The organism is Pelagibius sp., assembly GCF_028289705.1.
Taxonomy (GTDB): domain Bacteria; phylum Pseudomonadota; class Alphaproteobacteria; order Kiloniellales; family Kiloniellaceae; genus Pelagibius.
Genome location: NZ_JANQOI010000189.1, coordinates 1 through 54,934, shown reverse-complemented (window position 1 = coordinate 54,934; position 54,934 = coordinate 1). Strand labels below are relative to the sequence as shown.

55 protein-coding genes and 1 pseudogene (1 of these 56 cut by a window edge) are annotated in these 54,934 nt (G+C 66.4%); 28 read left to right on the top strand and 28 right to left on the bottom strand.

Going from position 1 to position 54,934, the window contains the following annotated elements; all coding sequences use genetic code 11:
* Both aguA and aspS read right to left on the bottom strand, forming a co-directional pair.
* On the bottom strand, positions 1-494 hold the start of the coding sequence (aguA, locus tag Q0996_RS24920; protein ID WP_299626739.1) for an agmatine deiminase. 529 nt of this gene lie to the left of the window's left edge; 494 of the gene's 1,023 nt are visible here — the first part of the coding sequence; it begins with the start codon at positions 492-494; the stop codon falls past the left edge of the window.
* A 25-nt stretch (positions 495-519) separates the two neighbouring features.
* Positions 520-2,298 (bottom strand): aspartate--tRNA ligase, encoded by a 1,779-nt coding sequence (gene aspS / locus Q0996_RS24915; RefSeq protein ID WP_299626736.1) that lies wholly within the window; start codon positions 2,296-2,298, stop codon positions 520-522.
* Positions 2,299-2,523: 225 nt separating this feature from the next.
* Between aspS and rnd the strand changes: the two genes are divergently transcribed.
* Positions 2,524-3,693: a ribonuclease D gene (rnd, locus tag Q0996_RS24910; protein ID WP_299626734.1), complete on the top strand. Its 1,170-nt coding sequence runs from the start codon at positions 2,524-2,526 to the stop codon at positions 3,691-3,693.
* A 2-nt stretch (positions 3,694-3,695) separates the two neighbouring features.
* Positions 3,696-4,718, top strand: coding sequence for a M23 family metallopeptidase (locus Q0996_RS24905; protein WP_299626731.1), 1,023 nt, complete (start codon positions 3,696-3,698; stop codon positions 4,716-4,718).
* A gap of 58 nt (positions 4,719-4,776) precedes the next feature.
* Here Q0996_RS24905 and Q0996_RS24900 read toward each other — a convergent pair whose 3' ends face one another.
* The 7 genes from Q0996_RS24900 to Q0996_RS24870 all read right to left on the bottom strand — a co-directional run bounded on the left by Q0996_RS24900 (position 4,777) and on the right by Q0996_RS24870 (position 13,595).
* Positions 4,777-6,294: a Ppx/GppA family phosphatase gene (locus tag Q0996_RS24900; protein WP_299626728.1), complete on the bottom strand. Its 1,518-nt coding sequence runs from the start codon at positions 6,292-6,294 to the stop codon at positions 4,777-4,779.
* Between the two features lie 7 nt (positions 6,295-6,301).
* Positions 6,302-8,440, bottom strand: a complete 2,139-nt coding sequence (locus tag Q0996_RS24895; RefSeq protein WP_299626853.1) for an RNA degradosome polyphosphate kinase — start codon at positions 8,438-8,440, stop codon at positions 6,302-6,304.
* Positions 8,441-8,813: 373 nt separating this feature from the next.
* Positions 8,814-9,545 carry a hypothetical protein gene (locus tag Q0996_RS24890; RefSeq protein ID WP_299626725.1) on the bottom strand — a complete coding sequence of 244 codons (732 nt, stop codon included), beginning with the start codon at positions 9,543-9,545 and terminating at the stop codon, positions 8,814-8,816.
* A gap of 251 nt (positions 9,546-9,796) precedes the next feature.
* On the bottom strand, positions 9,797-10,576 hold the full coding sequence (locus Q0996_RS24885) for an SDR family oxidoreductase (RefSeq protein WP_299626722.1): 780 nt from the start codon (positions 10,574-10,576) through the stop codon (positions 9,797-9,799).
* A gap of 12 nt (positions 10,577-10,588) precedes the next feature.
* Positions 10,589-11,296, bottom strand: coding sequence for a DnaA/Hda family protein (locus tag Q0996_RS24880; RefSeq protein WP_299626719.1), 708 nt, complete (start codon positions 11,294-11,296; stop codon positions 10,589-10,591).
* Positions 11,293-12,480 (bottom strand): AI-2E family transporter, encoded by a 1,188-nt coding sequence (locus Q0996_RS24875; RefSeq protein ID WP_299626716.1) that lies wholly within the window; start codon positions 12,478-12,480, stop codon positions 11,293-11,295. Before Q0996_RS24875 ends, Q0996_RS24880 begins: the two co-directional genes overlap by 4 nt.
* A complete protein-coding gene (locus tag Q0996_RS24870; RefSeq protein WP_299626713.1) occupies positions 12,477-13,595 on the bottom strand; it encodes a DUF2066 domain-containing protein in 1,119 nt (372 codons plus the stop codon). Before Q0996_RS24870 ends, Q0996_RS24875 begins: the two co-directional genes overlap by 4 nt.
* Before the next feature lie 170 nt (positions 13,596-13,765).
* On the opposite strand from Q0996_RS24870, the gene purM reads away from it, so the two are divergent.
* The 3 genes from purM to Q0996_RS24855 all read left to right on the top strand — a co-directional run bounded on the left by purM (position 13,766) and on the right by Q0996_RS24855 (position 15,745).
* Entirely contained in the window at positions 13,766-14,821 is a 1,056-nt protein-coding gene (gene purM / locus Q0996_RS24865; RefSeq protein ID WP_322096804.1) for a phosphoribosylformylglycinamidine cyclo-ligase, read from the top strand.
* Positions 14,822-14,838: 17 nt separating this feature from the next.
* Complete coding sequence (purN, locus tag Q0996_RS24860; protein ID WP_299626710.1) at positions 14,839-15,486, top strand: phosphoribosylglycinamide formyltransferase; 648 nt, start codon at positions 14,839-14,841, stop codon at positions 15,484-15,486.
* 136 nt (positions 15,487-15,622) lie between these two features.
* Complete coding sequence (locus Q0996_RS24855; protein ID WP_299626707.1) at positions 15,623-15,745, top strand: aa3-type cytochrome c oxidase subunit IV; 123 nt, start codon at positions 15,623-15,625, stop codon at positions 15,743-15,745.
* Positions 15,746-15,856: 111 nt separating this feature from the next.
* On the opposite strand, the gene ndk is transcribed toward Q0996_RS24855, so the two are convergent.
* Complete coding sequence (gene ndk / locus Q0996_RS24850) at positions 15,857-16,279, bottom strand: nucleoside-diphosphate kinase (protein ID WP_299626705.1); 423 nt, start codon at positions 16,277-16,279, stop codon at positions 15,857-15,859.
* A 258-nt stretch (positions 16,280-16,537) separates the two neighbouring features.
* Here ndk and Q0996_RS24845 point away from each other — a divergent pair, with 258 nt between their 5' ends.
* On the top strand, positions 16,538-18,421 hold the full coding sequence (locus Q0996_RS24845) for an ABC-F family ATP-binding cassette domain-containing protein (RefSeq protein ID WP_299626702.1): 1,884 nt from the start codon (positions 16,538-16,540) through the stop codon (positions 18,419-18,421).
* A gap of 8 nt (positions 18,422-18,429) precedes the next feature.
* On the opposite strand, the gene Q0996_RS24840 is transcribed toward Q0996_RS24845, so the two are convergent.
* On the bottom strand, positions 18,430-18,879 hold the full coding sequence (locus Q0996_RS24840; protein ID WP_299626699.1) for a DNA polymerase III subunit chi: 450 nt from the start codon (positions 18,877-18,879) through the stop codon (positions 18,430-18,432).
* A 41-nt stretch (positions 18,880-18,920) separates the two neighbouring features.
* Positions 18,921-20,420 (bottom strand): leucyl aminopeptidase, encoded by a 1,500-nt coding sequence (locus Q0996_RS24835; protein WP_299626696.1) that lies wholly within the window; start codon positions 20,418-20,420, stop codon positions 18,921-18,923.
* A gap of 231 nt (positions 20,421-20,651) precedes the next feature.
* Between Q0996_RS24835 and lptF the strand changes: the two genes are divergently transcribed.
* The 6 genes from lptF (at position 20,652) to rsmA (ending at position 28,112) form a co-directional block, all read left to right on the top strand.
* A complete protein-coding gene (gene lptF / locus Q0996_RS24830; protein WP_299626693.1) occupies positions 20,652-21,773 on the top strand; it encodes an LPS export ABC transporter permease LptF in 1,122 nt (373 codons plus the stop codon).
* On the top strand, positions 21,770-22,897 hold the full coding sequence (lptG, locus tag Q0996_RS24825) for an LPS export ABC transporter permease LptG (RefSeq protein ID WP_299626690.1): 1,128 nt from the start codon (positions 21,770-21,772) through the stop codon (positions 22,895-22,897). Before lptF ends, lptG begins: the two co-directional genes overlap by 4 nt.
* 10 nt (positions 22,898-22,907) lie before the next feature.
* Positions 22,908-25,103, top strand: a complete 2,196-nt coding sequence (locus Q0996_RS24820; protein WP_299626687.1) for an LPS-assembly protein LptD — start codon at positions 22,908-22,910, stop codon at positions 25,101-25,103.
* Between the two features lie 107 nt (positions 25,104-25,210).
* Entirely contained in the window at positions 25,211-26,191 is a 981-nt protein-coding gene (locus tag Q0996_RS24815) for a peptidylprolyl isomerase (RefSeq protein ID WP_299626684.1), read from the top strand.
* Positions 26,192-26,220: 29 nt separating this feature from the next.
* Positions 26,221-27,252, top strand: a complete 1,032-nt coding sequence (gene pdxA / locus Q0996_RS24810; RefSeq protein WP_299626680.1) for a 4-hydroxythreonine-4-phosphate dehydrogenase PdxA — start codon at positions 26,221-26,223, stop codon at positions 27,250-27,252.
* The gene (gene rsmA / locus Q0996_RS24805; protein ID WP_299626678.1) at positions 27,249-28,112 is read left to right on the top strand and encodes a 16S rRNA (adenine(1518)-N(6)/adenine(1519)-N(6))-dimethyltransferase RsmA; all 864 of its coding nucleotides are present in this window, start codon (positions 27,249-27,251) and stop codon (positions 28,110-28,112) included. The genes pdxA and rsmA overlap by 4 nt, the downstream gene beginning before the upstream one ends.
* Positions 28,113-28,136: 24 nt before the next feature.
* Here the strand turns inward: rsmA and gmk are convergent, their stop codons facing one another.
* Both gmk and Q0996_RS24795 read right to left on the bottom strand, forming a co-directional pair.
* Positions 28,137-28,742, bottom strand: a complete 606-nt coding sequence (gene gmk, locus Q0996_RS24800) for a guanylate kinase (protein ID WP_299626846.1) — start codon at positions 28,740-28,742, stop codon at positions 28,137-28,139.
* 38 nt (positions 28,743-28,780) lie between these two features.
* Positions 28,781-29,683 carry a YicC/YloC family endoribonuclease gene (locus Q0996_RS24795; RefSeq protein WP_299626675.1) on the bottom strand — a complete coding sequence of 301 codons (903 nt, stop codon included), beginning with the start codon at positions 29,681-29,683 and terminating at the stop codon, positions 28,781-28,783.
* Positions 29,684-29,859: 176 nt separating this feature from the next.
* Here Q0996_RS24795 and Q0996_RS24790 point away from each other — a divergent pair, with 176 nt between their 5' ends.
* On the top strand, positions 29,860-30,630 hold the full coding sequence (locus Q0996_RS24790) for an SDR family oxidoreductase (protein ID WP_299626672.1): 771 nt from the start codon (positions 29,860-29,862) through the stop codon (positions 30,628-30,630).
* Positions 30,631-30,657: 27 nt separating this feature from the next.
* Here the strand turns inward: Q0996_RS24790 and mltG are convergent, their stop codons facing one another.
* The 5 genes from mltG to fabD all read right to left on the bottom strand — a co-directional run bounded on the left by mltG (position 30,658) and on the right by fabD (position 35,183).
* Positions 30,658-31,650 (bottom strand): endolytic transglycosylase MltG, encoded by a 993-nt coding sequence (gene mltG / locus Q0996_RS24785; protein ID WP_299626669.1) that lies wholly within the window; start codon positions 31,648-31,650, stop codon positions 30,658-30,660.
* A 7-nt stretch (positions 31,651-31,657) separates the two neighbouring features.
* Positions 31,658-32,923, bottom strand: a complete 1,266-nt coding sequence (fabF, locus tag Q0996_RS24780; protein ID WP_299626666.1) for a beta-ketoacyl-ACP synthase II — start codon at positions 32,921-32,923, stop codon at positions 31,658-31,660.
* Positions 32,924-33,001: 78 nt separating this feature from the next.
* On the bottom strand, positions 33,002-33,238 hold the full coding sequence (locus Q0996_RS24775; protein WP_299393023.1) for an acyl carrier protein: 237 nt from the start codon (positions 33,236-33,238) through the stop codon (positions 33,002-33,004).
* 161 nt (positions 33,239-33,399) lie between these two features.
* Positions 33,400-34,137: a 3-oxoacyl-[acyl-carrier-protein] reductase gene (gene fabG / locus Q0996_RS24770; RefSeq protein ID WP_299626663.1), complete on the bottom strand. Its 738-nt coding sequence runs from the start codon at positions 34,135-34,137 to the stop codon at positions 33,400-33,402.
* A 104-nt stretch (positions 34,138-34,241) separates the two neighbouring features.
* Positions 34,242-35,183 carry an ACP S-malonyltransferase gene (gene fabD / locus Q0996_RS24765; RefSeq protein WP_299626660.1) on the bottom strand — a complete coding sequence of 314 codons (942 nt, stop codon included), beginning with the start codon at positions 35,181-35,183 and terminating at the stop codon, positions 34,242-34,244.
* 333 nt (positions 35,184-35,516) lie between these two features.
* Here fabD and rpsF point away from each other — a divergent pair, with 333 nt between their 5' ends.
* The 12 genes from rpsF (at position 35,517) to Q0996_RS24705 (ending at position 46,314) form a co-directional block, all read left to right on the top strand.
* Complete coding sequence (gene rpsF, locus Q0996_RS24760) at positions 35,517-36,011, top strand: 30S ribosomal protein S6 (protein ID WP_299626657.1); 495 nt, start codon at positions 35,517-35,519, stop codon at positions 36,009-36,011.
* Positions 36,008-36,265 (top strand): 30S ribosomal protein S18, encoded by a 258-nt coding sequence (gene rpsR, locus Q0996_RS24755; protein WP_299626654.1) that lies wholly within the window; start codon positions 36,008-36,010, stop codon positions 36,263-36,265. Before rpsF ends, rpsR begins: the two co-directional genes overlap by 4 nt.
* Before the next feature lie 22 nt (positions 36,266-36,287).
* Complete coding sequence (rplI, locus tag Q0996_RS24750; protein ID WP_299626651.1) at positions 36,288-36,935, top strand: 50S ribosomal protein L9; 648 nt, start codon at positions 36,288-36,290, stop codon at positions 36,933-36,935.
* A 189-nt stretch (positions 36,936-37,124) separates the two neighbouring features.
* Positions 37,125-38,645 carry a replicative DNA helicase gene (locus Q0996_RS24745; RefSeq protein ID WP_299626648.1) on the top strand — a complete coding sequence of 507 codons (1,521 nt, stop codon included), beginning with the start codon at positions 37,125-37,127 and terminating at the stop codon, positions 38,643-38,645.
* Entirely contained in the window at positions 38,620-39,780 is a 1,161-nt protein-coding gene (gene alr / locus Q0996_RS24740) for an alanine racemase (RefSeq protein WP_299626645.1), read from the top strand. Before Q0996_RS24745 ends, alr begins: the two co-directional genes overlap by 26 nt.
* Before the next feature lie 6 nt (positions 39,781-39,786).
* The gene (locus Q0996_RS24735; protein ID WP_299626642.1) at positions 39,787-40,560 is read left to right on the top strand and encodes an ABC transporter permease; all 774 of its coding nucleotides are present in this window, start codon (positions 39,787-39,789) and stop codon (positions 40,558-40,560) included.
* 20 nt (positions 40,561-40,580) lie between these two features.
* Positions 40,581-41,348, top strand: a complete 768-nt coding sequence (locus Q0996_RS24730; RefSeq protein ID WP_299626639.1) for an ABC transporter ATP-binding protein — start codon at positions 40,581-40,583, stop codon at positions 41,346-41,348.
* Positions 41,349-41,409: 61 nt separating this feature from the next.
* Positions 41,410-42,840 carry a DNA repair protein RadA gene (radA, locus tag Q0996_RS24725; RefSeq protein ID WP_299626636.1) on the top strand — a complete coding sequence of 477 codons (1,431 nt, stop codon included), beginning with the start codon at positions 41,410-41,412 and terminating at the stop codon, positions 42,838-42,840.
* A gap of 46 nt (positions 42,841-42,886) precedes the next feature.
* Complete coding sequence (locus Q0996_RS24720) at positions 42,887-43,591, top strand: CvpA family protein (RefSeq protein ID WP_299626633.1); 705 nt, start codon at positions 42,887-42,889, stop codon at positions 43,589-43,591.
* On the top strand, positions 43,591-45,078 hold the full coding sequence (gene purF / locus Q0996_RS24715) for an amidophosphoribosyltransferase (protein WP_299626630.1): 1,488 nt from the start codon (positions 43,591-43,593) through the stop codon (positions 45,076-45,078). The genes Q0996_RS24720 and purF overlap by 1 nt, the downstream gene beginning before the upstream one ends.
* A 22-nt stretch (positions 45,079-45,100) precedes the next feature.
* Entirely contained in the window at positions 45,101-45,595 is a 495-nt protein-coding gene (locus tag Q0996_RS24710; RefSeq protein ID WP_299626627.1) for a DUF2937 family protein, read from the top strand.
* Positions 45,595-46,314 carry an SDR family NAD(P)-dependent oxidoreductase gene (locus tag Q0996_RS24705; protein ID WP_299626624.1) on the top strand — a complete coding sequence of 240 codons (720 nt, stop codon included), beginning with the start codon at positions 45,595-45,597 and terminating at the stop codon, positions 46,312-46,314. The genes Q0996_RS24710 and Q0996_RS24705 overlap by 1 nt, the downstream gene beginning before the upstream one ends.
* 181 nt (positions 46,315-46,495) lie before the next feature.
* Here Q0996_RS24705 and Q0996_RS24700 read toward each other — a convergent pair whose 3' ends face one another.
* The 5 genes from Q0996_RS24700 to Q0996_RS24680 all read right to left on the bottom strand — a co-directional run bounded on the left by Q0996_RS24700 (position 46,496) and on the right by Q0996_RS24680 (position 51,402).
* Positions 46,496-47,269, bottom strand: coding sequence for an alpha/beta fold hydrolase (locus Q0996_RS24700; protein ID WP_299626621.1), 774 nt, complete (start codon positions 47,267-47,269; stop codon positions 46,496-46,498).
* A 32-nt stretch (positions 47,270-47,301) separates the two neighbouring features.
* Complete coding sequence (der, locus tag Q0996_RS24695; RefSeq protein ID WP_299626618.1) at positions 47,302-48,654, bottom strand: ribosome biogenesis GTPase Der; 1,353 nt, start codon at positions 48,652-48,654, stop codon at positions 47,302-47,304.
* A 72-nt stretch (positions 48,655-48,726) separates the two neighbouring features.
* Positions 48,727-50,058 carry a PQQ-binding-like beta-propeller repeat protein gene (locus Q0996_RS24690; protein WP_299626616.1) on the bottom strand — a complete coding sequence of 444 codons (1,332 nt, stop codon included), beginning with the start codon at positions 50,056-50,058 and terminating at the stop codon, positions 48,727-48,729.
* Positions 50,059-50,065: 7 nt separating this feature from the next.
* Positions 50,066-50,710 carry a tetratricopeptide repeat protein gene (locus tag Q0996_RS24685; RefSeq protein WP_299626613.1) on the bottom strand — a complete coding sequence of 215 codons (645 nt, stop codon included), beginning with the start codon at positions 50,708-50,710 and terminating at the stop codon, positions 50,066-50,068.
* A gap of 140 nt (positions 50,711-50,850) precedes the next feature.
* Complete coding sequence (locus Q0996_RS24680; protein ID WP_299626610.1) at positions 50,851-51,402, bottom strand: thioredoxin family protein; 552 nt, start codon at positions 51,400-51,402, stop codon at positions 50,851-50,853.
* A 257-nt stretch (positions 51,403-51,659) separates the two neighbouring features.
* On the opposite strand from Q0996_RS24680, the gene Q0996_RS24675 reads away from it, so the two are divergent.
* The 3 genes from Q0996_RS24675 (at position 51,660) to Q0996_RS24665 (ending at position 53,276) form a co-directional block, all read left to right on the top strand.
* On the top strand, positions 51,660-52,028 hold the full coding sequence (locus tag Q0996_RS24675) for a hypothetical protein (protein ID WP_299626607.1): 369 nt from the start codon (positions 51,660-51,662) through the stop codon (positions 52,026-52,028).
* 205 nt (positions 52,029-52,233) lie between these two features.
* Positions 52,234-52,563 (top strand): DUF2794 domain-containing protein, encoded by a 330-nt coding sequence (locus tag Q0996_RS24670; RefSeq protein WP_299626604.1) that lies wholly within the window; start codon positions 52,234-52,236, stop codon positions 52,561-52,563.
* A 347-nt stretch (positions 52,564-52,910) separates the two neighbouring features.
* On the top strand, positions 52,911-53,276 hold the full coding sequence (locus Q0996_RS24665) for a PilZ domain-containing protein (protein WP_299626601.1): 366 nt from the start codon (positions 52,911-52,913) through the stop codon (positions 53,274-53,276).
* Positions 53,277-53,303: 27 nt separating this feature from the next.
* On the opposite strand, the gene Q0996_RS24660 is transcribed toward Q0996_RS24665, so the two are convergent.
* The 4 genes and pseudogenes from Q0996_RS24660 to Q0996_RS24645 all read right to left on the bottom strand — a co-directional run.
* Positions 53,304-53,927 (bottom strand): ATP-dependent Clp protease proteolytic subunit, encoded by a 624-nt coding sequence (locus tag Q0996_RS24660; RefSeq protein WP_299626598.1) that lies wholly within the window; start codon positions 53,925-53,927, stop codon positions 53,304-53,306.
* A 44-nt stretch (positions 53,928-53,971) separates the two neighbouring features.
* The gene (locus tag Q0996_RS24655) at positions 53,972-54,331 is read right to left on the bottom strand and encodes an SRPBCC domain-containing protein (RefSeq protein WP_299626595.1); all 360 of its coding nucleotides are present in this window, start codon (positions 54,329-54,331) and stop codon (positions 53,972-53,974) included.
* The gene (locus Q0996_RS24650; RefSeq protein WP_299626592.1) at positions 54,328-54,642 is read right to left on the bottom strand and encodes a helix-turn-helix transcriptional regulator; all 315 of its coding nucleotides are present in this window, start codon (positions 54,640-54,642) and stop codon (positions 54,328-54,330) included. The genes Q0996_RS24655 and Q0996_RS24650 overlap by 4 nt, the downstream gene beginning before the upstream one ends.
* A 66-nt stretch (positions 54,643-54,708) precedes the next feature.
* Positions 54,709-54,934 (bottom strand): annotated as a pseudogene (locus tag Q0996_RS24645) (GMP synthase (glutamine-hydrolyzing)); the annotation flags it as partial.

The following is a 54,934-nucleotide window of genomic DNA, read 5'->3' as shown; positions in this document are numbered from 1 at the left end:
TCCTCGCTGGTCAGCAGGGTCCCTTCCCCGTCCACATGGATCGAGCCCCCCTCCAGCACCAGAGGCGCGGCGAACCGCGGCACGCCGAGCTGGCCCAGCAGCCGCTCGGCCAGGGCCGCGTCCTGATCGAAGGGATGGAAGCGTTCTCCCCAGGCATTGAAGCGCCAGTCGACCGCAGCCAGGGCACCCTTCCCGTCAGCGACGAAGGTGGGACCTATGTCGCGCATCCAGGAGTCGTCCAGCGCCATGGCGCGGCATTCCACCGCTTCGCCGCAAAGCGTCTTGGCCTCGGCCAGTTCATCGGGGTTGGCCAGCATGACGACCGGCTCGAACCCGGCAATCGCCCGGGCCACCGCCGCATAGGCCTGGCGCGCCGGCTCCAGCCCCTCGCCCCAAAGCGCCTTGCGGCAGGGCCAGGCCATCCAGCAGCGGGCATGGGGGCTCCACTCGGCGGGCATGGCGAAGCCCTGATCCACGGGCGTCTGGTCGAGCATGAGGTCCCTCCCGGCGTGCCGGCGGTTATTCGGGCGGCAGGTCCAGCTTGATGCAGAGCTCCGCCAATCGCCGCGGGTCGACGGCGGCCGGGGCCTGCATCATCAGATCCTCGGCCCGCTGGTTCATGGGGAAGGCCACCACCTCCCGGATGTTCGGCTCATCGGCCAGAAGCATCACGATGCGGTCGATGCCCGGCGCCGAGCCGCCATGCGGAGGGGCCCCGAACTTCAGGGCGGAGATCATGCCGGAAAACTCGGCATCGACCTGCTCCTGGCGATAGCCGGCGATGGCAAAGGCCTTGTACATGATCTCCGGCAGGTGGTTCCGGATGGCGCCTGAGGAAAGCTCGACGCCGTTGCAGACGATGTCGTACTGATAGGCCAGGATCTCCAGGGGGTCGCTCGTCTCCAGCGCCTCCAGCCCTCCTTGCGGCATGGAGAAGGGGTTGTGGCTGAACTCGATCTTGCCGCTCTCCTCGTCCAGCTCGAACATCGGGTAGTCGACGATCCAGCAGAAGCGGTAGGCGCCCTTCTCCAGCAGGTCCAACTCGTCACCCAGGCGGTTGCGCACCTGCCCCGCCAGCTTGGCTGCCGCACCGGCCTTGTCGCAGGAGAAGAACACCGCGTCCCCGTCGGCGAGACCCGCCGCCGCCTTGATCGCCGCGGTCCGTTCGCCGTCCAGGTTCTTGGCGATGGGACCCTTGGCCGTCCCGTCGGCGGCGAAGATGATGTAGCCCAGACCGGCGGCACCCTCACTTCGCGCCCAGTCGTTCAGCTTGTCGAAGAAGCTGCGCGGCCTGTCGGCGGCACCCGGCGCGGGAATCGCCCGCACCACCGAACCGCCCTCGACGGCCTTGGCGAAGATCCCGAAACCGGAGCCGCGAAAGGCCTCGGTCACGTCGGCAATCTCAATCGGATTGCGCAGGTCCGGCTTGTCCGATCCGTACTTCAGCATCGCCTCGCGATAGGGGATGCGCGGGAACGGCGCCGCCGTCACCTTGCTGTCGCCGCTGAACTCCTCGAAGACACCGCCGAGCACCGGCTCCAGGGCGCCGAAAACGTCCTCCTGAGTCACGAAGCTCATTTCCAGATCGAGCTGATAGAACTCTCCGGGGGAGCGGTCGGCACGGCTGTCCTCGTCGCGAAAGCAGGGCGCGATCTGGAAGTAGCGGTCGAAGCCGGCAATCATAAGAAGCTGCTTGAACATCTGGGGCGCCTGCGGCAGGGCATAGAACTTGCCCGGATGCAGGCGGCTCGGCACCAGATAGTCGCGCGCGCCCTCGGGGCTGCTCGCGGTCAGGATCGGGGTCTGGAACTCCTGGAAGCCCTGCTCCACCATGCGCCGGCGGATCGAGTTGATCACCGCAGCGCGCAGACGAATACGCGCCTGCATCTTCTCACGGCGCAGATCGAGGTAGCGGTAGCGCAGCCGGGTTTCCTCCCCGGCGTCTTCATCGGAGTTGACCTGCAGCGGCAGAACCTGGGCGCGGGACTGGAGGGCCAGTTCCTCCACCTGGACCTCGACCTCGCCGGTCGGAACCGAGGCGTTAACCGTATCGGGCGTGCGCTTCACCACCGGGCCCGTCACCGTGATGACACTCTCGACCCGGGTTTCCTCAAGCTGTTGGAACAGAGGGCTGCTCACGTCGATCACGCACTGGGTGATCCCGAAGGTATCGCGGAGATCGACGAAAAGGAGCTGGCCGTGGTCGCGCTTTCGGTGAATCCATCCGGAGAGGCGAACCCGTTCGCCGGCATGGACAGGCCGCAGTTCTCCACAGCTATGGGTGCGATAAGGGTGCATAGAAGCAGGTTCCGGGATCAAATCGGCAGGGCTCTGAGCGAGTGCGCAAATGGCCGGGAATCGGGGATTTTGTCAAGTCCGCTGGTCGCTCCGGACTGCTTCCCGCCGCCCTGGACCGGGCCCGCCCGGGGGCCAGCCGGCCATGGATCGGCCATCATGGTTTCGTGACCGTCTGGCGGCGCCTGGGCGCTTTCGCCCCCTGGCAATAGCGTGTATACCGCTGCCATGACATTGATTGCGGAAACCGCGGAGCTCGAGGCCCTCTGCGGACGACTGGCCAAGGCCGATTTCATCACCGTTGATACCGAATTCTTGCGCGATTCGACCTATTGGCCGAGGCTTTGCCTGGTTCAGGTCGCCGGGCCGGATGATGTCGCCGCCGTCGATGCGCTTTCCCCGAATCTCGACCTCGCCCCCCTCCTGGCCCTCTTCGACGATCAGCGCCTTCTGAAGGTGCTGCATTCGGCCCGCCAGGACATGGAGATCTTCTTCCATCTGACCGGCCGGCTGCCGGCACCGATCTTCGATACCCAGGTCGCGGCCATGGTCTGCGGCTTCGGGGAGTCGGTCGGCTATGACACTCTGGTGCGCAAGATGACCGGCGCCCATGTGGACAAGTCGTCGCGCTTCACGGACTGGTCGCGGCGCCCCCTGGCGGACCGGCAGTTGAACTATGCGCTGGCCGACGTCACCCATCTGCGCAAGATCTACAGGAAGCTGGAGGGCCGGCTCTCCAAGTCCGGGCGGGCGGCCTGGCTGGCCGAAGAGATGGCCATCCTCACTTCGCCCGAAACCTACCGTCTGGACCCGGACAAGGCTTGGCGGCGCCTGAAGACCCGGTCCAACGACCGGCGCTATCTGGCGGTCCTGCGGGCCCTGGCGGCCTGGCGGGAGGAGGAGGCCCAGCAGCGCGACGTGCCCCGGGCCCGGGTGCTGCGCGACGAGCAACTCTTCGACATCGCGGCCCATCGTCCGACCAGCGAGGAGGAACTCGCCCGCTCCCGCGGCGTGAACCGCGACATGGCGCGCGGGCGCATCGGCAGGGCCATCCTGGAAACCGTCGGGCAGGCGCTGGCGCTGCCCGACAAGGAGCTGCCGAAGCCGCCACCCAAGCCCGTCGCCCCCAACGGGGCGGGCCCTTTGATCGACCTGCTGAAGGTCTTGTTGAAGCTGCGCTGCGACGAGCACGACGTCGCCCAGAAGCTGATCGCCAGCACCGCCGACCTCGAGCAGATCGCTGCCGACGACGAGGCCGATGTGATGGCGCTCCAGGGCTGGCGTTTTGAGATCTTTGGCCGCGATGCCCTGGCTCTCAAGAAGGGTTCAGTCGCGCTTTCAGCCGCGGGCAACAGCGTCCGCGTGGTCATGGTCGGTGCCACCCAGGACGCCGATTGAAAATGGCGCGAACGCGCCTCGGAGCTCTTCTAGCCTCAGTTCTGCTGGTCCTCGCCCCGAACGCCGGGGCGGAGGAGGCTTCGCCGCCCGGCGGCGGATTCGACCTGCCCGTCGACTGTGCCATGGGCAGCCTTTGCACCATCCAGAACTACGTCGACTACGACCCCGGCAAGGGTTGGAAGGACCATACCTGCGGGTCGCTGAGCTACGACGGCCACCGCGGAATTGACTTCCGGGTTCCCACGGAGATCGAGATGCGCGCCGGTGTCGACGTCGTCGCCGCCGCCGATGGACAGGTGATCTTTGCCTTCGACGGCCAGCCGGATGTCCTGATGCAAGACAGCGGACCCGGCAAGACCCGGGAGGAGCGCAATGGCAACTGGGTCGCCATCGACCACGGGGACGACTGGATCACCACCTACGCCCATATGCTGAAAGGCTCGATCGCGGTCAAGAAAGGAGACAGGGTCAAGCGTGGCGACACGCTCGGGCTGATCGGACTCTCGGGCAACAGCGACTTTCCCCATCTCCACTTTGCGGTGGCCCATGGCACGCGGCTGCTCGACCCCTTCACGGGATTGGAGCCTTCGGCGGACTGCGGTGCCGCGGGCACCAGCCTCTGGTCGGCCGAGGCGGCCGCCCAGCTCGACTACCAGGCCGGCGGCTTGCTCTCGGCCGGTTTCGCCGCAGCACCGCCGAGCAAGCGGCAGATGCTCGCGGGCATTCGGCCCCTCGCCCAGGTCTCCGCAGAGGAGCGGATTCTGGTGTTCTGGGCCGCGAGTTGGGGGCTGTTGGCGGGAGACAGGCAAAGCATGATGATCCTTGCTCCAGACGGCAGCACGTTCTTCAGAAACGAGCGGGAACTGGAAGGGAACAAGGCTATATGGACCACGCATTTCGGAATTCGGCGCAAGGGGGCCGACTTGGTGCCCGGTGAATATGTCGGTCTCTACCGGGTACGCAGACTGAATGGCGATTGGCCGAAGACGGTACTCTCGGTGCGCAAGACCATCGTCGTACGCTAGGGCGTGACATGTTTTGACGGAACCGGCCTGCCCCTTTCCGGGCACCCAGCACCAACCCTCAAACGACGATGCGGGCCTCTTCGAAGCCGCCGACCAGGGCCAGGGTGCGTAGGCGCCGCTGGACGGCCTCGCCGTCGGGAACCGAGCCGTCGTCGGGAAGGATCAGTTCCAAGGCACTGCCGTCCACGTTCAAGTGGCTTCGGTCCAACACACCGCGTGTCGCGCCGGACACCCGAAAGGCCAGTCTCAGCGCCGAGCCTAGTAGCCGGGCGCGCTCACGCCAATCCTCCGTCAGCAGTGCCGTGGCTACCGCCGCTTCCGGCGCGTCGACCACCCCGCCATAGCGCAGGAACGCCGTATAGGCCAGAAAGCTGCGTCCGGGATGGTCGATACCCACAAGCGGAAAATGCAGGATACGCCGCAGCGCCTGAATGGCGCGGAAGTCCGGGTGCTCACGCCAGCCGAGGTCGGAGAGATGCGAGGCCGCCAGGCGAAGGCGAGCCTCTTCCTTGGTTTCCTGGGGAAACAGCGGCGCACACCAAGTCATCAGACTGCTTCCCAGCCCGCCGAAGCGTCCCTCGCGCTTGGCGATCTCTGCCGCCGCCGAGATCAGAGGATCCTCACCCTGAAGGCGCTTGGAAAGCTGGTTGAAGAGATAGCCTTCGCGCAGGCCGTAAGTGGAAAAGGTAATCGCAGCCGAATTTGTGACCTTCAACAAGCGTGAAAGTACAAGCGCGCCGAGCGGGAGCGTCTCGCGCCGCCGCCTGGAGATGAACTCGATCCCGGAAAGCGAACTCTTGCCCTGCCGGCTGACCAGCCGCGTCAGCTTGATGGCTTCGTCGCTGAGAATGGTATGGCCGTGGATGGCGCGCAGTGGGTGGCGCTTCTGTTCGATGTGCAGGCGCGCCAGGTTCCGCCAGGCACCGCCGACCGGATAGAAGGCGCGGCCGGCGCCGGCGGCCAGCCAATCCACCTTCCCCAGCGTCTGGTCGATCAGCGCCCGCGCCGTCTGACGGTCGTCTCCACAGCTTTCCATCAGCCGCAGGGGCCCCAGCGCCAGCGTCGTCGCGTGGCCGATCTGGCCGTTGTTCACCTCGACCAGTTCCAGGCTGCCACCGCCCAGGTCGCCCATGATGCCGTCGGCGTCGGGGTTGCCGGCGATCACACCGAGCGCCGAGAGCTGCGCCTCCTCGGCACCGCTCAAGACGCGAATGGTATGGCCGGTTTCCTGCTGGACCGCCTCGACGAAATCGAGGCCGTCCTCGGCATCGCGGACGGCCGCCGTGGCGATCAGGTCGACCCGTTCGATACCCATGGCCTTTGCCAGCGCGGTGAAGCGCACGAGGTTCGGAATGGCGAGGGCAACACCCTCGGGATTGAGGTGGCCACTGCGCTCCAGCCCCCGTCCCAGGCCGCAGAGGACCTTCTCATTGAACACGGTGGCTGGCGCACGCTTCAAACCGTCGAAGACGACGAGGCGAATCGAATTCGACCCGATGTCGATGACCGCCAGGCGGCCATCCTTCCTGGCTGATCTTGGAAGCGTCGAGACCCCCGCCCGCGATGCTGCGTCCATTAGGTCGTCATGTTTTCCTGAGCACCAGCCGCGGCGCCTTCTTCGACTTCTTCAAGGCGGAGCCGCGCCCGGAGAGGCTGGGATTGGTCATGAAATAGGTATGCGCGCTGAACGACTTGGCGGTGGAGCGGATCCGCCGATAGGTGCCCTCCGGTTCCAGGATCCAGGAGTGCGCCTCGTCGTTCAGGTTCGCGATCATGATCTGGTCGAGCATCTGTTGGTGGACCGTCGCGTTCTCGATGGGGACCAGGGTCTCGATACGCCGGTCCAGGTTGCGCGGCATCCAATCGGCCGAAGAGATGAAGACCTTGGCCTGCGGCGACGGCAGCGGCCGGCCGGCGCCAAAGCAGACGATCCGGCTGTGCTCCAGGAACCGCCCGACGATGGACTTGACCCGGATGTTCTCCGACAGACCCGGCACACCCGGCCGCAGGCAACAGATGCCGCGCAGGATCAGGTCGATGGAGACACCCGCCTGGGAGGCCTTGTAGAGCGCATCGATGATCTCGGCATCGACCAGGGAGTTCAGCTTGACCCAGATCGCCGCCGGCCGCCCCGCCTTTGCATGGGCGATCTCCGCTTCGATGTGCTTCAGCAGGGTCGAGCGCAGGGTCAGCGGCGCGAAGGCGATCTTGTCCATGGCCTTGGGCTTGGCGTAGCCCGTCATGTAGTTGAACAGGCGGGTGGCATCGCGCGCCAGCAGGGGATCACAGGAAAAGAATGAGATGTCGGTGTAGATCCGCGCGGTGATCGGGTGATAGTTGCCGGTCCCGTAATGCACATAGGTCCGCAGCGACTCGCCCTCCCGGCGCGCCACCAGGGAGATCTTGGCGTGGGTCTTCAATTCGATGAAGCCGTAGATGACCTGCACGCCGGCGCGCTCGAGATTGCGGGCCCAGCGAATGTTGCGTTCTTCGTCGAAGCGTGCTTTCAGCTCCACCAGCGCGGTCACCGACTTGCCGGCCTCCGCCGCCTCGGTCAGCGCCTTGACGATGGGCGAATCTTCCGAGGTGCGGTAGAGCGTCTGCTTGATCGCCACGACGGCCGGATCGTTGGCCGCCTGGCGTACGAACTGCACGACGACGTCGAAGCTCTCGTAGGGGTGATGAACGACGAAGTCCTTTGCGCGGATGGCCGCGAAGCAGTCGCCGCCGAAGTCGCGGATGCGCTCCGGGAACCGCGGATTGTAGGCGGGAAAGAGAAGGTCCTGGCGCTCGTCGTTGATGATCTCCTTGGTGTCCGCCAGTCCCAGCATGCCGTCCAGCGGGAAGACGTTTTCGTTGTCCACCTGCAGTTCGCGGATGACAAAGTCGAGCAGAGCCGTCGGCATGTCGGCATCTACGGTCAGACGAATCACCGAGCCGCGGCGCCGGCGCTTCAGGGCGCTTTCGAAAACCCGCACCAGGTCTTCGGCCTCTTCCTCGACTTCCAGGTCACTGTCCCGCAGCACGCGAAAGCACCCTGCGGAGTTGACCTTGAACCCCGGGAAGAGTTCGTCGAAGTAGAGCTTTAGAAGTTCCTCCAGACGAATGAAGCGCGCCGCGTCGCCGGGAAGCTTGATGAAGCGATCGATCTTCGCCGGCAGCGGTATCAGGCCGTTGATCTGGTTGTTGTCCTCATCGCCCTGCAGTTCCACCACCAGGCAGAGACCGTAGTTCGGGATGAAGGGAAAGGGATGCGCCGGGTCGATGGCGATTGGCGTCAGCACCGGATAGAGCTGTTCGGTGAAATAGTCGTCCAGCCAGCGGCGCTCGGACTGCTTCAGTTCGCGGGCGCCGACGACGGCTACCCCTTCCGCCTTAAGCTCGCCGATCAGGTCGTGCCACTTTTCCTGCTGCCAGCGCAACAGCTTGGCAACCCGCTCGTTGATTGCCGTGAGCTGTTGGCCCGGGGTCAGGCCTTCGGGCGTGCGCGCCTTGACGCCGGCACGAATCTGCCCGAGCAGCCCGGCGACGCGCACCATGAAGAACTCGTCCAGATTGCTGGCGGAGATCGAGAGAAACCGCAGCCGTTCGAAAAGCGGATGATTGGCGTTGTAGGCTTCTTCGAGGACGCGCTCGTTGAACGCAAGCCAGGAGATCTCGCGGTTGATCAGACGCTCCGGCGAGGCAAGGTCGATGGCCGCCAGCTTCGAGCCTTCCGGCAGGTCCGACTCGTGCTCCAGCGGCTCGACGTCCAAGGTTACAGCGTTGCCGTCTTCCACGCGCTACTCCAGATCCTCAGGGCATGATACGCCATTTCCGGCCGCTATAGCACGCCGGATGTCGCCAATTGATGACAGATCGGCGACGCCCACCGCAAGGGCAAGGGCCGGCAGCCTGGAATATCGCAGGCTATTAGGCCTCCATGCCTAAGGTATTGACAGAGATCAATGTTACCGTGCCGGAATTTGGATATTCGGTCCTCGGCGAATGGGTGATCCCTACCCAGCCCCATGAGCCAGGGGACCTTCCCGCATGGGTCTTCGGACCGCGGGAAGGTCCCCATTAGGGCTCAGCGCCAGGGGCCTCGCAGAGGTGCTAGGAAACGATCTCCCAGGCACCGTCCGGCTGGCGGCACGCAATCCCATAGCCCGCCTGGCGCTGGTTGCCGATCACCACCTCCTGTTGGAACTCCCGGCAATAGCGTCCGCCGCTGTCCTGCCCGTCACGGACGGCGATCACCTGGCCGCGGGCCGAGCCGTCGTTCCAGCGGATCGACTCGCCCAGCGGGGCGACCGTCGCCCGCCGCTGGGCGAGCGCATAACTGTGCCGCTGGCTCTCGTTCAGGACATCGACGATCTGCAGGGCCAGGATCGCAAAGATGGCCCAGTCCCTGTCGTCATGGCGGCGCCCATGGGCGTGCTTGCCGTGGTGGCCGTGGTGGCCATACCCAGCGTGGCCGTGCCGCTTCGGGTAGTGGTGATAGACGTGCTTTTCGACGTAGACCTTCTTTTTCGCTTTCCTGTGCTTCTTGTGGCCGTGGTGCCCATGACCGTGGTGCTCGTGGCCATGATGGTAGACGTGCTTCACCACCTTCTTCTTGTGTTTGCGATGCTTGTGCTTGCGATGTTCGTAGTGGGAGTGCGGCCGGGCCCTCCTGTGGTGCCGTCTCTCCTCATACCAGCCGTGGCTGTGATGCCAGCCATGATCGTGGTGCGCATGGCGATGCCAGCGGTCACCCCGGCGGTCGTCATCATCGTCATCCGCCAGGGCGGGACTTGCGGTGAATACCAGGGCCGCACATGCGGCCAGAACAATCTGCTTGAACATATCCGATCCTTCCAGAGCTGCCTCCAAGCCATGGTGTGATCGGTGCTACGGGCGCCGAGGCCGAGCTATCCCTCCCCTTTCCACAAATGTCACAGAAACTTGATCAACCGCCGCGACGGTTGGCGCCTTTGGCATCTTCGACTTACGTCGAATCGGTGCCGGCCCGCACCCCCACCCGGCCACCCAATGTGATTATCCTAGTGGGTGGCCGGGTGGAGGAGCGGGCCGGTTCCGCCAAAATAGGAAAGCGCCTAGAGAGTCCCAGGGAAGGCGCCGCCGTCCAGCAGGATGTTCTGGCCGGTGATAAAGCCGGCATGGACCCCGCAAAGGAACGCACAGGCTTCTCCGAACTCCTCCGGCCTGCCGAAACGTCCCGCCGGGTTGCCCTCGGCGCGTTCGCGGGCGACTTCTTCCGCAGGCTGCCCGGCCTTGTCCGCCACCGCCTTCAGGGTAGCGTGCAGGCGATCGGTGTCGAAGGGGCCCGGCAACAGCCCGTTGATAGTCACATTGTGCCGCACCGTTTTGCGCGCCAGGCCGGCGACAAAGCCGGTCAGGCCGGCGCGGGCACCATTGGAGAGCCCGAGGATGTCGATGGGGGCCTTGACCGCGGCGGAGGTGATGTTGACGATCCGCCCGAAGCCCCGCTCCATCATCGGGTCGACCGTCGCCTTGATCAGCTCGATGGGGGTCAGCATGTTGGCATCCAGCGCACGCACCCAGTCGTCCCGATCCCAGTCGCGGAAGTCTCCCGGCGGCGGCCCGCCGGCGTTGTTCACCAGGATGTCCGGCGAGGGACAGGCTTCCAGGGCGAGAGCCCGTCCTTCCGGTGTCGTAATGTCGGTCGCGACCGCGGTCACGGTGACACCGCTTGCTTTGCGGATTTCTTCGGCGGTCGCCTCCAGCGGTCCGGCGGTCCTTGCGATGATGGTGATATCGACGCCCTCACGCGCCAAGGACATGGCACAGGCCCGTCCAAGGCCCTTGCTGGCAGCACAAACCAGGGCCTTCCGCCCCCTGATCCCCAGATCCATCAGACTTCCCCTCTAATCGTTGACCGTTTCTTCGGCGCCCTGATCCGACAGCACCAGCCGAACCAGAGGCACCGTGATTTCCCGCTTCGCCTCCAGGGCGCGCGCATCGATGGCCGCCACGATCTGCCGCACCGTATCGAAGGAGCGCTCGATCCTGGGCATCAGAAAGCGGACCACCTCCGGCGTGAGCGAGAGCTGGCGGTCGGCGAACAGCTTCACCAGGACCGCCTGCACCAACAGTTCGTCAGGTTCGCTCAAGGCAACAGCCTGCATGCCAGAGAGCCGGGAGCGCAGGTCGGCCAGCGGACAGGCCCAGCGTGCCGGAGGTTTGCGGTCGGAAAGCAGCAGAAAGCCCCCGCGTTCGTGAATCATATTGTAGAGATGCAGCAGCCGCTCCGCCACCTGCGGCTCATGCTCCAGCGCATCAGCCACGTCCTCAACGACGCAGACCTGCCGCTCGCCGAGCAGAGCCGGTGGCTCGCTCTGTCGCAGGCCCGCAGCGTCGATCTCGACAGCCTCGGAGGCACGCCGCCAGACCTGACAGAGATGCGTCTTCCCGCAGCCCGCGGGCCCGAAGATGGCCAGGGCCTGCGACGGCCAATCGGGCCAGCGGTCGATCCAGGCCACGGCCACCTCGTTGCTTGGCGCAACCAGGAAGTCCTCGCGCTCCAGGGCCGGCCGATGGCCCAGATCAAGGGTCAACTGCTGGGAGGCTGTCACGCCGTGTCGTCCGTGCCCGCCCCTCTTGGATCGGACGGACTGTCGGGAAGGCCAGTGTAGTAGGAACTGACGCGGTACTGGGCGATGGCAAAGCGCACGCCCACACCCACGATCGCCGCCACCGGGACTGCCAGAAGGACGCCGACAAAACCGAACAGCGCGCCGCCGGCCAACAGAGCGAACATGACCCAGACGGGGTGCAGGCCGACCTTCTCGCCGACCAGCTTGGGGGTCAGGAAGTTCCCTTCGACGGCCTGTCCGACGAAGAACACCGCGGCGACAATGGCGACGTCGACAAAGCTGTCGAACTGGGCCAATGCCAGGCCCACGGAGAGGAACAGCCCGACCAGCGATCCGACATAGGGAATGAAGGACAGGAAGCCGGCAATCAGCCCGACGATCAATCCGAAATCGAGCCCCGCGACAGTGAGCCCGATGGCATAGAAACCCGCAAGGATGAAGCAGACCATGCCCTGTCCCCGCAGGAAACCGGCCAGGGTGTCATCCACTTCCCGGCCCAGGACCCGGATGGTCTGCAGGTGCTTGCGCGGCAGGGCATCGTCGACCTGGTGGACGATGCGGTCCCAGTCCCTCAGCAGGTAGAACGCCACGACAGGCGTGATCACCAAGAGAGCCAGGAAGTTGAAGAAGGCCACGCCGCCGGAGATGACACCGGCCAAGAGACTGGTGGCCCAGGCAATCATCTTGTCGGCCGAACCCCGCAGCGCCTCCTGCAGGCGCTTGAGGGTCTCGGGTTCCAGGCGGTCCTGCAGCATCGCAATCGCCTCGCCGATCTCGCGCTGGATCGCGCCCAGATAGGCCGGTGCCCGCTCGATCAGCGCGGTGATCTGGCCGACCACCGCCGGCACCAGGATCACCAGGATCATCACGCAGATCAGGACGAAGAGCACCGTGACGATGGTGGTCGCCCAGGTGCGCGACAGCTTCCACCGCTCGAGGCGGTCGCAGACTGGGTCCAGCAAATAGGCCACTGCCATGCCGGCGACGAAGGGCAGCAGAACGCTGCGCAGCAGATAGGTCAGCAGCAGGACGACCACCAGCAGGATCAGCCAGAAGCGAAAACTGCGCGCGATCGGCCCGCTGTTTGCCGGCAGCGGCTCCGTTCGGTCTGCCGCCACGGCGGGCGATTCGCCCTGGCCGGTCTCGTCGCGGGCTTCGCTCATTGCAGCGGCGGTGCCGGCCGGTCCGTGGGAACGGCAGGCCCCCTGCCGGCAAGCGTCAGCTCCCAATTGCTGTCCTCGCGCAGGGACAGAAAGAGATCCCGCTGCGCCAGAGCCCGCGTCAGCCGTTGCTCATCGCCCACGAAGGTGATCTCCATCTCCGCCACCCGGCGCGACAGGCTGGTGACGCCGATGGCCTGGATCGAGGCAACCCCGTCGATGCGCCGGCGCACCTCGATCCAGTCCGATAGCCCGCCGAGGGGAACGAAGACGGCGATGGAGCGCTGGTTGCTGAACTGCAGCAAGTTCTGCTGCTTCCAGGCTTCCTGGATCGACGAGTCGACCGACTGGGCGGCGCGGGCGAAGAAATCGGCTTCAGCCTCCTCAACCGCCTGCACCACTTCGTCGCGCTGCGTCGTGCGAAGCTGCCCCATCTCGTAGCGGTTGCTGACGATGGCCAGACGGGCGCTGCCGGCAAGCGTATCGCCGCTGAGGCTCGCCTCGCTGACCAGGACTTCCCCTGCGCCATAGGCCTCGCCGATTGCCGAGAGGCCTGCGAAGTCGCCGGCCTGAGCGCGGGAGGCATCGATCGAGGCCACATCGCGCAGATCGCCAAGCGGGACCTGCAGTGGCACCAGCCCGTCGTCCGCGAGACGCTGCGACCAGGCAACTCGCCAGGGATTGGGGTCCAGCCAAAGCCGCGGCACATCCCCCTCCCCGGTGAAGACAGGGAGCACCAGGAGCGGCTTGCTACGGGTTTCAGCAAACCCCACGCCGCTGTTGCGCAGCAGGGTGCGCACCTCCCCCGCGTTGAAGCGGAAGGTCATATCCGCGAGGTAGCGCACCGGCGATGTCCGCTCGTTCGCCACTGAGAAGTCGAGCACATAGAACTCCAGGAGCCCCGGCCCCAGCACAGGCACCTGGGCAATCTGGTCGAGGGGGACGAGCCGGGCCAGCAGGCGGTCGAACGCCAGTTGTTGGCCGGCGGAGATGGCCGCCTGACGGGCCGCCGCCGCGGTCTCCGCGGTTTCGTCGACCGGCACCGCCCGAACCGTAAAGATGTCGCTCTGCGCGTGGGCCGGTGCGTTGCCGGCCAGCAACCAAACGCCGCCCAGCAAGCCCAGCATCCCAGCCGTGAAAACGGCGCCGAATCCCCGGCGAAACCGCATTGCAAACCGTCCCGGATTCTCTATCTTCGCCCCACAAAGCGGGCCTTCTTTGCTCTCCACCTAAATACTCCAAGTGCTGGGAGGAAGCCATAACAAGCCGGGACCCCCACCACAACACGCTGAGCTACAAGGACGCCGGCGTCGATATCGATGCCGGCAACGCGCTGGTGGAGGCGATCAAGCCCCTGGCCCGCTCCACGGCCCGGCGGGGGGCCGATGCCGGCCTGGGCGGCTTCGGCGGCCTTTTCGATCTCAAGGCCGCCGGCTTCGAGGACCCCCTGCTGGTGGCCGCCAACGACGGCGTGGGCACCAAGCTCAAGGTCGCCATCGCCGCCGGCCGGCACGACACCGTGGGAATCGACCTGGTGGCCATGTGCGTGAACGATCTGGTGGTCCAGGGCGCCGAGCCCCTGTTCTTCCTCGACTACTACGCGACGGGCCGCCTGGAGGTCGAGGCCGGCCGGGCCATCGTGGCCGGGATCGCCGAGGGCTGCCGTCAGGCCGGCTGCGCCCTGATCGGGGGCGAAACCGCGGAGATGCCGGGCCTCTATGCCGAAGGCGACTACGATCTGGCCGGCTTCGCCGTCGGGGCCGTCGAGCGGGACGCCGTGCTCACCGGCGCCGAGGTGGCGGCCGGCGATCTTGTCCTGGGGCTGGCCTCTTCAGGGCTGCATTCCAACGGCTTCTCGCTGGTGCGGCGGGTGGTCGAATCCCTGGGCCTCGCCTATGGGCAGCCTGCGCCCTTCGCCCCGGACCAGAGCCTGGGGGAGGCCCTGCTGGTTCCGACCCGGATCTACGTTGCACCCTGCCTGCGGGCCCTGGCCTCGGGCGGCGTCAAGGCCCTCGCCCACATCACCGGCGGCGGGTTCACGGAGAACCTGCCCCGCGTTATCCCCCCGGGCCTCGGCGTCCGGCTGTCCGGGGGCAGTTGGCCGGTCCCGCCGGTGTTCCGCTGGCTCTCCCATGCCGCGGGGATCGCCCCCGAGGAAATGGCCAGGACCTTCAACTGCGGCATCGGCATGGTCCTCGTGGTCGACCCCGGGCGCCACGATCCCGTCATCCAGGCGCTGCGGGACACCGGCGAGGCGGTCTTCGAGATCGGCCGGATCGAGCCGGTGCAGGGGGCGCAGGCGCCTGTCAGCGTCGAGGGCCTGGATCTGTCATGGCCGTCGTGAGGTCCCGGAACTGAACGATGCGGGTCGCGGTGCTGATCTCGGGGCGTGGCAGCAACCTGCGGTCCCTGCTGGAAGCGGCGGCCGAGCCGGCCTTTCCCGCTGAGATCGTCACGGTCATTGCCAACCGACCCGGCGCCGGCGGCCTCGACCACGCCGCCACCTTTAGCGTCCCGCACCAGACGATTGATCACAAGGCCTACGCCGATCGCGCCGCCTTCGAAGCGGCGCTGACGGCGGCCCTGGAGGCGGCAGCCGTCGAGCTGATCTGCCTGGCCGGCTTCATGCGCGTGCTCTCCGCGGGCTTCGTGCGCCGTTGGCAGGGCCGGATCGTCAACATCCATCCCTCGCTCCTGCCGCTCTTCCCCGGCCTGGACACCCACGCCCGCGCCCTGGCGGCAGGGGTCAAGCTGCATGGCTGCAGCGTCCACTTTGTCAGCGAAGGCGTGGACGAGGGTGCGATCATCGGCCAGGCGGCCGTCCCGGTGTTCGCCGACGACGATCCGGACCGGCTTGCGGCCCGGGTGCTGCAGGCCGAACACCGCCTCTATCCCCACTGCCTGCGCCTGCTGGCCGAAAGCCGCGTCCGGCTGGCCGGGGGTCGCGCCGTTGTCGAGGCAGGCGGGGCTGACGGTCCGGCGCTGTTCAACCCCGACCCCGGGGCCTGAGCCCCCCGGTCCGCAAGACTTGCCCCCACAATAGGTCTCGGGCTAGAACCATAGCGGCAAACAAGCCGAGGATTCCCGGGCCACTCGGCACCGCAAAACAGACCCGGAACCGAACAACCGAGAACAGGGTTATTCCATGTCCGACGACCAAATGCTCCGCGAGCACCAATCGAACTGGAAGGGCTTCGTGCGCCTCGTCACCTGGTCCACGGCCTTCGTGGTCCTGGTGCTTCTCGGCATGGCGATCTTTCTGCTCTAGGCATCGCAGCTTTCGCCTGGCTCACGCCAGCGCCCATGCGAAAGGGGCCGGTCCTCAAGGACCGGCCCCTTTTTTTTGCTGTCTGCTGCCTTCCGGCGGTCCAGACAGTGGTCAGCCCACCAGTTCCTGATCGGTGAAGAAGAACTTGATCTCCTGAACCGCCGTGTCCGGCCCGTCGGAGCCGTGTACCGAGTTGGCCTCGATGGACTCGGCAAAATCGGCGCGGATGGTCCCGGGGGCCGCATCGGCGGGATTGGTGGCACCCATCACCTCGCGGTTCTTGGCGATGGCATCTTCGCCCTCCAGGACCTGGACCACCACCGGCCCGGAGGTCATGAAGCTGCAGAGATCGTTGAAGAAGGGGCGCTCGCGGTGAACGGCATAGAAGCCCTCGGCCTGCTCGCGGGTCATATGGATGCGCTTGCTGGCGATGACGCGCAGGCCGGCTTCTTCCAGGCGGTCGACAATCTTGCCGGTGATGTTGCGCTTGGTCGCGTCCGGCTTGATGATCGAAAAGGTTCGTTCTTTGGCCATGGACCCCGGCCCTCCTTCCATTGAAACTGTCGTCTTGAAACACCCGGATCGCCGCCGCGGCCCGGGTCTCTTCCTCTCCGCGCCGGGCTTATAGACGCTTTGCCACCCAGGGGCAACGGCTCTGACCGGGCGCTCCCGGCATGGTGAATCCACGAGGGGCCGGGCCTTTCGGCAGGCCCGATCCCGTGCTATCACCCGGCCCCGGCGTGGCCGAGCCGCCCGCCGGACCAGCCGCAAAGGTCACCGGGCACCGCAGCGATGTTGCACATCAACGATTTGGCCTACCGGGTCCAGGGCGACCCGCTGTTCGAGGGGGCCACGGTCGCCGTCAACAAGGGCGAACGGGTGGGTCTCGTCGGCCGCAACGGCTCCGGCAAGACCACGCTGCTGAAGCTCATTTCCGGCGAGTTGCATCCCGACCAGGGCGGCATCTCGATCCCGCGCAACCTGCGCGTCGGCAAGGTTGCGCAGGACGCGCCCTCCGGCCCCACCAGCCTGATCGATACCGTCCTGGCCGCCGACCGCGAGCGCACTGCCCTGCTGGCCGAGGCCGAGGTCGCCAGCGATGCGGCCCGGATCGCCGAGCTGCACGAGCGCCTGGCCACCATCGGCGCCGACAGCGCCCCCGCCCGGGCCGCCCGCATCCTCGCCGGCCTGGGCTTCGACGAGGCCGCCCAGCAGCGGCCCTGCGGCGAATTCTCCGGTGGCTGGCGCATGCGGGTCGCCCTGGCCGCCCTGCTGTTTTCGGCGCCGGACCTGCTGCTGCTGGACGAGCCGACCAATCACCTCGACCTGGAAGCCTCGCTTTGGCTGGAGGGCTTCCTGAAGGGCTATCCCGGCACGCTGCTGCTGGTCTCCCACGACCGCGACCTGCTGAACCGGGCCGTTAACCGGATCATCCACCTGGAGCAGCGCCGCCTGACCGCCTACAGCGGGAACTACGACCGCTTCGAGCGACTGCGCCGCGAGCACCTGGAACACCAGACCGCTCTCCAGGCCAAGCAGCAGGCGCAGCGCCGCCACATCCAGGCCTTCGTCGACCGCTTCCGCTACAAGGCCAGCAAGGCGCGGCAGGCGCAGTCGCGCCTCAAGGCCCTGGCGCGGATGGAGCCGATCGCCTCGGTCATGGAAGAGCGCACCGTCACCTTCGGCTTTCCCGAGCCGGGTCGGCTGTCACCGCCGATCCTGACCCTGGAAGGGGCGGCGGTGGGCTACGAGGCGGAGAAGCCGGTGCTCTCGCGCCTCGACCTGCGCCTGGACATGGACGACCGGATCGCCCTGCTGGGCGCCAACGGCAACGGCAAGTCGACCCTCTCCCGGCTCCTCGCCGGCCGGCTGAAGCCCATGCAAGGCCGCATGACCCGCTCCAGCAAGCTGAAGATCGGCTATTTCGCCCAGGATCAGGCCGAAGAACTGGACCTTGAGGCAACGCCGCTGCAGCACATGGCGCGCCTATCGCCGCTGGAGACAGAAACCAAGCTGCGCGCCCAGCTCGGCCGCTTCGGCTTCGGCGTCGACAGGGCGGAGGTGGCGGTCGGCAAGCTCTCCGGCGGCGAGAAGGCGCGCCTGCTGTTCGCCCTGATGAGCCGCGACGCCCCCCATGTGCTGATCCTCGACGAGCCGACCAACCACCTGGACGTGGATTCCCGCCAGGCGCTGATCCAGGCACTCGGCGCCTTCGAGGGCGCGGTCATCCTGGTGAGCCACGACCCGCACCTCATCGAGCTGACGGCGGACCGCCTGTGGCTGGTCGCCGATGGTACGGTGACCAGCTACGACGGCGACATGGACGACTACCGCAAGCTGCTGATGGAACAGCGTCGGCAGGAACGCGCGCGCCAGCGGGGCGAAAAGCCAAAACGCGACCAGGCGGTCTCCAAAAAAGACCGCCGCCGCGCTGCCGCCGAAGCCAGGGCCGCCGTCGCCGACCTGCGCAAGGCCTGCAAAGGGGCCGAAGCGGAGATTGCGCGCCTGGAAAACGAAAAGACCAGGCTGGAAGCCAAGCTGGCCGACCCGGAGGCCTACGACGGGCCGACCGCCGCTCTGCAGGAACTGCAAGTCGCCTTCGGCCAGGTCAAGCAGCGCCTCGCCGCGGCGGAAGAGCGCTGGCTGGAACTCCAGTCAGCCCTCGAGGAAGCTTAGATCGGGGGTTACGCCTTCTGGCTCCAGCGGCCGGCTTCGTCCTGCTGCCAGTAGGTGACCGCGTGACCGGCTGATTTGAGCGTCGTCCATTGCCCGCGCGCCGCCGCCACGGCGTCTTCGTCCGAACCGTCGAAGAGGATCGCACAGAGGCTGAAGCGTTCCAGATCCTCGGCCTCGCTGCCGTCGGTCAGAAACAGAACCTCGGCGCCGTTGGGCACGGCCTCTTCGGTGGTCAGCCAGACCGGCTGCCGGTCGGCGTTGCCGTCCTTGAGGCTGCCGTGGGGCAGGAAGGATCGGTCGTGGTAGGTCCAGAGGCTTGCCGCCAGGGCTTCGACCCGCTCTTCCGAGGCCGCGCGCACGACGGCACGCTGGCCCCGCTCCAGCGTCTTCTCCAACATCTGCGGCAAAGCCCGGTCCAGGGCCGTCCGTGTCAGATGATAGAAGCGAACTTCGGCCATGGGCGAAGCCCCTTCCCCACTATTCCCCTGGACCGACGTTCCTACTTCTCGTGGTGCTTGGCGACAAAGCTGTCCAGCAACTGCACCCCGAAGCCGGTCCCGCCCTTCGGCACCGTCGCCTTTTCCTTGGCGGACCAGGCAACCCCGGCGATATCGAGGTGGGCCCAGGGAGTCCCGTTCTTGATGAAGCGCTGCAGGAATTGGGCTGCGGTGATGGATCCACCGGCCCGCCCGCCGCTGATGTTCTTCATGTCCGCCGCGTCACAGTCGATCAGCTTATCGTAGTCGCTGCTGAGCGGCATCCGCCAGACCAGTTCGCCGACCTCCTTGCCGGCGGCGGTGAGCTGGTCCGACAGCTTGTCGTCGTTGCTGAACAGCCCGGCGTTCTCATGCCCCAAGGAGATGATGATGGCGCCGGTCAGGGTCGCCAGATCGACGATCAGCTTGGGTTTGAAGCGCTCCTGCACGTACCACAGCGCATCGGCAAGCACGAGGCGCCCCTCGGCATCGGTGTTCAGCACCTCGATGGTCTGGCCGGACATGGAGGTGACGATGTCGCCGGGCCGCTGCGCGGTGCTGGAGGGCATGTTCTCCACCAGGCCGCAGATGCCCACGACGTTCACCTTCGCCTTGCGGCCGGCCAGGGCCTTCATCAGGCCGATCACGGTGCCGGCGCCGCCCATATCCCACTTCATGTCTTCCATGCCGGCAGCGGGCTTGAGGGAGATGCCGCCGGTATCGAAGGTCACCCCCTTGCCGACAAAGGCCAGGGGCTGCTTGTCCTTGGCGTTGGGGGCGCCCTGCCAGACCATGACCAGAAGCTGCGGCTCGTGGGCCGAACCCTGCCCCACGCCGAGCAGGGAGCCCATGCCGAGCTTCGCCATCTCCTTCTCGCCCAGCGCCTGGACCTTGATGCCCAGCTTGCCGAGCTTGCGGGCCTCTGCGACGAACGACTTGGGGAAAATCACATTGGCCGGCTCGCTCACCAGATCGCGGGTCAGGAAAACCCCGTCGGCCAGCTTCTGCAGCCGCTGAAAGGCCTTCTTGGCCGCCGCAGCATCCTCGAGATGAAACTTGATCTCCTTCAGCCGAGGCTTCTTCTCCGGCTTTTCCTTGGTCTTGTACTTGTCGAAGCGATAGCTGCGCAGCACGGCCCCGAGGGCATAGTTGGCGGCCCGTTCCGGCGCAGCCTTGCCGCCCCTCAGCTTATCCAGCAGCACCGCTGCCTTGACCTCGCGCACCCGCAACAGATGTGCGGCCACGCTGCCGCCGAGGTTGCGCAGATCCTTGACGGTCAGCTTGGCGGGCGCGCCCATCCCCACCAGCAGGATACGGCTGTTGTTCAGCCCCGCCGGCGCGACGATCTCCAGCAGCTCGCCCCGCTTGCCGGCGAAGCCGTTGGCATCGATGGCGCGCTCCAGTGCTCCGTCGGTCAGCTTGTTCAAATGCGCGGCCGAGGGCGTCAGTTTTCGCTGATCCAGCACGCCGACCACCAGAGCGCCGGAGTTCGGAAGACTTGGCGCGGCAAAGGCAATATCCATCAATCCCCTCACGGAATAAGTCAGCCGGTCCGCTGGGTCCCACAGCAAGCCGGCAATTGAAGATCATAGGCTTCCAAGGTTAGGAGCGCGTAGCCTGTCAGCGCCGGCCCGTAAGTTCAAGTGTCAGGCCGTAAGCCCTTGGCGCGACTGGAGCTAGGGGCGGGAATTGGCTGGACGGGGGCCCGTGGCTCAGGCTATTCCTGACCCTCCAGACCGAAGCGGCCGGGCCTGATGCCTTCAATCACACGCTACGTACTCGGACAGTTGGTGACGGCAACGCTTTTCGTCACCCTGGCGCTGACCTTTGCGATATGGCTGACGCAATCGCTGCGCCTGATCGACTATATCGTGAACCGCGGCTTGCCGGCCTCGACCTTCCTGGCCTTTGTCGGGCTTCTCCTGCCGTCCTTCCTGGGGGTCGTGCTGCCCATCGCCTGCTTCGTGGCCGCGCTGTTCGTCTACCACAAGCTCGCCATGGACAGCGAGATGGTGGTGATGCGCGCCGCCGGCCTCTCGCAGCTGCAGCTCGCCCGTCCGGCGATCATTCTCGGCATTGTCGTGACCCTGGCCGTCTACTCGATCTCCCTCTATTTCCTCCCGGCCTCTTTTCGGAACTTCAAGGACTTACAGAACGCCTTTCGCAGCGACTTCTCGGCCGTGCTGCTTCAGGAAGGGGTCTTCACCACCATCTCCGACGACATCACCGTCTATGTCCGCGAGCGGTCGCCGGAAGGCGAACTGCGCGGCATCCTGGTGCACGACAACCGCGACCCCGAAAAACCGGTGACCATGATGGCCGAGCGCGGCGCTCTGGTCCCCAGCGAGAACGGCCCGCGGGTGGTCATGGAAAACGGCAACCGGCAGGAGGTGAAGCCGGGAACTGGCCGCTTCTCCCTGCTGTACTTTGAGCGCTATACCGTCGAACTCACGGAGTTCGGCAACGCGCCGCAGGCGCGCTGGCGCGAACCCAAGGAGCGCTTTCTGCACGAACTTCTCATTCCCGGTGAGGACAGCCGCGACCAACGCTACCGCCAGGAACTCCTGGCAGAGGGGCACTACCGCATCGTCGGACCGCTCTACAGCCTGGTGTTCGTCGTCATCGGTATGGCGGCGCTGCTGGCCGGCGAATTCAACCGCCGGGGGCAGATCAAGCGGGTGCTTTCCGCAATCGCCTGTGTCGCCGCCCTGGAGGGCCTCTCGCTCGCCCTGCACGATCTGGCCAGCCGCAACGCCGTAGCCATTCCGGCCATGTACGCGGCGGTCATGGTGTCCTTTGGGCTCGCCTTCTTCGTTCTGCTGCGCCGGCCGCAACGGCGTGCGCAGGAGCCGCTGGGCGAGGCGGCCACGCCATGAGCAGCGCCGCTTCCGTCCCGGCGATGCGGCGCCTGCGCCTCTCGCCCACGCTCACGAAATACATCGCGCGCCAATTCTTCTTCTGGTTTGGCAGCTTCGTCTTCGCCATCGTCGGCATCATCTTTCTGGCCACGGTGGTCGACCTCATCGACCGCCTGGCGACCAAGAACGTCTCCCTGGCCGTGACCCTTGAGATGGCTTTTCTCAAGCTGCCGCACCTCAGTCAGGAGGTCATGGCCTTTACGGTGCTTTTCGCGGCGATGACCACCTTCTGGCGCCTGACCCGGTCTCATGAGCTCGTCGTAGCGCGCGCCGCCGGCGTTTCCGTCTGGCAGTTCCTGCTGCCGGTGCTGGGCAGCGCCCTTCTGGTCGGCTTTCTGACGGTCACCGCGCTCAATCCCCTCGCCTCCATCCTGTTGAGCCGCTTCGAGCGCCTGGAAGCCAACTATGTGCGCAATGAATCCAGCTTTCTTGCGGTCTCCAAGACAGGCCTCTGGCTGCGCCAGGCCGACAGTGACGGCCAGTCCGTGATCCACGCGTCGCGCGTCAGTTCGGGTTCCGTGCTGCTGCACAACGTCATCGTGTTCCGCTATGCCGACCAGGACCGCTTCGTCAACCGCATCGACGCGGAACGGGCGCAGCTCCAGGATCGATACTGGCGCCTTTATGAAGCCTGGGTCTCCCGGCCCGGCGAGGCATCGGTCTTTCACGAGACCCTCGACCTGCCGACAGAGCTGACGGTGGACAAGATTCAGGAGAGCTTCGCACCGCCGGAGACAATTTCTTTTTGGAATCTTCCGGAATTCATTGAAATAATGGACGCAGCAGGGTTTTCAGCATTGCCCCACCGGCTGCAGCTTCATCGGCTATTGGCATTGCCGATGTTGTTTGCGGCAATGGTGCTGCTGGCCGCGACCTTTTCGATGCGCCCGCAGCGACGCGGCCGGGTCGGTCTGATCATCATGGCGGGGCTGCTGACGGGCTTTCTGCTGTACTTTATGTCCAATTTCGTTTTCGCAATTGGACTCTCGGGGACCATACCCGTGGTATTGGCGGCCTGGACTCCGGCGGGCGTGTCGTTGATGCTTGGGGTGGCGATGTTGCTGCATCTGGAGGACGGATAAGCGAGAGGTCATGCAGGGGGGCACGGGGCGTGCGGTGGCGATTGCCGCCGCCATCATTCTTTTTTGTTTTTCCGGCGCGGTCCGGCCGCTTGCGCAGCAGCTGGATGTCGAGGCGCTCGGCGATGTCCCTGCCCTCATCACCGCGGATCAACTCACCTACGATGAAGAAAACGGCCTGGTGGTCGCCGCCGGCAACGTGGAGATTTCCCAGGAAGACCGTGTCCTGCTATCCGACAAGGTCACCTACAATCTGAACACCGATGTGGTCACGGCCGAGGGCGACGTGACCCTCATCGAACCCAGTGGCGACACGGTCTTTGCCGACTTTGTCGAGTTGACCGGCGATCTGAAGGAAGGCTTCGTCCGGCAAATCCGCGTCCTGATGACCGACGGCACGCGCGTCTCCGCCGCCAGCGGCTCGCGCAGCGGTGGAAACCGCACCGAATTTAGCAAAGGCGTCTTCAGCCCCTGCGACCTTTGCCGCGAAGACCCCAGCCGTGCGCCGCTGTGGCAGATCAAGGCCAGCGAGGTGGTGCACGACCAGGAAGCCAAGGACATCATCTATCGCGACGCCTGGCTGGAGTTCTTCGGTATTCCGGTGATCTATACGCCCTATTTCGCTCACCCGGACCCGACGGTCGACCGGCGCAGCGGTTTTCTGGCGCCGACCGTCGGCAACAGCGATTTCCTCGGCGCCTCCCTCATGGTCCCCTACTTCTGGGCCATCGAGGACGACAAGGATCTGACGGTCGCGCCGATCCTCTCGACGAAACAGGGGGTCAATCTGACCCTCGAGTACCGGCAGCTCTTCGAAAATGGCGAGATCGAGCTCTTCGGCAGCGCCACCATCGCTGACCGCGAGGAGGTCGGCAGCGTCGCCAACGACCGTTTCCGCGGTCATCTGGATGCGGAAGGACAGTTCGAGGTCGACCGGACCTGGCGTTGGGGCTTCGATGTCAACCGCGTGACCGACGATACCTATCTGCGCGCCTTCGACTTCGGCACACCGCGGACCCTGGAAAGCACCGCCTTCTTCGAGGGGCTCAAGGGGCGCAACTATGCCGCGGTGCGCGGCTTCGCCTATCAGGGCCTGCGCAGCACCGACATCAACGACGAAATCCCCATCGCCGTGCCGCTGGCGGACTACAACTTCGTCAGCGAACCTGGCTTCGGACTGCCCGGTGCCCGCTATACCATAGACGGCAATGTCCAGGTGCTGACCCGCAAGGAGGGCCGCGACAGCCGCCGACTGTCGTTCATCGGCGGCTATCACGTGCCCTATACCAGCCCGCTCGGCGACATCTACGAGGTCACCGCACAGGTACAGACCGACGGCTATTGGGTGAACGGCGTCGAGCCGGGATCCGATTCCGTCAATCCCAGCGGTGCCGCGGGCAGCAACACGACCGGCCGCGTCTTTCCACAGCTCGCCGTCAAGTGGCGCTATCCCTGGGCGCGGCAGGACGGCTCGGTGCGTCAGGTGATTGAGCCCATCGTGCAAGGGGTCTTCGCCCCCAACGGCTCGAATCCCGGAGAGATTCCGAACGAGGACAGCCTGGATTTCGAGTTCGACGACACCAACCTTTTCGACCTCAATCGCTTTGCCGGAAACGACCGGGTGGACTCCGGCAGCCGCGTCGACGTCGGCCTCAAGTGGACGGCGACCTTCGGATCGGAGGGTTCCGCAGGCGCCTTTGCCGGCCAGAGTTTTCGCTTCTCAGAGGCGCGCGACACCTTCGCCGACGGTTCGGGCCTGGAGGACCAGGAGTCCGATGTCGTCGGCCGGGTCCAGTTTCGCCCGATCGAAGAAATCGACTTTCTCTACCGGTTTCGCCTGGACAAAGACGATCTGAGCGCCGAGCGCAGCGAAGTCGACCTAGTCCTCGGCCCGCCGGCGCTGAACCTCGACCTCTCCTACTTTTTCATCAACCAGGAAACCGACGACGAGTTCGGCGACCGCGAGGAGCTCCTCTTTGGAATCAATTCACGCTTGACCGAGAACTGGTCGGTCGGCGTCAGCCACCGCCGCGACCTGATCGAAAACGATTCCCTGAGGACCGCTGTCAGCCTGAGCTATCAGGACGAGTGCTTCCTGATCGAGGGCGTGGGCGAAAGGTCGTTCTTCAGCGATCGGGATATCGAGCCGGAAGACAGCGTTTTCGTCCGGGTTGTGCTCAAACACCTGGGTGAGGCCGCCGGCGGCTGAACGCCGTTTGCCCCGAGAAATCCGCGGCAAAGCCCTGCAGCAGCTTCCGTTTGAAACGCTGCCAGCCCTGGGGATATAGTGGCGCCGCGGTTTTCAGGAAATTCATGATGCCAGTGCGAAATGTAAGCCTTCCGATACGGGCGCCAGGGCGCTTCGGCCTTTTCATTCTCGGGTTCGCCGCTCTGGTTTCGCTTCTGCCCGTCTCCACCTCCCACGCGCAAGATGCCTTCCGTCCTGCTGCGGTGGTCAATGACGAAGTCATCTCGGTGCTCGATCTGGCGATGCGGGTGCGCCTCGCCATCGTCGGCGCCGGGGTCCGCGATTCCCAGGAGGTGCGCCGCCGTCTGACACCTCAGGTCTTGAACGGACTGATCGACGAGCGCCTGCAGCTTCAGGAGGCCGAACGCCTGGATATCTCCGTCACCGACGACCAGGTGGCCTCGGCCTTGCAGCAGATTTCGAAGCAGAACAACATGACCGAGGGGCAGTTCCTCGCCATGCTGCGTAATCGCGGCATCATCCCGACTACCTTGATCGATCAGATTCGTGCCCAGATCGCTTGGCAGACAGTGATTCAGCGGCGGCTGCGGCCGACCATTGCAATCTCCAATGAAGAGATTCAGGAAGTCGTGAGCCGGCTGGAGGCTCGCCAGGGTTCCGTCCAACGGCGGATTTCGGAGATCTTCGTCGCTGTGGAGTCCGCCGCCAAGGAAGACGAAGCCCTGGCCAATGCCAACCGCCTGCTGGAGCAGTTGCGGGCCGGGGCAAACTTCTCGGGCCTCGCCCGCCAGTTCTCGCAGTCCAGAACCGCAAGGCTCGGCGGCGATCTCGGCTGGGTGCAGGACGGCGAGCTCGCCGAAGAGCTCAACACCGCCCTTTTCCAGATGGGGCCGGGCGACATCTCTGCCCCGATACGCACGCCTGCGGGCTTCCACATTCTCCTGCTGCGCGATATGCGCAAGAACGAAGGCAACGTTGTCGACCGCACGAGGATCGAGCAGAACCTCACCGACCAAAGGGTCAATCAGTTGGCCCAGCGATCGATGCAGGAGTTGCGCCGCACGGCCAACGTAGACGTTCGCATATGATCCCGGCCGGCAGCGCCGGACCGAACCCCATGCCCCCGCCTCTGGCCGTTACGATGGGCGAGCCCGCCGGCATCGGCGGCGAGATCGCCCTAAGGGCTTGGCTGCAGAGAAAAGCGGAGCGGCTGCACCCCTTCTTCCTGATCGATGATCCCGAACGCCTGGCCGGGATCGCCACGGATCTGGACCTGCCCGTTGCCGCGATACGGATCGACAGTCCGGATGCCTGTGCGGAGGCATTCGGGGTCGGCCTGCCGGTCCTGCCGCTCGGGACGGCGGTCCAGGCCGATCCCAGCCGTCCGAAGCCGGAGAATACCGCCGCGGTGCTGCAGTCCATCCGTCAGGCGGTCACGCTGACCTTGTCCGGCGCCGCGTCGGCGGTGGTCACCAATCCGATCCACAAACAGGTCCTGATGGAGGCCGGCTTTCACCACCCCGGACACACGGAGTATCTCGCTGAGCTCTGCGGCAGTGCCGAAAAACCGGTGATGATGCTGGCCGGGGATGCGCTGCGGGTTGTGCCGGTCACGGTTCACAGGCCGCTTGCCGAGGTCCCGGCCAGTCTCAGCGGTGCCCTGATCGTCGAGACCGGCCGCACGACGGCTCTGGCACTGCGTACGCGCTTCGGCATCGACCGCCCCCGGCTGGCGGTCGCCGGGCTCAATCCACACGCCGGCGAGGGCGGTCAGCTCGGCACCGAGGATGCGGAGATCGTCGCACCGGCGGTGGCCCAGCTCCGCGGAGAGGGCCTGGATGTCGCCGGTCCGTTCGCGGCGGACAGTCTGTTTCATCCGGCCGCCCGCGCGCGCTACGACGCGGCACTCTGCATGTATCACGACCAGGCGCTGATCCCCATCAAGACCATCGATTTCGAGCGGGCGGTCAACGTTACCCTTGGCCTGCCCATCATCCGCACCTCGCCGGACCATGGCACGGCGCTGGACATCGCCGGCCGGGGCAAAGCCTCCGCAACCAGTCTGATTGCGGCCCTGGCCATGGCTGCGACCATGGCCGCCCGGAGCCACCGCAGCGCCGGAGAGCCGCGGTCCGCCGCCAGGCCATGAACCAGACCGCTCCGCCGCTGCCGCCGTTGCGCGAGGTCATTCGGCGCTTCAGTCTGGGCGCGCGCAAATCCCTGGGACAGCATTTCCTGCTGGACTTGAACCTCACCGGCCGCATCGCCCGCAGTGCCCCGGACCTGGCCGACGGGACGGTAATCGAGGTGGGCCCGGGCCCCGGCGGGCTGACCCGCGCGCTGCTGGCGGAAGGCGCCCGCCGGGTCATCGCCATCGAAAAGGACCAGCGCTGCCTTGAAGCGCTGGCAGAGCTTGCGGCCCACTATCCCGATCGTCTCGAGATCCTGGCCGGTGACGCCCTCACCCTCGCTCCGGCGCAGCTCGGGGAGCCGCCGCGCCAGATCGTCAGCAATCTGCCCTATAACATCTCCACGGCCCTGCTGACCGGCTGGCTGACGAGTCTGGCCGCGGACCCGGATGCGCTCGCGGCCATGACCCTGATGTTTCAGAAGGAGGTGGCGGCACGTCTTGTGGCGCAGCCGCGCAGCGCCGACTACGGGCGCCTGACCATCCTCACGCAATGGCTCTGCGAGGTCAGGATCCTGTTCGACATCCCCCCACGCGCGTTCACGCCGCCGCCGAAAGTGACTTCCAGCGTCGTGTCGCTGCGGCCGCGCAGTGCCGCTTTGGCCCCGGCCAGGCTGAAGACCCTCGAGCGGGTAACGGCGACCGCCTTCGGCATGCGGCGCAAGATGCTGCGCCAGAGCCTGAAGCCCCTGTTCGCAGACAGCGTGGCGGCGATCACGTCGCTTGACCTGGAGCCCACGGCGAGGGCGGAGGAACTGAGCGTTCAAGATTTCTGCAGGCTGGCGCAACTGCTGGACGCGCACGCACCGCCGGAGCGCTGATCCCTTGTCCAAGGGCATCGGCCGTCAGCGGCCGAGTCTCAGCCCCTCGACGAAATCCCGCAGGCCGATCCGCCGCTCCCGCTTCAGCCGCTCCGCCGCGAGGATGGCCTCGACCTGATCCACGCTCTGGTCGAGATCGTGGTTGATGATGATGTAGTCGTATTCCGCCCAATGGCTCATTTCGTCGGCCGCCTTGGCCATGCGCGCGCGCACGACCTCGTCACTGTCTTGAGCGCGGCTGTGCAGGCGCCGCTCTAGCTCCTCGGTGGTGGGCGGCAGGATGAACACGCTCACCAGATCCTCGCGCGCCTTCTCGGCAACCTGTTGTGTGCCCTGCCAGTCGATATCGAAGAGCACGTCTTGGCCTTTCTCCAAGGCCCGTTCCACCGGCTCACGCGGTGTGCCGTAGCGATTGCCGAAGACCATGGCGTGTTCCAACAGCGCCTCCCGGTCGATCATCTCCTGAAAGCGCGCGTCGGAGACGAAGAAGTAATGCACACCCTCGGTCTCTGCCGGCCGCCGCGCCCGCGTCGTGGCCGAGATCGACAGCGAAAGATTGCCGTCCAGTTCCAGAAGGCGGCGGGAAATGGAGGTCTTGCCGGCGCCGGAAGGCGAGGACAGCACCAGCATCAGCCCGCGCCTTTTGATGTTGCCGTCTTCCACGCCCGCTACTCGATGTTCTGAACCTGCTCGCGCAACTGTTCGATGGCCGATTTGAGGTCGAGACCGATGCGCGTGAGCTCGACGTCCGCCGATTTGGAACAAAGCGTGTTGGCTTCGCGGTTGAACTCCTGACAGAGGAAATCCAGCTTGCGGCCAATGGCGCCGCCACCGTCCAGCAGGGCGCGCGCCGCAGAGACATGGGCCTGCAGCCGGTCAAGTTCCTCGCGCACATCGGCCTTGCCGGCGAGCAGCGCGAGCTCCTGCTCCAGCCGTTCTTCCGAAAGGGCGTTGCTCTCCGACAGCAAGAGGTCCATCTGCTCGCGCAGGCGCTGGCGCAGACTCTCCGGTTGGGTGGCCGCACAGCCCGCCGCCTCGCCGCAGAGGCGCTCGATGGTGTCAATATGGCCCCGGGCCATCTGGAGAAGCCGTGCGCCCTCTTCCGACCGCATGGCCAGCAGGCTGCCGAGCGCGGTCTTCAGATCGGCTTCTATGGCCTGCCGCCTTCGATCCCGGTCCTCGGCGCTGTCTTCCTCTTCCACCGGTTCCAGAATGCCGCGCAAGGCCAGCAGCCCGTCCAGACGCGGCGGCGCCGCATCGAGGCGGGACTCCAAGCGACCGATCACGTCGAGAACCTGTTCCAGCAACTCTTCGTTCAGTTGCCAGGCCTGCTGGGCTTCGCCGCGCTTGACCTGCAGATTGACCTGCGCGTTGCCGCGGTGACAGGCGCCGGCCACCGCCTTGCGCACCAGCGGGTCCAGCGCTTCATAGCCGCCGGGCAGGCGCGAGCGCACGTCCAGGCTGCGGCCGTTGACGGTTTTGATTTCCCAGGCCCAACTGACCGAGTCATCGCCGCCTTCCATGCGCGCGAAGCCCGTCATGCTGTGCACCAAAGCTTTGGTCTTGGTCACTCGGCCGTCGCTCCCCCGCACGTCGGACTTGGCCCGCCCCGGTCCAGTTCCGGCACCCCGCAGCGGCGGTCCCATATATACTGGCGGCTTCTGAGCACAACAAGCGTCCAGGGCAGCCACTGGCAGCCCCGGATGACCGCCCTTCCAAGAGCACCCCGCGGAGCAGTCTGAACACCATGCAAAATCCCAAATCGATCATGATCACCGGCGGGTCCAGCGGGATCGGCGCGGCCCTCGCGCGCCGCTACGCAGGCGAAGGGCGATTGCTGGCGATCACCGGCCGCGATCGCGAGCGCCTTGAGCAGGTGGCCGAAGACTGCCGCGCGGCCGGCGCAGAGGTGGTCAGCAAGGTGGTGGACGTCTGCGACCGGGCCCTCCTGGACTCCTGGATGGCCGAGATCGACCGGGAGCGGCCCCTCGATCTGGTCATCGCCAATGCCGGCGTTTCGGCGGGCACGGGCCTCTTCGGGGAGAACGCCGAGCAGACCCGCCACATCCTCTCGATCAATGTCGACGGTGTCGTGTCGACCGTGTTGACCGCCATCGCGCTGATGAGAGCCAGGGGCCGCGGCCAGGTGGCCATTATGTCGTCTCTGGCCGCCTTCCGGGGCTTCCCCGGTGCGCCCGCCTACTGCGCCTCCAAGGCAGCCGTGCGGGTCTGGGGCGAGGCTCTGCGCGGCATGGTGGCACCCCAGGGCCTGACGGTCTCGGTCATCTGCCCGGGCTATGTGAAAAGCGCCATGACGGCGGTGAACGACTTTCCGATGCCTCTGCTCATGGAGGCGGAGAAGGCGGCGGCCATCATCGAGCGTGGCCTGGCGGCGGGCAAGGCCCGCATCGTCTTCCCACGCCGCCTCTTCGCGGTGGTCTGGCTGCTGTCCCTGCTGCCCCCGGCCTGGACCGATCCGCTGCTCAGCCGCCTGCCCGAAAAGCCGGCATCGAGCTGATCTTCGGCCGTCACGAACCTGCCCGAGTCAGTCCGTCTTTTTCTTCAGGCTCTTCAGGTGCTTGCGCCACTTGGCGACATTGCGGTTGTGCTCCGACAGGGTCTTTGCGAAGGCATGGCCGCCGTTGCCGTCGGCCACGAAGTAGAGATAGTCGGTCTCCGCCGGATTGACCGCAGCCTCCAGGGAGGCCCGGCCAGGGTTGGCGATGGGCCCGGGGGGCAGGCCCCTGATCTGATAGGTGTTGTAGGGGGTCGGCGTGGCGAGATCCTTGCGCGTCAAAGCGCGGCCCAGCGGCGCCTTGCCCTCGGTGATCCCATAGACCACCGTGGGGTCGGACTGCAGGGGCATGCCTTTGCGCAGGCGGTTGACGAAGACGCCGGCCACGAGGGCGCGCTCCGCATCGACGCCGGTTTCCTTTTCGATGATCGACGCCAGGATCACCGCCTCCTCCGGCGACTTGAGCGGCAGGTTCTCCGCCCGCGCCGCCCAGACCTCCGCCACCGTCTGTTCCATGGACTGGCCCATGCGCGCCAGCACCGCCGCGCGCTGATCGCCGCGGTGGAAGTGATAGGTTTCGGGCAGCAGGACCCCTTCCGGGGGCGTTCCGGAGACGCTGCCGTCCAGTGCTTCGGCATCCTTCAGCAAGGACAGGATTTCGCTGGTGGTGAGGCCTTCCGGCACGGTGATCCGGTGCACCACGGTGGCACCGCTGGAGATCACGGTGGCGACCTCGGCCATGGAGCTGCCGGCTGCGATGGCATACTCGCCGGCCTTCAGGGCCTGGGCATCCCCCTCGAGACGCACGCCGAGGGCAAAGAGAGTCGCGTCCGCGACGATCCCCTGCTCGGCAAGGAGTTGGGCGATACTCTGCAGCCCCGCCCCGCGCGGCACCATGATCGTGGCTTCCGCGCGCAGCGGGCCGGGTGCCTCGAAGCGGTCGAGCACATAGATCAGAAGACCGCCGCCGGCGAGAGCCAGCACCACGACGAGAAGAACGGCAAGACCGCCTAATCGCCGCATCGTCTCGCTATTGGAGTTCGGCCAGGATCAGGCTGGCGTTCGTGCCGCCGAAGCCGAAGGAGTTGGAAAGCGCCCGGCGGATCGGCCGTTCCTTGGCCTGGTGCGGGGTCAAATCGATGCCTTCACAGGCCGGCGAGGGAGTGTCGAGGTTGAGGGTCGGCGGTGCCACGTTGTCGCGGATGGCGAGGATCGAGAAGATCGATTCCACGGCCCCCGCCGCGCCCAGCAGATGGCCGATGGCCGATTTCGTCGAGGACATCGTGAGGGCCTTGGCGGCATCACCGAAGAGCCGCTGCACTGCGCCCACCTCGATCTCGTCGCCCAGCGGCGTCGAGGTGCCGTGGGCATTGATGTAATCAATGTCGCTGGGGTCGAGACCGGCGCGGCGCAGTGCTGCCTGCATGGCCCGGTAGCCGCCGTTTCCGTCCTCCGGCGGCGCGGTGATGTGATGGGCATCGCCGGACAGGCCGTAGCCGACGACCTCGGCATAGATGGTCGCGCCGCGCGCCTTGGCGTGCTCCAGTTCTTCCAGAACCAGGACGCCGGCGCCCTCACCCATGACGAAGCCGTCCCGGTCTTCGTCCCAGGGGCGCGAGCCGCGCTCGGGCGTGTCGTTGAAGTTCGTCGAGAGGGCGCGGGACGCCGAAAAGCCGGCGATCCCAAGCCGGCAGACGGCAGCCTCGGCACCGCCGGCGATCATCACGTCGGCATCGTCCAGCATGATGAGCCGGGCCGCATCGCCGATTGCATGAGCGCCGGTCGAGCAGGCCGTCACCACCGAGTGGTTCGGCCCCTTGAAGCCATAGCGGATCGAAACCTGTCCCGAGATCAGGTTGATCAGAGCCGCCGGAATGAAGAAGGGCGACAGCCGCCGCGGTCCGCGTTCGTGAACCGTGATCGATCCGTCATAGATGGTCTCCAGCCCACCGATGCCGGAGCCGATCATAACGCCGGTGCGCCAGCGGTTCTCGTCATCCTCCGGCATCCAGCCGGCATCTTCGATCGCTTGCTGCGCCGCCGCCACGCCGAAGATGATGAAGCGGTCGAGCTTGCGCTGATCGCGCGCCGCCAGATAGTCGTCGGCATTGAAATGGCCCTCCGAGGTCTCCCCCAGAGGCACCTGGCCGGCAATCTTGGACGGCAAATCCGACACGTCGAAGTTTTGGATGCCGCGGATGCCCGATTCCGCGTTGGTCAGGCGTTTCCAGACGTGCTCAACGCCGCTGCCAAGCGGCGTAACCAAACCCAGTCCTGTAACGACAACCCGTCTCATACCTATCGAGGCCCTCGCACGGTGAACCGCTCAGGCGACAGCCTGCATCTCGTCGCTGCTGTCGCGTGAATCACCCGCTCAGGAATGTTCCTGGATGAAATCGATGGCGTCCTTGACGGTCACGATCTTCTCGGCCGCGTCGTCGGGGATCTCACAGCCGAACTCTTCCTCAAAGGCCATGACCAGCTCGACGGTATCCAGGCTGTCCGCCCCCAGATCGTCGATGAAGCTGGCGGTATCGGTAACCTTTCCATCGTCGACGCCCAGATGCTCGACGACGATCTTTTTGACGCGATCGGCGATGTCGTTGCTCATTTTATTCGATCCTCAGATTCTTGCGCTTCGTGGCGTGAAGCGGGTACCGTCACAGTGGTTTGCGACCTTGCTGCTGCGCAAGGCGCCGCCTCATATCACAGTTCTCAAAGATTTGCCAACGCCCTGCGGGCGCTTGATTGAGGAGCCTCCCCCGGGTGCCCTCATATCATGGCCATTCCACCGTTTACATGCAAGGTCTGGCCCGTCACATAAGCGGCTTCATCGCTTGCCAGGAAGACCACGGCGGAGGAGATTTCGTCTACTTTTCCAAGACGTTGCATGGGGATCACCGCCAACAGGCGGGCGCGCTGCTGCTCGTTCAGGGCATCGGTCATGGCGGTTTCGATCATCCCCGGCGCAACGCAGTTCACGGTGATGCCGCGGGTCGCGACTTCCTGCGCCAGGGCCTTGGACATGCCGATCAATCCGGCCTTGGAGGCTACATAGTTGGCCTGCCCCGGATTCCCGGTGACCCCGACGATCGAACTGATGCCGACGATGCGCCCCCAGCGCCGTTTCATCATGCCCTTGAGGGCGGCACGGGAGAGGCGGAAGGCAGCGGTCAGGTTCACCTCGATGACCTCCCGCCAGTCCTCGTTCTTCATGCGCATGGCCAGGCCGTCGCGGGTCAGGCCGGCGTTGTTGACCAGGATGTCGAGTTGCCCCAGTTCCTGCTCCACGCGCCCGACCAGGGCACTCGCCTCGCCCTCATTGGCGAGATTGCAGGTCATGACATGGGCGCGCTCGCCCAGCTCGGCAGCGCGCGCCTGCAGCGCCTCCTCCCGGGTTCCGCTGAGCACCAGGGTCGCTCCCTGCGCATGCAGGCGTGCGGCGATGGCGCCGCCGATGCCGCCGGACGCGCCGGTCACCAGGGCTGTCTTTCCGCTCAAATCAAACATTTAGGCTTCTCCGCGGCCATTGGGCTTCAAATGCGAAAGGTCCGAACTGTAACAGGTCCCACCGCGCGCGGTCTCTTTATCAGCCCCGCTGCCGCGGCGCCCGGTCAGAGCTGCTGCAGCAGCGTCTCCAGTTCCTCCGGGGTTCCGGCGGCGACCGCGCCGAGGCTGCGGTCGATGCGCTTGCTGAGCCCCGTGAGCACCTTGCCGGCGCCAAGCTCGACTGTCGTTTCCACGCCCTGAGAGGCCATGTAGACCACCGACTCGCGCCACCGCACCTTGCCGGTCACCTGTTCCACCAGCTTGCGGCGGATCTCGTCGGGATCGCTCAGCCGTGAAGCCGTCACGTTGGCGACCAGCGGCACCGCAGGCATCTTGATGCCGACGGTCGCGAGCGCGTCCGCCATGACATCGGCGGCCGGAGCCATCAAAGAGCAATGGAAGGGCGCGCTGACCGGAAGCTGGATGGCCCGCTTGGCTCCGCGCCCCTTGGCCAGCTCGATGGCCCGGTCGATGGCCTCCCGATGCCCGCTGAGAACTACCTGGCCCGGGGCGTTGTCGTTGGCGGCGGCACAGACCTGATCTTCGGCGGCCTCCTGGGCGATCTCCTCGGCGGCGTCCAGTTCGAGCCCGAGCAGCGCCGCCATGGCGCCCTCGCCCACCGGCACCGCTTCCTGCATGGCCTCGCCGCGGCGGCGCAGCAGGCGGGCGGTATCGGCCAGTTCCAGGGCGCCGGCGGCGGCCAGGGCGGAATATTCTCCCAGGGAGTGACCGGCGACAAAGGCCGCCCGTTCGGCCAGCGGCCGGCCGCCCTCCTGCTCGAACACCCGCAGGGCCGCCAGGCTTGCGGCCATCAGCGCCGGCTGGGCGTTGGCGGTCAGGCGCAGCTCTTCTTCCGGGCCCTCGAACATCAGCCGGGAGAGATGCTGCTCCAGGGCATCGTCGACCTCCTGTAGGATATGCCGCGCGACGGGAAAGGCCTCGGCCAGCGCCTGGCCCATGCCGACGGCCTGAGATCCCTGCCCCGGAAAGACGAACGCCAGGCTCATGTAAGGTGACTCCGCTCTGAGAACTGAAATGGATCGCTTGAGGTGGCGCCCAGAGATAGCGCCGCCATGCGGCCTGTCAAGCGGGTTCGGGCCAGGGAGCCGCGGAATCCGGGCCCCGGGGAGACCCGCGATCCTCCAGGGGACCGCATCGGGGACGCCGCCCTGCCCCGGCGGCTTGCGGCTTGCACCGCTGCCGGGAATGTGTATAGTCCCGCCGCTTCGCGTCCTTATTGGGGCGCGGGCACTCCTTGCCGGTGCCCAGAGGGGGATCGGCTAGGGCCGGGCGGCTGAACGGATCAGCGCCGGCCCGTGAAGAGCCAGAAGGAGTCACAAATGGCTTTCTACGAATGCGTGCTCATCGCACGCCAAGACGTGTCTTCGGCCCAGGTTGAGAGCCTGGTCGCCGACTACACCAAAATCCTCGAAGACAACGGTGGCAAAGTGGCCGGATCCGAGTACTGGGGCCTCAGAACCCTGGCCTACCGGATCAAGAAGAACCGCAAGGGGCACTACGTGCTGCTCAGGCTCGACGCTCCGGCGCCGGCCCTGCACGAGCTCGAGCGCAATCTGCGTCTCAGCGACGACGTGATCCGCTATCTGACGGTGCGCGTCGACGCGCTGGAAGAGGGTCCCTCCATCGTCATGCAGCAGCGCAGCAGCCGCGACGACCGCGGCGGACGCGGCGACCGTGGCGACCGCCGGGGTGGCGGCCGTCCCTACTCCCCGCGCGGCGATCACGATCGCGGTTCGGGTGACAGGAAACCCGCCGAGAAACCTGCCGAGAAGCCGGCCCAGCAGGCGGCCACCAGCGAAGGAGCAGCAGAATGACCGTTCGCATCGTCAACAGCGGCGGCACCGCGCGCCGCCCCTTCTTCCGCCGCCGCAAGAGCTGCCCCTTCTCGGGCCCCAAGGCGCAGAAGATCGACTACAAGGACACCCGCCTGCTGCAGCGCTTCGTTTCCGAGCGCGGCAAGATCGTGCCCAGCCGGATCACCGCGGTGTCGACCAAGAAGCAGCGCGAGCTGGCGCGGGCGATCAAGCGCGCCCGCTATCTGGCGCTTCTGCCTTACGTCTTGAAGTAGCGGCCAAGCCAGGAGTCAGACCATGGACGTGATCCTGATGGAGCGCATCGAAAAGCTCGGGCAGATGGGCGATGTTGTGTCGGTCAAGCCGGGCTATGCGCGGAACTTCCTCTTGCCGCAGAAGAAGGCGCTGCGGGCAACCAAGGACAACCTCGCCCGCTTCGAGCAGGAGCGGGCGCAACTCGAGGCCGACAACCTGCAGCGCCGCGACGAGGCGCAGAAGGTGGGCGAGAAGCTGGACGGCATGACCGTGACCCTGGTGCGCCAGGCCGGCGAGGGCGGGCAGCTCTACGGCTCGGTCAACAGCAGAGACCTTGCGGACGCCGTGACCGAGGCTGGCGTCACCATCGAACGCCGACAGGTCGCCCTGACCGCGGTGATCAAGACCCTCGGCCTGCATCCGGTGCGCGTGCAGTTGCACCCGGAGGTCGCGGTCACCATCACCGCCAACGTCGCCCGCTCGGAAGAAGAGGCCCAGACCCAGATTGAGAGCGGACGAGTCGTCACCGCCGAGGATCTGCGCCAGGCCGAAGAGGCCGCCGAGGCGGAGATCGAAGCCGTCGTCGAGGCGGTGGACCAGGAAGAGACCACCACGGACGAAGCTGCCGAAGGCGCCTCCGGCGACGCCGAGGCCCCTCAAGAGTCCGACGAGCAGCCGAAGGACGCCTAAGCGGCCGTCGCGTTGCTACGGCAGTACGGCAGTACAGACGATTTCTGCGGCCCCCCTGCGGGGCCGCTTCTTTTTTTCGGGCACCCGCGCGACCCGGAGGTTCGTTATCCCCGTCTTTCGCCCAATCCCCCTAACCACTTTCCGGGCCGCGGGTTGGACTGCGATGTCCATTTGATATTCTAGACGGCCATGGAATCGACTCGCCCCAATCTCGCCCCGCTCCACGACCCGCTCGCCACCGGCGAGCAGTTGCGTTTGCCGCCGTCCAATGACGAGGCGGAGCAGGCGCTGCTGGGGGCGATTCTCGCCAACAACGCCGCCTACGAGAAAGTCTCGGACTTCCTGCGCCCGGAACACTTTGCCGACGGTGTCCATGCGCGCATCTTCGAGGCCTGCGGCAAGCTGATCGAACGTGGCCAGATCGCCAACGCCATTCAGTTGAAGAACCTCTTCGAGCAGGAAAGCGCACTGGCGGAGGTCGGCGGCGCGCAGTATCTGGCGCAATTGCAGGCGAGCTACGTCACCATCATCAACGCCGCCGACTACGGCAAGACCATCCATGACCTCTACCTGCGCCGCGAATTGATCACCCTCGGCGAAGACATGGTCAACGAAGCCTTCGAGCACGACCTGGACGCGGAGGCGACGCAGCAGATCGAAGTGGCGGAGGACCGCCTCTACAGGCTCGCCGAGGTCGGCCAGACCGAAGGCGGCCTCGCGCCGTTCAAAACGGCGGTGCTGGAATCCCTGCATATGACCGAAGCGGCGATGAACCGCGACGGTCTTTCGGGAGTCTCTTCGGGGCTGCAGGATCTCGACAGACTGCTCGGCGGCTTCCACCGCTCCGACCTTGTGATCCTGGCCGCGCGCCCCTCCATGGGCAAGACCTCGCTGGCCACCAACATCGCCTATAACGTGGCCAGCGCGCCGCGCATCGAAAAGGATGCAGAGGGAGATCCGGTCGAACAGCGACAGCCGGTCGCCTTCTTCTCGCTGGAGATGTCGGCCGAACAGCTCTCCACCCGCATTCTCTCCGAACGCACCGGCGTGCGCTCGGACGCGATGCGCCGCGGCGACATCAGCGACGATGAGTTTGACCAAGTCTTCGCCGCCACCAAGGAGCTCTATGAGCTGCCGCTCTTCGTCGACGACACGCCGGCGCTTTCCGTCGGCCAGGTGCGCACCCGCGCCCGCCGCCTGAAGCGCCAACAGGGCCTGTCGCTGATCGTGGTCGACTACCTGCAGCTCATGCAGCCGCCGGCCAACAAGCGCACCGAAAACCGGGTGCAGGAGGTCTCGGAGATCACCCGCGGCCTGAAAGCCCTGGCCAAGGACCTGGATGTCCCGGTGATCGCCCTCTCGCAGCTCTCCCGCGCCGTCGAGCAGCGCGAGGACAAGCGCCCGCAACTTGCCGACCTGCGCGAGTCCGGCTCCATCGAGCAGGACGCCGACGTGGTGATGTTCATCTACCGCGAACAGTATTATGCCGAGCGCGCCGAGCCGACCCAGCGCGACGGCGAGGACGACAACAAGTTCCACGAGCGCCTCGAACGCTGGAAGGAGCGCTGTGAACGCGCCTATGGCAAGGCCGAGGTCATCGTGGCCAAGCAGCGCCATGGGCCGATCGGCTCGCGCGAGTTCTCGTTCGACGGCGACACCACGCGCTTCAGCGACCTGATCGCCGATGACCACCTCCCCGAACAATACTGACGAGGGCGCGGGCCCGGCAGCGGAGGGGCAGGTTCCGGCGCGTGCTTCCGGCGCCCTGGTCATCGACCTCCAGGCCGTCGCCGAGAACTACCGGCGCCTGCGCAGCGCCTTTCTCGAGAAACCGCTGGCCGCCGTCGTCAAGGCGGACGGCTATGGCCTGGGCGCGGAGCAGATCGCGCCTGTCCTGGTCAAGCAAGGCGCGCGCAGCGTCTTCGTCGCGCAGTTGGACGAGGCCCTGGCGCTGCGCCCGCTCCTCGACCGCTGCCACCCGGCGGTCAGCCTCTACGTGCTCAATGGCCTGATGCCGGGCACCGAAGCCGACTTCGTGGAGAACAACATCCTGCCGGTGTTGAACTCGCTGGGGGAGATCGATGCCTGGCGGGAGGAAGCGGCCCGCCGGGGCCGGGCCCTCGCCGCCGCCATCCAGCTCGACAGCGGCATGAACCGCCTCGGCCTGCCGCAGGCTGAGGTGACGGCGCTTCACGCGGCGCCGGAACGCCTGGAAGGGATCGTGCCCACCTTGGTCATGAGCCATCTGGCCTGCGCCGACGAACCCGACCACCCGCAGAACGCCGAACAGCTTGCCGCTTTTCGGGCGGCGCGGGAGATGCTGCCCATGGCACCGGCCTCCTTTTGCAACTCCTCCGGCATTTTCCTCGGCCGCGATTACCACTTCGATCTGGCCCGTCCGGGGGCCGCGGTTTATGGCGTAAACCCGACGCCGGAAGCAGCCAGCCCGGTGCTTCCGGTGGTCCGCCTAAGGGCCAGAATCCTGCAGGTTCGGGCGATTGACGCTCCCCAGAGCGTTGGCTATGGTGCGACTTACCGCGCCGCTGGGCCGGCCCGAATCGCGACTGTCGCCGCGGGCTATGCCGACGGGTACCTGCGCTCGATCTCCGGTCGGGGGCGGGCCTGGGTCGACGGTCAAGAAGTTCCTGTGGTGGGCCGGGTCTCCATGGATTTGTTAGCGCTGGATGTCACTGAGATCGCGCCGGACGTCGCCTGTGCGGGGCGGATGGTGGACCTGCTCGGGCCGGGGCACGGCGTCGATGAACTGGCGCAGGAAGCGGGAACCATCGGTTATGAGATCCTGACGGCTCTCGGCCGCCGCTACCATCGGATCTATTCGGGCTAGATGTAGATGCCGATTCTGCAGCCGATCGGCCGGACCTTCCTGTTCTTTCTCGAAGCCACCGGCCGGGTCTCCCTCTTTACCATCTTCTCCATATCGCACTGCCTCAGGCCGCCGTTTTATCCGCGGCTGATCTGGCGGCAGATGGTGGAGATCGGCTATTACTCGCTGCCGGTCGTCGGCCTCACGGCGATCTTCACCGGCATGGTGCTGGCGCTGCAAAGCTACACCGGTTTCGAGCGTTTCTCCGCCGAGAGCGCGATTCCAAACGTCGTCGTCGTCTCCATCACGCGTGAGCTGGGGCCGGTGCTGGCCGGCCTGATGGTGGCGGGCCGGGTCGGCGCGGCCATGGCCGCCGAGATCGGCACCATGCGTGTGACCGAGCAGATCGACGCTCTCGACACCTTGGCCACCAATCCCTTCAAGTACCTGATCGCGCCACGGCTCATCGCCGGCTTCACCATGCTGCCGATCCTGGTGCTGATCGCCGACATCATCGGCGTCTTCGGCGGCTACGTCGTCGCCACCCAGAAGCTCGGCTTCAACCCGACCACCTATCTGACCAACACCCTCGACTTCATGGAGATACAGGACGTGGTCTCGGGGCTGGTCAAGGCCGCGGTCTTCGGATTTCTGGTCACCCTGATGGGCTGCTACCACGGATACAACTCGCGCGGCGGTGCCCAGGGCGTGGGCGCGGCCACCACCAACGCCGTGGTCACCGCCTCCATCCTGATCCTCTGCTTCAATTACTTCATCACCGAACTGTTCTTCGCCCGATGACCGCAGCCAGCAACGGCCAGATGCCCAAGATCAGGATCCGCGGCCTCACCAAGGTCTTCGGCGACAAGGTGGTCCTCGACGGCATCGATCTGGACGTCTTTCCCGGTGAGTCCTTCCTGGTGATCGGCGGCTCCGGCAGCGGCAAGTCGGTGCTGCTGAAGTGCATTCTGGGGCTGCTGCATCCCGATGCCGGATCGATCCAGGTGGACGGGGAAGAGGTGATCGGCCTGGCCGGCGAAGACCTCGACCGGGTGCGGCGCAAGTTCGGCATGCTGTTTCAGAACGCCGCCCTCTTCGACTCCCTGACCGTCTGGGAGAATGTCGCCTTCGGCCTGATCCAGGGACAACACATGCCCCGGGAGGAGGCCCGTGTCATCGCCTTGGAGAAGCTGGCCGCCGTCGGCCTGAACGAGGACGTCGGCAACCTCATGCCCGCCGAACTCTCCGGCGGCATGCGCAAGCGCGTCGGCCTCGCCCGCGCCATCGCCACCGAGCCGGAAATCATTTTCTTCGACGAGCCGACCACCGGCCTCGACCCCATCATGGGCGACGTCATCGACCGGCTGATCGTCAAATGCGTGAAGCAGTTGGGGGCAACGGCGCTTTCGATCACCCATGACATGGCCAGTGCCCGGCGAATCTCGGACCGCGCCGCCATGCTCTATCACGGGCAGATCATCTGGGTGGGGCCGACCGCCTCCATCGACGACTCGGGCAATCCCTACGTCGATCAGTTCATCAACGGCCGCGCCGAAGGACCGATCCAGATGCAGGTGCGCGCGCTCTAGTGTTGCCCATTGAGATCGCGCCGCGCCGCCGCCCGCCGGACGACCGGAGAGCACCGTAACCATGGCAAAGGCACAGTCACGATACGTCTGCCAGAGCTGCGGGGCCGTTGCCGCCAAGTGGGCCGGACGCTGCGAGGGCTGCGGCGCCTGGAATTCCATGACAGAGGAGGTCGTCGAGAAGACCCCCGGCGGCCTCTCCGCCAGTGGCCGCGCGTCGCGGAAGCTCGCCTTCGTGGACCTGCACAGCGAGAGCGAACCGCAGCCGCGGCTGACCTGCGGCCTGGCGGAGTTCGACCGAGTCACCGGCGGCGGGCTGGTTCCCGGCTCCGCCGTGCTGGTGGCCGGCGACCCGGGCATCGGCAAATCGACCCTGCTGCTGCAGGTGGCGGCGCGGCTGACCGGCAGCGGTGCGGCGCCGCTGGCCCGCTGCGCCTATATCTCCGGCGAGGAATCCATCGATCAGGTCCGCCTGCGTGCCCGCCGCATGGGCCTCTCCCAGGCGCCGGTGCAACTGGCCGCGGCCACCTCCGTGCGCGACATCCTCGCCGCCCTGGACGGGCCGGAGGCGATGCAGGTGGTGATCGTCGATTCGGTCCAGACCCTCTACATCGACAGCCTGGAGTCGGCGCCCGGCACCGTCTCCCAGGTCCGCGCCGCGACCCAGGAGCTGATTCGCCTAGCCAAGAAGCGCGGCTTCAGCCTGCTGCTGGTGGGCCATGTCACCAAGGAAGGACAGATCGCCGGGCCCAAGGTGCTGGAACACATGGTCGACACGGTGCTGACCTTCGAAGGCGACCGGGGCCACCACTTCCGCATCCTGCGGGCCGCCAAGAACCGCTTCGGCCCCACCGACGAGATCGGCGTCTTCGAGATGACCGATGCCGGCCTGGAGGAGGTGGCCAACCCCTCCGCCCTGTTCCTGGCGGAGCGGCGGGGCAACATCGCCGGGGCGGCGGTCTTCGCCGGGCTCGAGGGCACGCGCCCGCTGCTGGTTGAAATCCAGGCTCTGGTGTCCACTTCTCCCCTGGCGACGCCGCGCCGCGCCGTTGTCGGCTGGGATTCCGGCCGACTGGCCATGGTGCTGGCGGTGCTGGAGGCCCGATGCGGGCTGGCATTGGCCGGGCAAGAGGTATATTTGAACGTTGCTGGAGGCCTGAGAATCGGCGAGCCGGCGGCGGATCTGGCGGTTGCCGCGGCGCTGGTTTCGGCGGCAACGGGCCAGGAAGTGCCGGAAGAGACCGTGATCTTCGGCGAGATCGGTTTGTCGGGCGAGATTCGCCCGGTCAGCCAGGTGGAGCTGCGGTTGAAGGAAGCGCAGAAGCTGGGGTTTACGCGGGCCTGGGTCGCCCCGCGGGGCAGCCGCGGAGCCGGCAGGCCGAAGTCCGGCGGCGATGGACTGACCATCGAGGAGATTTCGCATTTGCAGGATCTGGTCGCCCGTCTTGAGGGGCCGAAACGGCGCGCCCTTCGCGTGCAGCCGACAGCCGGCTAGGCCCCGGGCATTGGATTAGCAGGGCAAAGGATTAGACGGTATCGCAATGGACAGCCTGCCGATCAATCTGGCGGATCTGATCGTCATCATCGTGCTGATCGTCTCAGGGATCTTCGCCTTTGTGCGCGGCTTCGTGCACGAGGTCCTGGCCATCGGGTCCTGGATCGCCGCTGCCTTCGTGACGCTCTATTCCTTTCCCCATGCCCGGCCGCTGGTGGAGCAGTACATTCCGACGGAGTTCTTCGCCAGCCTGGTAACCGGCGTGGTGATCTTCCTGGTCTCGCTGGTCCTTTTCTCCGTGGTCACCCGCCTGCTCTCCAACCGTGTTCAGCAGAGCAGCCTCGGTGCCCTGGATCGCTCCCTGGGCCTGCTTTTCGGATTCGCCCGGGGTGCCGTGATCGTCGTGCTCGCATGGATGCTGCTGAGCTTCCTGATGCCCGAGGAAGAGCGTTTCGACTGGGTCATGGAGGCGCGGAGTCGCCCGCTCGTCGAACGGGGGGCGGACCTGCTGCTCGCCCTGGTGCCCGAAGACCTGCTGGAGAAGGGCGACGAAGCGGCGGAAGACGCCCGGCGCAGGGCCGAGGAACTGCGCCGCCAGGAACAGACCTATCGGCAGTTGGTGAGCCCGCTCCGGAAAGGCGATGCGCCCAGCGAGCAGCCGGAGTATAACCAGGACATGCGCGGCGAGATCGAAAAGGCCATCGAAGGGCTGATCGCGGACGAGCCGGCATCAGGAGGGAACAAGCAGTGATGACCACCAATCCTCTGCTTCCTGCCCAAGGCTCAGGCCTTGACCAAGACCTCGACGACGACAAGTTCCATGAAGAATGCGGGGTCTTCGGCATCTACGGCCACGAGGACGCGGCGGCCCACACCGCCCTCGGCCTGCATGCCCTGCAGCACCGCGGCCAGGAAGCCGCAGGCATCGTCGCCTTCGACGGCGCCCACTTCAACGCCCACCGCGACCTCGGCCATGTCGGCGACATCTTCTCCTCCAGCGAAGTGATCGCCCGCCTCGCTGGCCACGCCGCCATCGGCCACAACCGCTATTCCACGACCGGCGAGACCGCGCTGCGCAACGTGCAGCCGCTGTTCGCAGACCTCTCCTGCGGCGGCTTCACCCTGGCCCACAACGGCAACCTCACCAATGCCCGCGAACTGCGCCGCGTGCTGGTGGAGAAAGGCGCCATCTTCCAGTCGACCATGGACACCGAGGTCATCATCCACCTGATCGCCACCTCGGAGGCCGCCAGCCTGATCGACCGCATGACCAGCGCCCTGCGCCAGATCGAGGGTGCCTACTCCCTGGTGGCCATGACCGAGAATTGCCTGATCGCCGTGCGCGACCCCATGGGGGTGCGGCCCCTGGTCCTCGGCCGCCTGGGGACCGCCAACGTGGTGGCCTCGGAAACCTGCGCCCTGGACATCATCGGCGCCGAGTTCGTCCGCGACGTGGAGGCCGGGGAGATGATAGTGCTCGACGAGTCCGGCGTGCACTCCCTGCGGCCCTTCCCGCCTGCCCCGCGCCGCCCCTGCATCTTCGAGTACATCTACTTCGCGCGGCCCGATTCCCTCATGGAGGGGACCAGCATCTACGAGGCGCGCAAGCGCATCGGCGCGGAGCTGGCGCAGGAAAGCGCCGTCGCCGCCGAGGTGGTGATCCCGGTCCCGGATTCCGGCGTGCCGGCGGCCATCGGCTACGCCGAGCAGTCGCAGATCCCCTTCGAGTTGGGGATCATCCGCAACCACTATGTCGGACGGACCTTCATCGAGCCCGCCCAGCAGATCCGCAACCTCGGCGTCCGCCTGAAGCACAACGCCAACCGCAACTCCATCGAGGGCAAGCGGGTCATCCTGGTGGACGATTCCATCGTCCGGGGGACCACCTCCATCAAGATCGTCGAGATGGTGCGCGCCGCCGGAGCGCAGGAGGTGCATATGCGCATCGCCGCGCCGCCGACGGCTCATTCCTGCTTCTACGGCATCGACACGCCGGAAAAACAGGAACTGCTCGCCTCCTCCATGGACGTCGCGGCCATGGCCGGGCACATCGGCGTCGACAGCCTGGCCTTCATTACCATCGACGGCCTCTACCGGGCCATGGGCGAAAGCGGGCGTGACGCAGACGCGCCCAAGTACTGCGATGCCTGCTTCACCGGCGAGTACCCGATCCGCCTGACCGACTTCGAGCACAGCGAGGCGCCGGCCCAACTCTCCCTTCTGGCAGAGCGTGCCTGACCGTCGGTTTCCGTTGCTCTAGATGTTCGCGCGCCTGTTTTACAGCCTCTTCGCCGCCGCCGGCGGCGCCGGCTTCTCCCAGTTCCCGGAGTACTTCGCCCACTACCTCCAGCGACTTGGCGGGCGCATCGACCAGGCCCGGGTGCGGGTCGAGGAGATCAAGGAAGACGCTGCCGCCAAGAGCATGAGCGTGCCCGACTACATCGAAAGCTTCATCGCCAGCGATCCCCACAGCCTGGAGGGCGCGCGCATGCGCGAGAGCTTCTTCGAACTGGCGGATATGGAAGCGGCCTATCAGGCGTTGAGCGCTGCCGGTACCCTGCAACGTCCCTTCACCTTCATCGAGCACTTCGACGGCGGACTGGTGAGCGCCACCCTGGGCGACTTCGCGCCGGCCATGCCTCTGTCGGTCGAAGGCCTGATCTATGCCGGCGTCGGCGCCATTGCCGGGCTGTTCCTCTGCAGCGGCTCGCGCCGGGTCCTGCGGCGCAAACGAACCCGAAAGGCGGAGGCCTGATGGCGGAGGGAACGGGAAAACTGGCCGGACGCATCGCCGTGGTCACCGGGGCCTCCCGGGGCATCGGCGCGGCGGTCGCCAAGCGCTTCGCGGCGGAAGGATCGCAGCTCGTCCTGATCGCCCGCACGGTGGGCGGCCTCGAGGAACTCGACGACGAGATCCGCGCCGCCGGCGGCCTGCAGCCGGTCCTCGTCCCCCACGACCTGCGGGACTTCGACGGCTTGGACCGCCTCGGTGCCTCCCTGAACGAGCGCTTCGGGAAATTGGACATCCTGGTGGGCAACGCCGGGATTCTCGGGCCGCTCACCCCCGTCGGCCATATCCCGCCGGAGGCCTGGCAGGAGGTGATGGACATCAACGTCACCGCCAACTACCGGCTGATCCGCAGTCTCGATCCGCTGCTGCGCCTTTCCGACGCGGGCCGCGCGGTCTTCGTGACGTCGGGCGCCGCCAGCGGCCGCATGGCCTACTGGGGCCCTTACGCCATCTCCAAGGCCGCCCTGGAAGCGCTGGTGCGCAGCTACGCCGCCGAGATCACCAAGACCACGGTGCGCGCCAACCTGCTCTCCCCGGGCCCCATCCGCACCGGCATGCGCGCCGCCGCCTTCCCCGGCGAAGACCCCATGAGCCTGCGCACCCCCGAAGAGATCTGCGACCTCTTCCTCGAGCTGGCCAGCCCCGCCTGCCGGCGCAACGGTGAAGTTGTGCAAGCGCGGTAAACAACCAGAAGCCCAGACATAAAGACGGTTGCTCCCGCTCACGCGGGCCCCTCCCTCTCCCACGCCGGGGAGAGGGATAACAAGAAACCCTCTCCCCAGCGTGGGAGAGGGTTGCGAAGCCTTGGCGAGATCGAAAGATCGAGCTTAGGCGAAGCTGGGTGAGGGGGCGACTGTGGTTGCGTTACGCGGAGTCCACCACTTCATCCAGGAACCCAAGCACAGCCGCATTGAAAGCCCCCGGCGTCTCGAAGTACGGCGAATGACCCGCACCCGGCAACTCGACAAGCCGAGCGCCGGGGATCGTGCACGCCACTTCTTCCATGACCGGCGGCGGGAACAAGAGGTCCTCGGGGGCGGTGATCGCCAGCGTCGGTACGGCATAGCCTTGCAGTTCGTCCTGGCCGACGAAGCCGGCGCGGGTCAGGCGCAGGAAGGATTTCGGGAAGTTCGTGTTGAGGCCGGAGATCTGGGCGCAGAGATAGGCCGCTTCCGGGTTGGCCGTCCTGAAGCTGGCGCCGAGCTGGGCGGAGCCCGGCGGGATGGCGCCTGAGGCCAGATGCGCGATGGCGGCGTTGGCCAGCGGCGTGTCGAGCCCGCCCGGGGTGTTGGAGAGGACCAGGGCGCTCACCCGCTCGGGATGGCTGACCGCCGCCTTCAGCCCGCCCCAGCCGCCCATGGACTGGCAGACCAGGGCCGCCGTCTCGATCCCCTCGGCATCGAGGATCGCCAGGATGTCCCGGGGGAAGTGGTCGCAAGTGAAGTGCGCGCCATCGCAGCGTGAGCGCCCGAAGCCGCGGTGATCGAAGACGACGATCCTGTAGCGCTCGGCGAAGGCCGGCACCTGTTGCCACCAGCTCGCGCAGTTGCCGCCGCGGCCATGGGCGAAGACCACCGCCGGTCCCGCCCCGTGGACCTCGTAGTAGAGCCGCGCACCTTCCGTCTCGACCGTCGCCATTCTGCCCCTCGAACAAACCTCCGGCGGCCAGCTTACTTCTTTTTGGCGTAGGGATTCTCGCCTTTGCGCATGTTGATGCGGATCGGCGTGCCCGGCAGGTCGAAGGCCTCGCGCAGGCCGTTTTCCAGATAGCGCAGGTAGGAGGTCGGCAGGTCCTGCGGCTTGGAGCAGAAAACGGCGAAGGTCGGGGGCCGGGTCTTGGCCTGGGTCATGTACTTGAGGCGCAGGCGCCGCCCGGCGCTGGCCGGCGGCGGATGGGCCGCGGTCACCGCCTCCAGCCAGCGGTTCAGGTCGGCCGTGGCGATGCGCCGGTTCCAGACCTCGTAGGCTGCGAAGACCGCCGCCATCAACCGGTCGAGGTGCTGGCCCTGGCGGGCGGAGAGCGGCACCAGGGGAATCCCGCGCACCTGGGGCAGGGAGCGTTCGAGCCGCTGGCGGATGCCGGCGAGCGCCGCGTCCCGGTCGCCCACGCTGTCCCACTTGTTGACCCCGATGACCAGGGCCCGGCCCTCGTCCACCACCATGCGGGCGATGGTGAGGTCCTGCTTCTCCAGGCCCTCCTCGGCGTCCAGCAGCAGGACCACCACCTGGGCGAAGCGGACCGCCCGCAGACTGTCGGCGCTGGAGAGCTTCTCGATCTTCTCCGTGACCCGGGCCCGGCGGCGCAGGCCCGCGGTGTCCACCAGGCGCAGGGGGCGCCCTTCGTAGGACCAGTCGATGGCAATGGAATCCCGGGTGATCCCCGCCTCCGGGCCGGTCAGCAGGCGATCCTCGCCCAGAAGCTTGTTCACCAGGGTCGACTTGCCGACGTTGGGCCGGCCGACGATGGCGAGTTGCAGCGGCCCGCCGGCCTCATCCTCCGTATCGTCCTCCGGGTCTTCCGCTTCGTCCTCCGGCACGGCGGCGTGGATGGCGTCGAAGAGATCGCTCATGCCGAGACCATGCTCGGCGGAGATCGGGACGGGCTCGCCGAGGCCGAGGGCGTAGGCGTCCATCAGGCCGGCCTCCGCCTCCCGCCCCTCGCACTTGTTGGCCACCAGGGCCACCGGCCGGTCGCTGCGGCGTAGCCAGTTGGCGAAATGCTCGTCCAGGGGGGTGAGGCCGCTGCGCGCGTCGATCACCAGCAGGGCCAGGTCCGCCTCCGCCAAGGCGCGCTCGGTCTGGGCGCGCATGCGCCCCTCCAGGCTGCCGTCGAAGCGCTCCTCCAGCCCGGCGGTATCGATCACCCGGAAGCTGAGGCCGAAGAGGTTGCCCTCCCCTTCCCGGCGGTCGCGGGTGACGCCCGGCGTGTCGTCCACCAGGGCCAGCTTCTTGCCGACAAGGCGGTTGAACAGGGTGGATTTGCCGACGTTGGGGCGGCCCAGGATGGCGACGGTGATGCTCATGGCCTTGGCATAGGGCTTCGCCCCGCCTCCCGCAAGCCCAGGACAACCCGGCGCATCGGGAGAGTGGACCGGTCAGCGCAGCGCGACGAGCTGTCCGCCGTGGGTCAGCAGATAGAGTCCGTTGTTCGCCACCACCGGCGGTACGGCCACGCCGTCGCCCAGGTCGAAGAAGCCCAGCGGCTTGCCGTCGTAGGGCGAGATCGACAGCACCTCCCCGTGGGAGCCGGCAACCACCAGGCGGTCGCCCGCCAGCACCGGCCCGGTCCAGCGGATCGGCTCGTCGGGGTCATCGGGGTCGACGAAACGCGGCAGGGGCTGCACCCAGCGGATCCTGCCGTCACGGCGGCGCAGACAGACAAGCTGGGAATCCTTGGTCAGAACATAGACAAAGTCACCGGCCGGCCAGGGCATCTCGACGCCGCCGAGTTCGGCCTGCCAGGCCCGCACGCCCTGACGCAGGTCGATGGCCAGCATCCGCCCGGCATGGCTCACCGCCAGCACCAGCCCGCGGTCGATCACCGGCAGGCCGCGGATCTGGGCGATGTCGGCCAGGGGGTCGATGCGCCGGATGGCACTGAGGTTCTCGGACCAGAGCACCCGCCCGCTGTCGGTCAACATGCCCAGCACTTCGCCGGAGGTGTAGGGCACCACAACCGTGTTGCCGGCCACAGCCGGACTGGCCGAACCCAGCAGGCCGGCGGTCTCCTGCACGCCGACGTGGTTCCACAGCCGCTCGCCGCTTTCCGCGTCGAGGACGATCAACTGGTTGTCGAAAGTCACGACGAAAACGCGGCCGTCGCTGATCACCGGCGCGCTGCGCATCGGCGCCGGCGCCTTGTGCTCCCAGATCACATCGCCGCTGCTTGCATTGAGCGCGAAGACCTTGGCAAAACCGGTGGCCACGAAGACCTTGCCGTTGTCGTAGGCGATGCCGCCGCCGAAGAAGCCATCGTCCTCGTCGTCGTCTTCCAGGTCGACACGCCAGACCCGTCGGCCGCCGCTGGTGGAAAAGGCGGAGACCAGGGAGCGCGCATCCATGGCGTAGACCAGATCGCCGACCACCAGCGGCTGCGCCAGGATCTGGGCCACCGAGCCCGAGCCCTCGCCGACGTCGGCGCTCCACACCCGCCGCGGGTTGGCGCTCAGCGAGAGATGGTACATGGCATGGGCAGCCGAACCGCCGGGCTGCGCCCAGTCGGTGTTCACGTAGGGCTCGGGCAGCCGCACCGCGAGGTCAGCGATGGAGGGGTCGGGCCGCAAGCCCCGCTCGAAGGCGAGGATGGCGATGCGCTGTCCGGGCAGCGGCGGGCCCTCCTCCTCGCCGAAGAAGTCGTCGAAGCCACAGGCGCCGAGCGCGAGCAGAAGGGCGAGCGCGACAGCCGCGCGGGATACAAGGGGGCGCATCAAACGGTCATCCCGACAGCGTGGCAAGCAGCTCGGCGGCGCGCGAGCGAAGACCGTGAGGCGCCAGCGGATCGTCGGTGATTTCGGTCAGGTGCTCGCGCGCGGTCTCGCTGTCCCCTTCCCTCAGAGCGAGGGCCGCCAGCAGCTCCAGCGCGGTGAAGCGATAGGGCGCATCCGCCGCCGTCTGAGGCTCCAGACGGCTTCTCAGAGCCAGCGTGTCGCCCTGGTCCATGTCCCGCATGACCGCCAGGATTTCGCCGAGCGCCGAGATGGCCTGCGGCGTCGAGCCGTTGGCGGCAAGCTGGCCCCAGATGTCCTCGGCCGCCGCGGGGTCCCCCGAGTCCGCCGCCAGCCGCGCCTCAACCAGGGCCGCCAGCAGCGGATAGCCGGTCCCCGAGGGGTCGCTCAGCGCCTGCAGGGCGTTGCGGCCGCCGGCCTCGTTGCCGTCGTCAATCATGGCAAGGGCGGCGACAAAGCTGTCCGACTGCTCGCCGCGCAATTTCTCATCGTAGGCGCGCCAGCCCTGGTAGCCGGCGGTTGCCAGGACCACGACGGCGGCGGCCGTGTAGATGAACAGACTGTATTTCTTCCACCAGTCCGCTGCTTTGTCGCGGCGAAGATCTTCTTCGACTTCTTTAAAGATGTCGGCCACTTATCGCTCCTTGCCGCTCGACCCCTTCCCTCGCGCCATAGTCCCCAGGTGCGGCCCCCAGGTGCGGCGCATCGTTGATAAAGCCCCGGACGGCGGGCATCAACCCTCCAGTGGTGGGCCCCACCATCCGGTCTTGGCTGTCAGGCCGCTTTCCACTTGATGCTGCAGCCCATGGACGCGATCTGGTCCTGCGGCCCATGGCCCGTCTCGGCCACCGCGCTCATGGCCTCGAAGAGCTCGCGCCGGGCATTGGGAACCAGGGTGGTCTTGGATTCGTCCAGGCGCCCGCGGTACTGCAGCTCCAGATCGGTGTTGAACCCGTAGAAATCGGGGGTACAGACCGCACCATAGGCCTCAGCCGTTTGTTGCGTCGGATCAATCAGATAGGGGAAGTCGAGGCCGTGCTCCCGGGCGAAGTCCTTCATATTCTCGAAGGAGTCCTCGGGATAGGCGCTGGAATCGTTGGCGTTGATCCCGGCAAAGCCGATGCCCAGTTCGCGCAGGGCGCGGGCTTCATCGCCCAGGCGGCCGGCAATGGACCGGACATAGGGGCAGTGATTGCACATGAATACGATCACCGTGCCCTTGGGGCCTGCAATCTCCCGCAGGCCGTAGGTCTTTCCGTCGATGCCTTGCAGGGAGAAATCGACGGCCTTCCAGCCGAATTCACAGATCGGCGGCACCGCTGCCATGGCTAGTCCTCCATAAGTCACTCTTGATTCAACGGCCTGGTTTCAACGGCTTGGCCCGCCGTTCTGCCAGCTTTCTCGATCGCACGCACGTTAACATTTTCTTCAGGATCCCGCGGGACACTGGGATCCATAGGATTCAATCGGGATTTGTGGCATCTGGCCACGGGTGCCCGCGCTCTGCCCTGTGTCCCAGGTAGCGACATGGGGCAGTGCGGTAGAACGCCACAAGCGGCCAGGCCGCAACCGGAGCTCAAGGTATGAGATCACCGCTTTCCTTTCGTCTTCTGAGCCGCCTTCTCGCCCCGGCCTTCGCGCTGGGCCTGGGCGCCTGCGATCCCGCTTCCCAGGCGATGCTGGCCGGGGCCAGCCTGGTGAGCTTCGTCCACACGGACAAGACCATGAGCGACCATATGGCCACCTGGGCCTTCGACAGCGACTGCTCGCTGCTCCATACCGCCAACGACGAGACCTACTGCCAGCCCTTCGAAACAGAGGAGCAGCGCCGGGCCGCCGAGGCCGAGGCCGCCGCCCAGCGGGCCCAGACCTACTGCTACCGGACGCTCGGCGGGATCAGTTGCTATCGCGAGCCCGACGACATGGCCAGCAGCCAGGCCAGGGTGCAATAGCAACCAGAATCCAAGAGCAGACCGCCGCCCGCGCGGCCCCGCCCGGTTCCCTGAAATCAAGACCCGATCTTCGGCCCGATCCTCCGCGTCCGGCCCCGAGCCAGGCGTTGTGCGCTGCACAAACTTGCCCGCTGGACGGCGCTGCAAAATTCGGGAAGACTGCTAATATGAAAAGAATGAGACGCCTGGGAGACTGACTGCGTTCATGAGCCAACTCTACCGCCTCAGCGAGCACCGCAAGGCGCCCAGGCGCGTATTTTTCAATCGAACCGAACTCAATCAATTGCTTTCCCTGTACAGCCGCCATGTGGCCAGCGGCGACTGGCGGGACTATGCCATCGACCAGGTCGGCGGCGCGGCGATCTTTTCCGTGTTCCGCCACACCCACGATGCGCCGCTGTTCTCCATCGCCAAGCAAGGCAGCACCCGCCACCCTGAATTCGTGGTCTTCTCGGGACGCGAAAAACTGACGCGGGCCAAGAGCTTGAGAGACGCCCTCAAGGTCTTTAATCGGAAACTTAAAGTCGTTTCCTAGATGTCCGCGGTAAGGGGCTTCAGGTACAGGAGAAACCGCTGAGCCTACGCTTCGCGTTGACTGCTCACAGCGTCCGGCAACCTGTTGATTTGCAAACAATCTTATTATTATTTTCGCGTAATGCGATTATAGAGGCCCTCTTAACCTCGTTGCTTAAGCCCTGCGAAATCTCTTCGTGAGACCATGAGAGAATTCCTGAGCTTTCCCCAATCGGCTTTAGGAAGAGTATCTGTCTCGATCGAGCCAGCGGCGGGTTCCCCCAACTGCCGCTGGCTCACTTTCCATCAGGGCCCGGGCGCGGCGGCCAAGCTGCCCTTTCCCGCGCGGGCCAGGCGAGGATGAGAGCGATGCCGCAAGACCCCGACGCGCCGCTGAGCAGACCCTCCGCAGAAGGTGCGGACAACGGCAAGGACCGCCGCCGCTTCATCCGCGCCGCGACGGTGCTGAAGGCCCGTCTGCTCACCGATGCCGGCGCGCTGGAAGGGACGGTGCTGGATGCCTCCCTCAACGGCGTGAAGGTCTGGACCAACGGCGACCTGCCGGTGGGCAGCAAGGTCACCCTGGTGCTGGCCGGCTCGGTCCACTTCGGCGGCCAGGTTGTATGGCGCCGCGGCGAAACCCTCGGCGTCTGTTTCCATGAGGACCCGGAGAAGGTGGCCACCATCATGGCCGCCCTGCTGCCGCAACGCTGCCTGCAGGTCGGCCACGCCTGACCGGCCGCCGTTACGCCGGCGGCGGTACTATGCCGCCGGGGGTGCGTCTTCTGTCGGCGCTCGCTCCTCAAGAATGCGGTCGATCAGCCCCCAGTCCAGCGCTTCTTCCGCGGACATGAAATTGTCCCGATCGAGGGTGCGCTCGACCTCCTCATAGGACCGCCCGCAATGCCGGGCATAGAGGCGGATGATGCGGCGCTTGGTCTGCTGCATCTCCTCCGCATGGATGAAGACGTCCGAGGCCTGCCCCTGGAACCCACCCAGCGGCTGATGGACATGCAGGCTGGCATTGGGCAGCGCCGCCCGCTCACCCGCCTCCCCCGCCATCAGCAGAAACGAGCCCATGGAGCGGGCCGTTCCCATGCAGAGCGTGTGCACCGGCGCCTTGATGTACTGCATGGTGTCGTAGATGGCGAGGCCGCTGGTCACGACGCCGCCGGGCGAGTTGATATAGAAGTGGATCGGCCTCTTCGGGTCCTCGGCCTCCAGGAAGAGCAACTGCGCGCAGACCAAGGCCGAAGCCGCGTCGTTGACCTCGCCATTGAGGAAGACGATCCGCTCGCGCAGCAGCCGCGAATAGATGTCGAAAGACCGCTCTCCGCGGCTTGACTGTTCGACGACCATGGGGACGAGTTGCATCGCTTCGCGCATCGGCGAACTCCTGTCTTCTGAACTTTCCGTTGCTGACTCGGGCGTCAGGCCGCGCGCATGAGGCAGGACCGGTTGCTGTTCGCGGCCGTGGGAGGCCGCGGTTGAAGGCATTCGTCCACCAGCCCGTGAACGATCCTCAGGATGGTGCCGCCGCCTCCATTGGGCCTCACCTGGAACGTCACCAGGCTTTCCAGGAAGGGCGGCTCTTCGTCCCTCAGTCTGTAGCGCACTTCCGCGCCGGGTTCGCTCGACACCGGCTCCACCTGCGCCAAGTCGCCGTCGGGGAGCCACCTGTCGCGCAACGCGGGCACGCTGATCGCCCGCCAGACCTTCTCGGGCGGCGCCTCGAGCTCGTATTCGAGCACCAGATCCGCCGCCTCCTCTTTGCTCTCCCGTTCGGTCATGGGTCCATGTCCTTCAGCAAAACCTTCAGAGCCTCGATCCGCGCCGGCCAGTAGGCGCGATACCTGGCGAGCCAACGGGCGATGAGCGCCAGGCCTTCCGGATCGACCTCGTAGTTGACGAAACGCCCCTGCCGCTCCTCCCGCACCAGCCCGGCGTTGCGCAGCACGGAGAGGTGCTGGGACATGGCCGGCTGGCTGATCGTCATGCCCTCGCGCAGAGCGCTGGCGTTCATGCCGCCCCCCGCCAGCTTCTCGAAGATCGAACGCCGGGTCGGATCGGCCAGGGCCTTGAAGACGTCGCTCTCGACCATGCCAAGAGATAAGCACAGACTTATGTGATTGGCAAGTGGTGAACGCTGCCCGCCGAAGCGTTCAGATCACTCCCACTCAATCGTCCCCGGCGGCTTGGACGTTACGTCGTAGACCACGCGGTTGATGCCACGCACCTCGTTGATGATGCGCGTGGCGGTGGCCGCCAGGAACTCGTGGTCGAAGGGATAGCTCTCCGCGGTCATGCCGTCGGTGGAGGTGACGGCGCGCAGGGCGCAGACGTAGTCGTAGGAGCGGGCGTCGCCCATCACGCCGACGGTCTTCACCGGCAGC

What these genes read in the sequence shown, in the direction of transcription:
- rpsF (WP_299626657.1), top strand. Translation starts at nt 35,517, where the DNA reads ATGGCTTTCTACGAATGCGTGCTCATCGCACGCCAAGACGTGTCTTCG.
- der (WP_299626618.1), bottom strand. Translation starts at nt 48,654, where the DNA reads ATGAGCATCACCGTCGCCATCCTGGGCCGCCCCAACGTCGGCAAATCC.
- Q0996_RS24900 (WP_299626728.1), bottom strand. Translation starts at nt 6,294, where the DNA reads ATGGACGCAGCATCGCGGGCGGGGGTCTCGACGCTTCCAAGATCAGCC.
- fabD (WP_299626660.1), bottom strand. Translation starts at nt 35,183, where the DNA reads ATGAGCCTGGCGTTCGTCTTTCCGGGGCAGGGATCTCAGGCCGTCGGC.
- Q0996_RS24815 (WP_299626684.1), top strand. Translation starts at nt 25,211, where the DNA reads ATGCCAGTGCGAAATGTAAGCCTTCCGATACGGGCGCCAGGGCGCTTC.
- rplI (WP_299626651.1), top strand. Translation starts at nt 36,288, where the DNA reads ATGGACGTGATCCTGATGGAGCGCATCGAAAAGCTCGGGCAGATGGGC.
- Q0996_RS24875 (WP_299626716.1), bottom strand. Translation starts at nt 12,480, where the DNA reads ATGAGCGAAGCCCGCGACGAGACCGGCCAGGGCGAATCGCCCGCCGTG.
- Q0996_RS24835 (WP_299626696.1), bottom strand. Translation starts at nt 20,420, where the DNA reads ATGGATATTGCCTTTGCCGCGCCAAGTCTTCCGAACTCCGGCGCTCTG.
- Q0996_RS24775 (WP_299393023.1), bottom strand. Translation starts at nt 33,238, where the DNA reads ATGAGCAACGACATCGCCGATCGCGTCAAAAAGATCGTCGTCGAGCAT.
- Q0996_RS24720 (WP_299626633.1), top strand. Translation starts at nt 42,887, where the DNA reads ATGGACAGCCTGCCGATCAATCTGGCGGATCTGATCGTCATCATCGTG.
- Q0996_RS24680 (WP_299626610.1), bottom strand. Translation starts at nt 51,402, where the DNA reads ATGGCAGCGGTGCCGCCGATCTGTGAATTCGGCTGGAAGGCCGTCGAT.
- rnd (WP_299626734.1), top strand. Translation starts at nt 2,524, where the DNA reads ATGACATTGATTGCGGAAACCGCGGAGCTCGAGGCCCTCTGCGGACGA.
- Q0996_RS24790 (WP_299626672.1), top strand. Translation starts at nt 29,860, where the DNA reads ATGCAAAATCCCAAATCGATCATGATCACCGGCGGGTCCAGCGGGATC.
- Q0996_RS24890 (WP_299626725.1), bottom strand. Translation starts at nt 9,545, where the DNA reads ATGTTCAAGCAGATTGTTCTGGCCGCATGTGCGGCCCTGGTATTCACC.
- lptG (WP_299626690.1), top strand. Translation starts at nt 21,770, where the DNA reads ATGAGCAGCGCCGCTTCCGTCCCGGCGATGCGGCGCCTGCGCCTCTCG.
- alr (WP_299626645.1), top strand. Translation starts at nt 38,620, where the DNA reads ATGACCACCTCCCCGAACAATACTGACGAGGGCGCGGGCCCGGCAGCG.
- Q0996_RS24840 (WP_299626699.1), bottom strand. Translation starts at nt 18,879, where the DNA reads ATGGCCGAAGTTCGCTTCTATCATCTGACACGGACGGCCCTGGACCGG.
- lptF (WP_299626693.1), top strand. Translation starts at nt 20,652, where the DNA reads ATGCCTTCAATCACACGCTACGTACTCGGACAGTTGGTGACGGCAACG.
- Q0996_RS24820 (WP_299626687.1), top strand. Translation starts at nt 22,908, where the DNA reads ATGCAGGGGGGCACGGGGCGTGCGGTGGCGATTGCCGCCGCCATCATT.
- Q0996_RS24700 (WP_299626621.1), bottom strand. Translation starts at nt 47,269, where the DNA reads ATGGCGACGGTCGAGACGGAAGGTGCGCGGCTCTACTACGAGGTCCAC.
- Q0996_RS24655 (WP_299626595.1), bottom strand. Translation starts at nt 54,331, where the DNA reads ATGACCGAACGGGAGAGCAAAGAGGAGGCGGCGGATCTGGTGCTCGAA.
- Q0996_RS24855 (WP_299626707.1), top strand. Translation starts at nt 15,623, where the DNA reads ATGTCCGACGACCAAATGCTCCGCGAGCACCAATCGAACTGGAAGGGC.
- Q0996_RS24710 (WP_299626627.1), top strand. Translation starts at nt 45,101, where the DNA reads ATGTTCGCGCGCCTGTTTTACAGCCTCTTCGCCGCCGCCGGCGGCGCC.
- ndk (WP_299626705.1), bottom strand. Translation starts at nt 16,279, where the DNA reads ATGGCCAAAGAACGAACCTTTTCGATCATCAAGCCGGACGCGACCAAG.
- Q0996_RS24690 (WP_299626616.1), bottom strand. Translation starts at nt 50,058, where the DNA reads ATGCGCCCCCTTGTATCCCGCGCGGCTGTCGCGCTCGCCCTTCTGCTC.
- Q0996_RS24745 (WP_299626648.1), top strand. Translation starts at nt 37,125, where the DNA reads ATGGAATCGACTCGCCCCAATCTCGCCCCGCTCCACGACCCGCTCGCC.
- Q0996_RS24670 (WP_299626604.1), top strand. Translation starts at nt 52,234, where the DNA reads ATGAGCCAACTCTACCGCCTCAGCGAGCACCGCAAGGCGCCCAGGCGC.
- Q0996_RS24705 (WP_299626624.1), top strand. Translation starts at nt 45,595, where the DNA reads ATGGCGGAGGGAACGGGAAAACTGGCCGGACGCATCGCCGTGGTCACC.
- rpsR (WP_299626654.1), top strand. Translation starts at nt 36,008, where the DNA reads ATGACCGTTCGCATCGTCAACAGCGGCGGCACCGCGCGCCGCCCCTTC.
- Q0996_RS24650 (WP_299626592.1), bottom strand. Translation starts at nt 54,642, where the DNA reads ATGGTCGAGAGCGACGTCTTCAAGGCCCTGGCCGATCCGACCCGGCGT.
- radA (WP_299626636.1), top strand. Translation starts at nt 41,410, where the DNA reads ATGGCAAAGGCACAGTCACGATACGTCTGCCAGAGCTGCGGGGCCGTT.
- purN (WP_299626710.1), top strand. Translation starts at nt 14,839, where the DNA reads ATGCGGGTCGCGGTGCTGATCTCGGGGCGTGGCAGCAACCTGCGGTCC.
- Q0996_RS24665 (WP_299626601.1), top strand. Translation starts at nt 52,911, where the DNA reads ATGCCGCAAGACCCCGACGCGCCGCTGAGCAGACCCTCCGCAGAAGGT.
- Q0996_RS24735 (WP_299626642.1), top strand. Translation starts at nt 39,787, where the DNA reads ATGCCGATTCTGCAGCCGATCGGCCGGACCTTCCTGTTCTTTCTCGAA.
- Q0996_RS24845 (WP_299626702.1), top strand. Translation starts at nt 16,538, where the DNA reads ATGTTGCACATCAACGATTTGGCCTACCGGGTCCAGGGCGACCCGCTG.
- rsmA (WP_299626678.1), top strand. Translation starts at nt 27,249, where the DNA reads ATGAACCAGACCGCTCCGCCGCTGCCGCCGTTGCGCGAGGTCATTCGG.
- mltG (WP_299626669.1), bottom strand. Translation starts at nt 31,650, where the DNA reads ATGCGGCGATTAGGCGGTCTTGCCGTTCTTCTCGTCGTGGTGCTGGCT.
- fabF (WP_299626666.1), bottom strand. Translation starts at nt 32,923, where the DNA reads ATGAGACGGGTTGTCGTTACAGGACTGGGTTTGGTTACGCCGCTTGGC.
- Q0996_RS24885 (WP_299626722.1), bottom strand. Translation starts at nt 10,576, where the DNA reads ATGGATCTGGGGATCAGGGGGCGGAAGGCCCTGGTTTGTGCTGCCAGC.
- Q0996_RS24730 (WP_299626639.1), top strand. Translation starts at nt 40,581, where the DNA reads ATGCCCAAGATCAGGATCCGCGGCCTCACCAAGGTCTTCGGCGACAAG.
- Q0996_RS24675 (WP_299626607.1), top strand. Translation starts at nt 51,660, where the DNA reads ATGAGATCACCGCTTTCCTTTCGTCTTCTGAGCCGCCTTCTCGCCCCG.
- gmk (WP_299626846.1), bottom strand. Translation starts at nt 28,742, where the DNA reads ATGCTGGTGCTGTCCTCGCCTTCCGGCGCCGGCAAGACCTCCATTTCC.
- Q0996_RS24660 (WP_299626598.1), bottom strand. Translation starts at nt 53,927, where the DNA reads ATGCGCGAAGCGATGCAACTCGTCCCCATGGTCGTCGAACAGTCAAGC.
- pdxA (WP_299626680.1), top strand. Translation starts at nt 26,221, where the DNA reads ATGCCCCCGCCTCTGGCCGTTACGATGGGCGAGCCCGCCGGCATCGGC.
- aspS (WP_299626736.1), bottom strand. Translation starts at nt 2,298, where the DNA reads ATGCACCCTTATCGCACCCATAGCTGTGGAGAACTGCGGCCTGTCCAT.
- fabG (WP_299626663.1), bottom strand. Translation starts at nt 34,137, where the DNA reads ATGTTTGATTTGAGCGGAAAGACAGCCCTGGTGACCGGCGCGTCCGGC.
- Q0996_RS24905 (WP_299626731.1), top strand. Translation starts at nt 3,696, where the DNA reads ATGGCGCGAACGCGCCTCGGAGCTCTTCTAGCCTCAGTTCTGCTGGTC.
- purF (WP_299626630.1), top strand. Translation starts at nt 43,591, where the DNA reads ATGACCACCAATCCTCTGCTTCCTGCCCAAGGCTCAGGCCTTGACCAA.